Here is a 56,878-nt window from a genome sequence, read left to right on the forward strand (position 1 = left end):
TCAGGTGTGGGTGGCAAGGAGGTCGAGGGAGACGTCGATGATCATGTCTTCTTGGCCGCCGACGAGGCCGCGGCGTCCGCATTCGACGAGGATGTCGCGGACGTCGAGCTGGTAGGTGGCGGCCGCGTTCTCGGCGTGGCGGAGGAAGCTGGAATACACCCCCGCGTACCCCAGGGTCAGGGTTTCCCGGTCGACCCGCACGGGCCGGTCCTGCAAGGGCCGGACCAGGTCGTCCGCGGCGTCCTGCAACGCGAACAGATCACAACCGTGTTCGAACCCGGACAGGTCCGCGACCGCGATAAACGCCTCCAACGGGCAGTTCCCCGCCCCCGCACCGTGCCCGGCGAGGGACGCGTCCACCCGGAACACCCCGTTCTGCACCGCGACCACGGAATTCGCGACCGACAACGACAGGTTCTCGTGCGCGTGAATCCCGATCTCCGTCCCCGGATCCAACACGTCCCGGTACGCGCGGACCCGTTCGGCGACCCCGTCCATCGTGAGCCTCCCCCCCGAATCGGTGACATACACGCACTGCGCCCCGTACGACTCCATCAACTTCGCCTGCGCAGCCAACTCCACGGGGCCGCTCATGTGGGACAGCATCAGAAACCCCGACACATCCATCCCCAACTCCCGGGCCGCCGCGATGTGCTGCGCGGAAATATCCGCTTCCGTGCAGTGCGTCGCGACCCGCACCGACCGCACCCCCAACTCATACGCCCGCGTCAACTCATGAATCGTCCCCACCCCGGGAAGAAGCAACGTGGTAAGCCGGGCCCGGTCGATCACGGACGCGGCCGCTTCAATCCACTCCCAATCACTGTTCGACCCCGGACCATAATTCAACGACCCCCCCGCGAGCCCATCCCCATGCGCAACCTCGATCGCATCCACCCCCGCCGCATCCAACGCGCGGACGATGGCTTTCACGTTCTCCGGAGTGATCCGATGCCGGACCGCGTGCATCCCATCACGCAACGTCACATCCTGCACGAAAATCTTCGACCCCATCACACACCCGCCTTCACAACAGCGATCCGCTCCGCAGTCTGCACCGCCGCCGACGTCATAATGTCCAAATTCCCCGCATACGCCGGCAAATAATGCGCCGCACCCTCCACCTCCAAAAGCACCGACACCTGATGCGTCGGACGCCCCCCCGCATAGCCCGGGTCCAGGAGAGTCTCCACCGGCTGATCCGCCGGCACCGGCCGGATCGTGACCGGCTGCTTCAACCGATACCCCGGCACATACCCCGCCACCCGGGAAACCATCTCCTCCACACTCGCCACCACCCCATCCAGCACCGACTCATCCTCGACCCGGACCAACGCGAACACCGTGTCCCGCATCATCAACGGCGGCTCCGCCGGATTCAAAATAATGATCGCCCGACCCCGACCCGCACCCCCCACCCGCTCAATCGCCAACGACGTGGTCTCCGTGAACTCATCAATATTCGCCCGCGTCCCCGGCCCCGCACTCCGCGACGCGATCGACGCAACAATCTCCGCATACACCACCGGCACCACCGCACTAATCGCCGCGACCACCGGGATCGTCGCCTGCCCCCCACACGTCACCATATTGATATTCGACGCATCCACATGCTCATCCAAATTCACCGCAGGCACCACATACGGACCAATCGCCGCCGGCGTCAAATCAATCAACCGCTTCCCGTACGGCTCCAACACCGAAGCGTTATGCACATGCGCCCTCGCGCTCGTCGCATCAAACACAATCTCGATCTCCCCAAACCCCGGCATCGCGACCAAACCCTCAACACCCTCATGCGTCACCGGAACACCCAACCGCGCCGCACGAGCCAAACCATCCGACGCCGCGTCGATCCCCACCATCGCCGCCAACTCCAAATTCACCCCACCCCGAATCACCTTGAACATCAAATCCGTCCCAATGTTCCCCGACCCAATAATCGCAACCTTCACCTTGCTCATCCCTCAAATCCTCCATCCCCGACCAACAGGCCGGACTCTTCCGAGGTGTGCATCTGGGCGTCGACCCGGCGCAGGAAGCGCAACAGGTGCGACACGTATCGTTCCGGCGACTCGATCGTCGGCAGGTGTCCGGTTCCCTTGAGGATCACCGCTTCGGCGTCGTCGAGGTGAGCGAGGAACGCGAGTGTGTGCTCGAGGGGCACGACGCGGTCCTCACGGCCGGAGATGATGAGCGACGGCACGGTGACCGCCCGCCCGAGCCGCGGCTCCTTGGCGAACCCCGTTGACGCCTGGACGGCTTCGAGGTGATCCGGGGCCTCCCGCGCGATCCGCTCGATCTCCTCGATCAGCTCCGCGTCGACGTGACTGGGGTCATGGAACATGCTGAGGAGGAACCGCCGCAGGTTGTCCGGTGTCTGCTCGATCTCGTACGCGATGCCCGCACGCACGCCCTCTTCGGGCGCGGGCGCGAGGAGGTTGCGGACCGTCGGGTCGGGCAGGTGCGAGGAGCCCACCACCAGACTGCGCGTGAGCTCGGGGTGATCCTGGGCGAACACGAAGGCCGTGCTGCCGCCCGTGGAGGTTCCCACGACGTGCGCGGACGCGATGCCGAGCTGCCCGAGCAGGCCCGCCGCGAGGTCCGAGCCCAGCCGGTACGCCGGGCCGGTGTCGCGGACGGGACCGGTCCGGCCGTAGTTCGGGAGGTCGACCACGATGCAGCGGAACTCCGCGGCGAGGGATCCGAGGACGTCCCGCCACGTGATCCACGCGGTCATCCCCGGCTGCGGACCCCACCCCGGGAAGAGCAGGACCGGCACGCCGGAGCCCACGTCGTGGAAGTGGACCGGCACCCCGTCCACCGTGAGCGTGCGGGACGTCTCGTTCTCCCCGTATGGATCGGGAGTCATGTCACTTCCTCGAAGGCACTGCGGGCGCGGATCAGCCGTAGTAGTTGCCGACGATCTGGTGGCCCCAGATGTCGGGCCAGTCGTAGTGTCCGACCGTCCAGGTGTCCTCGTCTACGAGGCGTCCGAGCGCGCCGTACTCCATCGCGACCCCGGACGGGTTCACGACGTAGAACGACGTGATGTGGTCGTTGATGTGCTTGCCGAGGTCGGTGACGATCTCGATCCCGCGCTCCTTGACGCGGTCCAGCGCCATGCCGACCATCTCGAGCGTCTCGACCTGGAGCATGAAGTGGTCGAACCAGGTGGTGTGCCCCTCGTTGTGGCTCAGGCCGTAGGCGAAGCTGTGGTGGCGTGGGTTGGCGCGGACGAACGTGTCGCCCTTGCCGCCGCGCACCGCGACGGTGTCGCTGATCCGCAGGCCCAGGATCTCGAGGTAGAACCGGTCCGCGGCCTCGTAGTCCGGGAAGAGGATGCCGTGGTGGCCGTAGCCGAGGTCGCCGGGGCTCTTGTCGGAGGTGACGAAGCGGGCACCGGTCGGCGAGACGAAGGGGTCGCGCGGGCAGAAGGCGCCGTAGAAGATCTCGACCTGCGTGCCGCCCGGGTCCTGGCAGCGCAGGAGACCGCGCACGCCGCGACGCTCCGCGAGCTCCTTGTCGTCGACGTACTCGACGCCGTACTCCTCGAGCCGCTGGGCCATCGCGGCGAACTCGTTGGCGTTCGCGACCTCCCAGCCGCTGTACGCGTGGCCGCCCGGGCCCTGCTCGATCGAGACGCGCCAATCGCGCTCGTCGATCCGCAGCCGCAGCTCGGTGTCGGTGGAGCTGTCCGAGATGGAGGCGCCGATCACCTCGGTCGCAAACGTGCGCCACTCCCCCAGGTCCGGGGCGGTGAGCCCGATGTACCCGTTCGCGATCACTCTCGGCATGTGCGGTCCCTTCATCGGCGGGGGCGGTGGGCCTGTGCCGCGGGGGCCATGGGCCCGGGCCGCGACACGTCGTTGGCTACGACGACGCTATGCAGGCCGCCGTCGCGTGAACGAGTCAGGGGTCCGGCTACCGAACCCGGCGCCTCGCTCAGCGGAACGCCCGCTAGACGCATGCCGGGCCGGTCCCGCATGATGAAGCCGTGTCAACGAGTGCTGAGTCCCTGGCCGACAACCCCGCTGTCCTCTCCGCTGCGGATCGCCTGTGGGATGCCGCAGCATCCGGCGAGCCCACGGCGCCGGTGCGCGACGTGCTCGGAGCATCCGACATCCAGCGCGCCTACGCTGTGCAGAACATCCTCCGCGGGCGCCGCGAAGACGGGGGCGCGCGGGTCGTGGGCCGCAAGATCGGCCTGACCTCCGACGCGGTCCAGAAGCAGCTCGGCGTCGATCAGCCCGACTTCGGCTACCTCTTCGACGACATGCGGCACGCCGACGGCGGCACCGTGCCCTTCGCCGACGTGCTCCAGCCGCGGGTCGAGGCGGAGGTCGCGTTCCTCCTCGCCGCCGACCTCGACGAGGGCCCGCTCGATCTCGCGGCGGTACGCGCCGCTGTCGCCTACGCCTCACCGGCGATCGAGGTGTGCGGCAGCCGCGTGCAGGACTGGAACATCAGCCTCGCCGACACCGTGGCCGATAATGCGTCGGCCGGGGCGTTCGTCATCGGGGCCGCCCAGCTGTCGCTGGACGAGGTCGAGCCGGCCGCGGTGTCGATGGCGATGTCGATCGACGGCGAGACCGTCTCGACCGGAACCGGCGCCGACTGCATGGGCGATCCGCTGGAGGCCCTCGCGTGGCTGGCCCGGACTGCGCGCGACCTGGGCGACCCACTGCGCGCCGGCCAGGTCATCCTCTCGGGTGCCCTCGGGGCGATGCGTCCCGTCCTGCCCGGATCGACCGTGCGCGCCGAGTTCACGACCCTCGGCGCGGTCGAGATCTCCTTCTCCTAACCCCCCACTCACCCGTCCCCTTGGTCTGCGACGACGGTCGATCGCGACAGGTGAGCGGGAACGGCCCGAGGCTCGCCTGTCGCGTTTGACGCGCGAGGCCGCCGATCGCGACAGGTGAGCGGATGGGCTCCGCGGGTCAGCGGGCGTCGGCCGCCGCGAGGCGAAGCAGGTCGCGCAGTCGCGCGAGGATGCCGGACGTGTGGGTGGGGTTGCTCAGCATCATGTGCTGGAGGACCAGCCCGTCGGTCACGGCGATCACGAGACGCGCGAGCGAGCCGTCGGGATCGGGAATCCCGAGATCGTGCAGACGCGCCGTGATCCCCTCGACCGACAGCTCGTGCTGATCGCGGATCGGCTCGATCTCGTACTCGCCCCGGATGCCCGCGAGGATGAAGTCGTAGATCAGCAGGCGGGTCAGATCATGCCGGCCCTCCTCGTCGAGGACCTGCGACTCGAGGTGCCCGAGGAATCCGTCGAGGGATTCGTCGGGATCCACGAGCGCCGCGATGTCGCGTCTCGACTGGAGGAGGAGCGCCTCACGCAGGAGCGCGTGGCGGGAACCGAAGTAGTGACGGACGAGGCTGTGTGCGACGCCGGCCGCGTCGGCCACCGATCGATAGGTGACGGACGCTTGGCCGTCTCGCGACGCGACGGCAACGGCCGCCTCGAGCATCCGCACGCGAGTCGCCTCTGCGTCTCGGCGCGGGGCTACCTGGGTAGACATATCCCAGCAAACTACCAGTTTCTGTGTTTTCGGGCCCGTTCTTTATCGGACGCTGGACACCTTGTTGACGGACATGGCAATTCTCGTAGCGGCGTCGCGAAGCGGCGGAAGCACCTGCGAAACCTGCAACAGCGTCGAGCGCCGGGTCAAGGTCACCACGGCGCGCTTCTGGCCGTCGCGCCCGGGAACGAGCACGGCGATCGAGGAATGTCCGGGGGTGTTCTCCTCGAAATCGAGGGCGAATCCGGCTTCCCGAATCGACTGGATCTCATTCACGAGGCGGTCGACCGACGTGATCGTCCGCGGCGTGAGCTGCGGCAGCGGGTCCTCGCCGAGGTAGCGGCGGAGGTCGTCGTCGTTGTAGTGGAAGGCGAGGAACAGCTTTCCGGCCGCCGTGGTCGTGAGCGGGAGGCTCCGGCCGAGGGCTGTCGTGTTGTTGCGGTCGTTACCGCCGGCGATCCGGTCGACGAAGTACACCGACGGTCCCTGGCGGATGACGAGGTGCACGGTCAGGCCGGTCGTGGCGAACAGGTCCACGAGGTGCGGCCGCGCCGCATCCTGCAGGATGACGGACACGGGCGTGCGCCGTCCCAGCTCGAACACCCGCATCCCGAGCTCGTACCACTCGCCGTGCTTCTCCAGCAGACCCCATTGGCACAGCTCCTGTGCGAGCCGGTGGGTCGTCGGCTTGGGGATGCCCGCGCGCCGAGCCAGCTCGCTCAGCTTGACGCGGAAGGTGCCGCCGTCGAATGCCTCGAGGATGAGGTGGGCTTTGCCGAGCACCGACTTGGGGTACTCGCTGCCCTCTTCGATCAGGTCGTCGATGACCGGATCCACGAAGTCGTCGTGGACGCGGTCCAGCAGGCCGGTGGCCGAAGCGGTTCCCGGCGATTTCACGATGATGGCGCTCAATGACATCTGTCGATCTCTCTCTACTGCCCAGTTGGACAATTGCGAGAGTAGCCCTCTCTCGTGGCGAAGGGGAGCCCCAATCAGCGAATTTTTATTACATTCACATTTCGCGGACTTTACGGAACAACGACGAATAGCGCCATCCGATTCCGGCGAAAATCGGAGGCGCGAAACCCGCCCTCCGTGGTAAAGGGAGTGGCGGTGAAAAATCGTGTCGGTGCGTCTTGTCGTGGACCCCGCATCGCCTTCGTCGCGAGGTCCGGTCCCCACCCGACCGAGCGGCATCGCGCAGTCAGGTCCACACACACTAACCACGGCCGCGACCCGTCCCTATGGCCATCCGTCACGTGCGGAGGGTCTCCGGCTGGCCGATCCGCCCTATCCACCCACCGGACCGGCCTCTTGACTGGCCGTGTTCGGCGCTGGGAGCATCCCCGCGTGCGCCATGGCGGCGCGACGAGAGGACGACCACAGATGGTGACCGAAATTCGCGAGGTTCGCGACTGCAACAACCCCCCGGAGGACGCCATCGCGACGTGGCTGCCGACGCGGCGGGTCGACTACCGCCTCGCGTACGGCCCCGACGCGGCACAGTTCGGGGACCTGTGGATCCCCCGCGACACCACGCCCGGCCCGAACGGCTACCCCGTGGCGATCGTCGTCCACGGCGGGCTGTGGACCTCCGAGTGGACGCACGAGCACTGTGACCGCATGGCCGAGGCCCTCAGCGACGCGGGCTTCGCGACGTGGAACCTGGAGTTCCGCAAGCTCGGCAACACCGGCGGCGGCTTCCCCGGGACGTTCGAGGACATCGCCACGGCGGTCGACCACGTCCGGGAGCTCGCGAAGGACTTCCCGCTGGATCTGAGCAAGGTCGTCGTGGTCGGTCACTCCTCCGGCGCGCACCTCGCGGCCTGGATCGGGGCACGCCACAACCTGCCGGCCGACAGCCCGCTCTACCGCGCTGACCCGCTGCCGATCAGCGGCGTCGTCGAGCTCGCCCCTGTCACCGACCTGCAGCTCCTGTACGACATCCTCCGCGAGGACTGGCCGGTCATCCAGGAGTCGCTGTACACGCTGAGCGGTGCGGACTCCGACGAGGGGTTCGCGGCGATGCTGCCGCAGATCTCCCCCGCGCACATGGGCCCGGCCGGCGTGCCGCGCACGATGGTCATCGGCGAGGACGACCCGACGCCCGTCGACATCGTCCGCGGGCTCGCGCAGCAGGCCGAAGAGGCCGGCGACACGGTCACTCTGGTGGTCTTCGCCAGCGCCAACCACTTCGACCTCGGCGACCCGGGCACGGAGCTGTGGGACTCGATCGTGGACCGCGTGAAGGAGCACGTCCGCGACTGACGTCGCGGGTCAGAGCTGCGGGCCGGCGGGGTGACCCGCCGCCACGCGGCCGAGACTCTTGTGGAGGATGTCCCACTGCGCGAGCACGTGTGTCCGGAACGTGGCGGCGTCGTTGAAGAGGCGGCCCAGCTTCGCACCGTTGATGGCGGACGACGAGGTCCCCGCCGTGGTGAAGGCGAGGTCGATCGCCCTGCCGGCGAGCAGGGAGGCCTGAACGACCTGGCCGCGGAGGCGGATGTCGTCGAGCTGCGTCATCTCCGGCCCGCCGCGGGTCCATTCCTCGCACATCCGGGCATACTCCGCCACGGCACCGCGCAGAAGCGCCCGCGCCGAGTCCACGAGCGAGATGATCTCGCCATACCAACGCAGGTAGTCGTCGGACTCGGCGCGGGGCATCCGCGGTGGGAAGCTCGAGAAGCGCGCGAGAAGGCGCTCGTACTCGTCGAGGGCAGCCTGCGCGATCCCCACCTGTACGGCCGCGAAGCCGGCGGAGAAGGGGACCATCGTCCGTCCCAGGAACAGGGATGACCCGAGGAGCCGATAGCCCGGTGTCCCGGTCTCCCCCCAGGGGTGGTCGTCGAAGTCGAAGACGACGACCTCATTGTCCGGCACGAACGCGTCCTGCACCTCGATCGTGTTCGATCCGGACGCCTGCATGCCCAGCGCGACGTCCACGCCCCAGTCGTCGAGCACCGTGTACTGGTCCCGTCGGACGAGGAAGACGTGGAGGATCCCCTCCCCCTGCGCGTCGGGGATCGGTGCCGTGGCGAGGAAATGGGTGCTCCACGTGGCCCCCGAGCAGAAGTTCCACCGACCGCTCAGCCGGTATCCGCCCTCGACGCGCTCGACCTCCGCGTGCAGCGGGCCCGAGCGGCAGGGCGCGAGGAAGTACTCGCCGTCGTATGCCGTCTCCTGCGCGTCCCCCGGCCAGTACGAGGAGAACAGGAACGTGTCGCAGGCGCCGGCATCCAGACCCCAGGCCACGCCCGCGTCGCCGCGAGCGAGCTCTGCGATCACGTCGTAGTAGACCGGGAAGCCGAGCTCGAGCCCGCCGTAGCGGCGCGGACGGAGGATGTCGTAGAAGCCGGCGGCCAGGAACTCGCGATGGATCTCCTCCGAGTAGCCGCCGCTCTCGGCGTGGACGTCGCGGAGTTCCTCGAGTCGTGGCCGAAGGGCGCGAGCCCGGGCGACGGGATCGAGCGGCGACTCGGCCACTCCGACGGCGGTCTCTTCGACCCTCGGCTGTTCCATGACACCGGCATCCTCACCCGGCGCCACCCTGCGCCGACGATCGTCACGCTAGTCACGTCTTCGCGCGGGCGCGAATGGACCTATGGACAGCCCACCCACCCGAGTTTTGTACATCAGTACAATGTTGGGCGTCGTCCGTGTCGGTACGTTCGGCGCCGAGCCTACGTCACCGAGGATGAGGGAGCGCGGTCGTGGGAACGCCGGAGTCACGCGAGGGTGCGGGCGCCGACGACGTGCTCGAACGACGGGCGCACCTCCGCCGCCGGAATGGGCCGGTCGCGCAGCAGGGCGTCGAGCTCGTACCCGCGATAGGCGGCGTCGAGGTGGCGCGCCGTGCTCGCGCCGCAGAACGGCGCGAGCACCGTCGGAAGCATGTCCTGGCATCGCGTCGCGAGCGGCCGGAGCTGATCGATGCGCATCGCCGCGAAGTGCAGCTCGTACTCCACCCGGAGCCGGTCGCGATCCGTCGTCTTGCTCTCCAGCAGCGCGGCGAGCTTCTCCGCGACGTTGGCTGCCGAGAGGCCCACGGCCCACTCCTCCAGCACCTCGGCGTAGTCGGCGACACCGCGCTCCATCGCCAGCGTGATGAGGTCGGTGATCGTCGCGAAGTAGTAGGTGGTCAGCCCGAGCGTGATGTCCGCCTCGTCGGCCACCGCGCGATGGGTGATGCCGACCACGCCGTCGCGTGCGGCGACGCGGAGGGCGGCATCCGCGATCTCGGCACGGCGATCGCGCCGCGGCTTGCGTGGGGTCGGCATCTCGCTCTCATCGTAGGCCGCCGACGCGCGGCCGGGCACGGTTCGGATCGACGACGAAAGGAACGGGCATGACGACGAGGACGGCGGACTACGTGATCGCGGGCGGGGGCACGGCGGGCGCCGTTGTCGCGCGCCGCCTGGCGGACCAGGGGCACGAGGTGATCCTGATCGAGGCCGGCCCGACCGGCGTCGGGGATCCCAGGGTCGAGATCCTCACCCGATGGGAGGAGATGATCGAGACGGACCTCGACTGGGATCTGCCGATCGAGCCCGCGACCGCGGGGAACCCCGCCGTCCGGTACGCGCAGGGGCGGATCCTCGGCGGATCGAGCGCGCACAACAACGCGATCGCCTTCCGGGCCGCCTCGTGGGACCTCGACCGCTGGGCCGAGCTCGGCGCCACCGGCTGGGCGGCGAACGACTGCGAGCCCTACTGGGAGCGGGTGTTCGGGCGGGTGACGCTGGAGGACGCCCGACACGACCACCCCTGGGCGCAGGCGTTCCTCGCGGCCGGCCAACAGGCCGGACTCCCTCTCGTCGACATGGGCGCTCCCGATATCGCGGAGGGCATCGGCTGGTTCCGGCAGAACAAGCACGGCGAGCGCCGGACGTCCAGCGCCGTCGCGTACCTCTTCCCGCTCGACGCGCTGCCGCCGAGTCTCACGGTCCTCACCGGTGTGACCGTCCTCCGGGTGCTGCTCGACGAGGCGGGCGACGCGATCGGTGTCGCGACGAGCGATGGCGACGTCCTCGCCCGGAAGGAGGTCGTGGTCAGCGGCGGCACGTTCGGGTCGCCCAAGATCCTGATGCTGTCCGGCATCGGCCCCGCGGACGCCCTCCGAGCGGCGGGGATCGAACCGCGCGTCGACCTCCCCGGGGTCGGCGGGCATCTCGTCGACCACGTCGAGACCACGGTGCTGTGGGAGGCGTACGGTCCGCCGGACTTCACGAACGACACGCACTGGACCGTCGGCTTCTTCGCGACAATCGACCGCGGTGACGCGGACGGCGGGGCCCGGCATCCGGAGATCCAGGCCAACCTCAGCACGACGCGGTCCGACGAGATCACGGTCGCCGCGGGCTATCCGTCCGCCGAGCACGTGTTCTCGCTGCATCCGAACGTCGCGAACCCGCGCGGCGAGGGCCGGGTGTCGCTGCGGTCGGCCGACCCCGCCGATCCCGTGCGGATCGTGTCGGGTCACTTCGCGGACGGCGACGGATACGAGGCCGCTGTGCTGGCGGAGGGGATCCGCTGGGTGCGGCGCCTCGCCGCGCAGCCCGCCTTCGCGGGGATCATCAAACGCGAGCTCGCCCCCGGCCCGGAACTCACCGGCGACGAGGAGCTCGCGGAGTACGCGCGCAGGACAAGCTACACCGGATTCCACCCCGTCGGCACCTGCCGGATGGGCGCCGCCGACGACCCGGACGCCGTCGTGGATGCGGAGCTGCGCGTCCGCGGGGTCGGGCGGCTCCGGGTCGCGGACGCCTCGGTCTTCCCCACGATCACCTCTGCGAATCCCTGCATGACCGTGATGATGGTGGCGGAGCGCTGCGCCGCGTTCCTCGCCGGGGAGAGGTGAGGAAGACCGCGATGGGACGATCCGCGATCCTCACGCCGGAACGGTGCGCGTCCGCTCTCGAGCTGATCGCCCCGACCGTCGCATCCCACCTGACGCCCGGCGGCCGATTCGCCGCCCGGTTCGGCGAGCTCGTCGTGCTCGACCCGGTGCGCTCGTACTCCGCGGCCTACGACGAGGGGCCGGAGAGCGCCGCGTTCCAAGACGACGTCATCATGTGGCACCACCGATTCGGCGACCCCGCCGAGTGGGACTTCGACTACGGGCACGCGGCCCGCACGAAGGCGTACCTCGCGTTCAAGCACCGCCTCCCGTCGGAGTGGGTGCTCGACCAGTACGGCTACCTGCTGGAGCCCGACCTGTGCCTCTACGGCGGCACCGCCGTCGACCCGCGCGGCGGCCTCATCGTCGGGTTCTCGGGCGCGGCCGCCCACCACGACCGATTCGTGTGCGAGATCATGCTCGCCGCCCTGCGGAACGTCGTCGGCGAGGAGCTCGAGCGGATCCGGGCGACGCCCGACCTCGACTATGTTCCGCGCCCCGGACCGGCGTGACGCGGTGGCCGGAGGCCGACAGGAAGCCAAAACCGGCGCGGCGGTTTCTCCGTGTGGCCATACCCCGTCCTCGATGCGGGCCACTACGGTCGGGGCGATGGACGCTGACGCCCAGACGCCCCCCGGCGACACCGCCGGCGCGGCGGCGATCGCCGCGCGGTTCGCGCGCATCCTGGGCGAGCAGCACGTCCTCACGCCGGCGACGGGCGACCTGACGCCGTACGGACGCGGGCGGGGGTTCACCCCGGCGACCGCGCCGGCACTCGTGCTGCGCCCCGGCACCGCGCGGGAGCTGGCGGATGCGCTCGGGCTCGCGACGGAGACCGGCACGACCGTGGTCGCCCGCGGCGGCGGATACTCGGTGGGCGGCTACGCGTACCCGCCCGGCGACCCCGTCGCCGTCATCGACACCCGGCGACTCGACCGCGTGATCGGGATCGACCGCGAGAACCTCACGGTGACGGCCGAGGCCGGCATCCTCAACGGCGACCTGACCGCGGCCGTCGCGGAGGCGGGACTGCGCGTGCAGACCGTCGCCGTGCCCGTGCGCCACACGACTCTCGGCGGGTCGCTGAGCGGCGTCGTCGGAGCGGGCGTCCCGGCACGCAGCTCCGTGACCGGCGGCAACGTCCAGGACGTCGCCGGCCTGCTCGTCGCCCTGCCCACCGGTGCCCTCCTGCGCACGGGCGCGGGCGGGGCGAACGTGCACGCGACCACCGACGCGTTCCCGGGCCTGGGCGGCCCGAACCTCACCGGGCTCTTCCTCGGCGACGGCGGCGTGCTGGGCATCAAGGCGGAGGCGACGATGTGCCTCGAGCCGCTGCCGCCCGCGGCCGGCGGAAGCGCGTGGGCGTTCCCGGGCGAGGATGCCGCGTGGGGTGCCCTGACGGAGCTCATGGGCCTCGTCGACCTGCCGTACGTCTCGCTCGGGGTCTCGCCCCGCCCGGAGTGGACGATGCTCGCCCGCACCGAGGCCGACTCCCCCGACGCGCTCACCCGCAAGCTCGCCGCGATCGAGGCGGTCGTCGCGCGCTGGGGCGGCATCCTCGGCGCCGACGAGTACCGCGCCGAGGCGATCGCGATGGGCGAGCCGGGCGGAGCCTGGGCCGAGGTGTTCCTCGAGCAACGGCGTGAGATCGTCGCGTTCGTCTCGCCGCGGACCGGCTACCGCACGCTCTTCCGCGACCTCGTCGCGTACGCCGGCGCACGGGCCGCAGAGCTCGGTCTCGCCGACCTCGTCTCGCTGCACCCCTACTACGCGCCCCACGGCCGGCACGCGATCTACACGACCCTCAGCCTCGTGGCGGACGCCGAGCCCGGCGAGCGCGCGGGCTCCCTCGTGCAGCTGATGCACGACTGCGTGCGCTTCCTCACGACGCGCGGCGCCGCCACCGAGTTCCACCAGGGCGCGACGTCGCAGCTCGCCGCCGAGGGATGGAGCGACGACTATCGCCGCGTGATCGGGGCGCTTCGCCGCGCGTTCGATCCCGCCGGCATCCTCAACCCCGGTGTCTGGGAACGACACCCGACGTGATCACCCACCGAACCCACGCGCCTCGCGCATGAGCCCCGACGAAAGACGATAGAGAGATGACCAACGCCGCATCCGCCCGCTCCGATGTCGACTTCGCGCCGCTGCGCGACGCGCTGCTGCCCGAGAAGGCGCTGTTCCCGGGCCTCTCCCGGGCCGGTTCCCGCATCATCGTCCCCGGCGACGCCGACTACGAGGTCGTTCGTCGCGTGTGGAGCTCGCACGTCGACCGCCGTCCGCTCGCGATCGTCCAGGTGACCGGCGTCGCCGACGTCATCGCGACCGTGAACTTCGCGCGGGAGAACGGCCTCACCCTCGCCGTCCGCGGCGGTGGGCACGCGAGCTCGGGCTACGGCACCGTCGACGACGGGATCGTGCTCGACCTCTCCCCGATGCGCGGCATCTTCATCGACCCCGAGGCGAAGACCGCGCGCGCCGAGGCGGGCGTCCTGCTCGGCGAACTCGACCACCAGTGCGCACCGCTCGGCCTCGGCGCCGTGGGCGGCACCAACTCCACGACCGGCATCGCCGGCCTCTCGCTGCACGGCGGCTTCGGCTACCTCTCCCGCCAGCACGGCTACACGGTCGACACCGTGCGCTCGGTGCAGATCGTGACCGCCGACGGTGAGCTGCGCACCGCATCCCGTGACATCAACCCCGACCTCTTCTGGGCCGTGCGGGGCGCCGGCGCCAACTTCGGCGTGGCGGTGAGCTTCGAGTACCAGCTCTTCGATCTCGATCAGAACATCCAGGCCGGCGCGATCGGGTTCCCGATCGACCGCGCCGCGGAGTTCTTCGCCCTGTTCAACGAATGGGCGCCCGGGACACCCGAGACGCTCTACAGCGAGGCGCTCGTCTGGTACCAGCCCGGTGACGACGGCGAGCCCACGGATGTTCCCGTCGTCGCCCTGTCCGTCGTCTACACCGGATCCGACGACCTCGACGCGATCCTCGCGCCGATCCGGGCGTTCGACGAGCCGCTGTTCGACGACGTGGCGCCCACGACCTATCTCATCGTGCAGAAGCAGTACGACGAGACGATCCACCACGGCCTGAGCATGGTCCACACCTTCGGGGTCCTGCCGACGCTGACGCCCGAGCTGATCGACGAGGTGCTGACCGGCTTCCTCGCCACGCCGTCCCGCCACACGCTCGTGTCGTTCGGCCATTGGGGCGGCGCGATGACGCGTCCCGCGGCGGAGCCGAGCGCCCTCGCCCGCGGCACCGCGCCGTGGCGCATCGTGTGCGAGACCATCTGGCCCGACGGCGATGACGCCGGCGCGAACATCGCGTGGTCCCGCGACTACTGGAACACGCTGCGCCCGCACTTCGCCGACGAGACCCAGTACCTCAACTACACGACGTACGCCGACGAGGAGACCGTCCGCCGCGCCTACGGCGAGGAGACGTACTCTCGCCTCCAGGCCGTGAAGCGCACGTGGGACCCGGAGAACTTCTTCCACGTCAACTTCAACATCGTCCCCTGAGCGCGAAGGAGCGGATCCGATGAAGCTGGTCGCCCTCGAAGAGCACATGGCCACGCCCGAGCTGCAGCGGGCGTGGGGCGGGCTGTCGGTCACGAGCGCCGACGGCGACGACATCGCGGCGCTCCTGAACGAGGTCGGCGACGAGCGCCTGCGGCGGATGGATGACGAGGGCGTCGACGTGCAGGTGCTCTCGCTCGGCACTCCGGGCATGCAGGACCTGCCGCCCGCCGAGGCCACGACGCTCGCGCGCGCGACGAACGACGTGATCGCCGACGCGGTCGACGCCCACCCGGACCGCTTCCAGGGGTTCGCGGCGCTGCCCGTGACGGCGCCGGAGTCCGCCGCGGCGGAGCTGCGCCGCGCGGTGCAGGAGCGCGGGCTCGTCGGCGCGCTCCTCAACGGACGCGCCGGCGACCGGATGCACGATGACCCCGCGTTCGAGGGCATCTTCGCGACCGCCGCCGAGCTGGGCGTCCCGCTCTACCTGCACCCCCGCCAGCCGCACCCCGCGGTCGAGAAGCTCTACTACGGCGGCTCGCCAGCGGTGGCCGACGCCTTCGACATCTGGGGCGTCGGCTGGTACTACGAGTCGGGCATCCAGCTGTTCCGCCTGATCTTCTCCGGCCTGTTCGACCGCCATCCCGACCTGCAGGTGATCGTCGGGCACTGGGGGGATGCCGCGGTGCTCCTCGCCGACCCGGTCTCGATGCCCGACCCGGCCCAGCTCGGGCTGCGCCGGCCGATCGAGCAGTACCTCCGCGAGAACGTGTACGTCACCGGCAGCGGCATCCGCAGCCACCGTGCCCTCCGCTGGAGCGTCGAGGCACTCGGCGCGGACCGGGTCATGTTCGCGACGGACTATCCGTGGGTGCGCGCCGACGGCGCGACCCGCAACGGCGGCGCGCGCCGCTTCCTCGTCGAGTCGGGGCTGCCGCCCGAGCAGATCGAGCGCATCGCCCACGGGAACTGGGACGCGCTCCTCGCCGGCATCCGCCGCTGACACCCCTCCCTCTAAGAAAGGCGAAGACAGTATGGACGCTCAGGAGCAAGCCGACCGCCTCGAGCTGATGCACCTCGAGGCCAGCTACACGGTCATGTTCGACACGAAGGACGCCGAGGGGTGGGCCGCCCTCTTCACCGAGGACGGCTCCTACACGCCCGCGTACTTCGCCCGCACGCCGCACGACGTGCCGCCCGTCGGCATCGGCCGCGCGGGGCTTCTCGAGTTCGCGAAGAGCTTCCCCGAGCGGACCCAGCACATCTTCGGCCTCCCGTACTTCACGATCGAGGGCGACCGCGCCGCGGCCCGCATCCCGCTCGTGTCGGTCGGCGTCGGCGAGTACGGCACGCACGTCGCCTCGCAGCTGTACCACGGCTACTACGACGTGCAGTACAAGCGCACGGCCGAGGGCTGGCGCATCCACCGCCGCCAGAGCAACGTGATCACGCAGGCGGACACGTACCAGGGCAGCGGCCCCGCCCGGATCGACCCCGTCTCCCACGACTGAGGGTCGCCGCGGAGCGGCGCACAACTCCTGCAGACCGCCGGTTGCGCAGGCCGGGTCGCCGGAAACGGCGCAATCCCCGGCCTGACGAGGCCGAGGATTGCAGGAGTTGTGCGCGGGCTCTACTCGAGGAAGCCCGCGGTCGTACCGCCGTCGATCGGGTAGACGAGGCCGTTGGTGTAGCTCGCCTCGTCCGAGAGCAGGTGCGCGAGCACCGTCGCGACCTCGGACGCCTGCGCGAAGCGCCCCATCGGGTTGCCCTTGGCGGCCTCCGCGCGCTCCTCGGCGCTGACGCCCTCGAGGATGCGCTCGTGCATGGGCGTGATGATCCAGCCCGGCGTCACGACGTTGCTCCGGATGCCGCGGGCGCCGAACTCGAGCGCGAGCGCCTTGATGAGCCCCACGACGCCGTGCTTGGCCGCGCAGTACGCGGTCCAGTCGGGGTAGCCGTGCGTGCCGCAGTCGCTGGCGACGGCGACGATGGAGCCCTTGCCCCCCTCGAGCATGTACGGGATCGTGACGCGCGCGGTGAGCATGACGCCTGTGAGGTCGATGTTGAGGCAGCGGTTCCACTCCTCGATGCTCGTCTCGAGGAACGGCTTGATGACCTCGATGCCGGCGCACGCCGCGGCGGCATCGATGCCGCCGAACGCCGCCGCACCCGCCGCCGCGGCGGCGGTGAGGTCGTCGAGCGAGGTGACGTCGCCGGCGTAGACCACGGCGGAGCCGCCGGCGGCCTCCACGAGCGACTTCGTCTCCTCGAGCCCCGCCGGGTTGAGGTCGAACAGCGTCACGGCCGTGCCACGGCTCGCGAGCTCGAGGGCGGTCGCACGCCCCATGCCGGACGCGCCGCCGGTGATGAAGGCGCTGCGCGGGGAACTGCTGGTCATCTCGGGGTCCTTCCCTCGGATCGCGGCGATGCGTGCCGCAGGTGCTCGCTCGCGGAGCGCTCCCTACTCTGGTGCCCGCGAGACGGAGCGGATATCGCCAGACGTCGCATCCCGCGCCCGGCGTTTGGCCATGAGGAGCGGCTCAGCCCAGCGGTCCGAGGCCCACGTTCAGGCGCCCGGCGTCGGTGTGCAGCAGATCCCACTGCGCCCCGATGTGTGTGCGGTACATGAGCGCGTCCTGCTGGAGCCGGCCGAGCGTTGCCCCGGCGAGCGCGGTCGAGGACGTACCGCCGGTGACGAACGCCTGGTCGACGACCCGGCCGGCCAGCTGGGTGGCCTGCACGACCATCCCCCGCAGGCGCGCGTCGTCCGCCTTCGTGAACTCGCCTTCTCCGGCCGCCCACGCGACCTTGCGGGCCTCGAACTCGATGAGCGCCGCGTCCAGCAGGGCCGCGGCCGAGTCGGTCATCGACATGAGCTCGCCGTACCAGCGGTGGTAGAAGAACGACTGGTCGCGGGGCCCGCGGGGCGGGATGCTCGCGCTGCGCGTGAGCAGGCGCTCGTACTCGGCGAGAGCCGCCTGCGCGATGCCGACCTGCGTCGCACCGAACCCGGCGGCGTACGTCGTGTAGGTACGGCCGAGGTAGAGCGGGTCGCCGTGGATGCGGAAGCCGGGCGTGTCCGGACCGCGGCCGAAGTCCCGCACGACGGCGAGGTCGTCCGGGACGAACGCGTCGTCGATCACGATCGTGTTCGACGCGGACGCGTGCATGCCGAGCGCGGCATCCCGGCCCCAGTCGTCGAGGATCGTGTAGTCCGCCGGCGGCACGAGGAAGAGGTACGGCGTCTGCGTGCCGTCCTCGTCGGTCACCGACGTGCCAGCCAGGAAGTGCGATCCCCAGGTGCTGCCCGAGCAGAAGTTCCAGCGGCCGGAGATCCGGAATCCGCCGTCGACGCGCCGCACGCCCGACTCCGGCGGCGCGACGCGCGATGCTGCGATGAAGGGCGCCGCCGAGAACGCGGCCTCCTGCGCCGCGAGCGGGAAATAGCTTCCGACGTCGTACGCGCTGGAGGTCGCGGCGCTGAACGCCCAGGACACCCCGGGGTCGCCGACCGCGATCTCGCGGACGACGCTGTAGAACGTGCGCAGCCCGAGCTGCAGCCCGCCGAAACGGCGCGGCCGAAGGATGTCGTACAGCTGCGCCTCGAGGAACGCCTCGTGCACGGGCGCCGAATAGGTGCCGATGCGGGCATGCTCGGGCTGCAGCTCGCGCAGCAGCGGCTGGATCGCACGCGCGCGAGCGATGAGCTCTTCGGGCGTGGGGGTGGTGATCTCGCTGGGGACGTCGAGTAGTTCGGTGCTCATCCGGATGGGTCGTTCCTTGCGTCGGAGGGTCTTCTCGACGTTAGGCGGCGGGCGCCGGGGAAATGTTTCCGGAATGTTTCAGACGGATGACCCGTGTGTTTCGAGGTACGTTACCGAGCCGAGATCTCGGGCGACTCCGCGGCGGCTTCACGCAGGAGTCGATCGATCTGCGCGACGATCTCGGCCACGTTCTCGACGGCCTCCGGACGTTCGAGCCGGACCTCGAACCACAGCCGGTCGGCGGCCATCCGTGCGGTGAGGAGACGTCCGCGCACCTCGTCGGAAAGGGCGGGTGACACCGCCAGCCACTCCGCGAACCAGGACGTCGTAGGCCCCGCCAGCCGGTCGCGGTACAGCCGCTCGGCGAACAGGCGAAGCTCCCACGGCGGCGCGTCGACGCCGACCAGGTGCGCGTACGCGCCGATGCGGTCCGCCACCGGCACGTCGAGCGATCCGCCCAGCTCGTCGCGGAGCCGGTCGCGCCACAGTTCGAGCACGTATTCGGATGCCGCGACGCGCAGCGCGTCCTTCGTCGGGAAGTGGTACATCACCCCCTGCTTGGTCAGGCCGCATGCGCGCGCGATCGCCTCGAGACTGACGTCGCGCCCGTCCGCCCGCACCAGCAGGTCGAGCGCGGTGCTCAGGATGTCGGTGCGCGAACTGGCCCGAGCCATCGTGCCTCCTCGTTCGTCTCGCTGAGGGCCGCGGCATCCGGACTCGTCGCCGACGGCGCCGTTACGGCATCCGCGATCTCCCCCAGGAACCGCGCGATCACGGCCAGTTCGGCGTCGTCGTAGCGGCCGGCCACCCCGCGCATGGCGGCGAGCCGCGCCCCGAAGTGGCGGTAGAACTCCCGGCGGGACGCCTCGGTCAGCGCGATCACACGCGCACGCCGATCCCGCGGGTGCGGGTGCCGCTCGACGTGCCCGGACGCGACGAGCCGGTCCAGCAGCTTCGTCGTCGAGGCCGTGGAGATCCGCAGGTGCCGAGCCAGCTCGTGGGGGCTCACCGGCTCGCCCCGCTGCTCGCGGATGACAAGCATCCGCAGGGCGGCGAGGTCGGTCTGGTTCAGCTGCATGTCGCCCCGCATGATGCCGTGCATGCGGTCGAACGCATCCCCGAGCACCCGCAACTCGAGCAGGGCCCCGAGCATCGCCTGGTCGTGCGGGGTCTCCGGCAGCCATGGTGCCGACATCGTGGACACTCCTTCCACCCCCTTGTATCATCGCAGCACCACACATAGCTAGCTAAGCTAGCGATGCGAGAGGACGGGCATGATCGACACCGACCGGGTCGTCCTCCTGGATGACGAAGGCCGCCCCATCGGCACGGCCCCCAAGAGCAGCGTGCACGGGATCGACACGGCGCTGCACCTCGCGTTCTCCTGCCACGTCCTGAACGATCGCGGCGAGCTGCTCGTGACGCGACGCGCTCTCGGGAAGCGCACGTGGCCCGGCGTCTGGAGCAACTCCTTCTGCGGCCACCCACGCCCCGAGGAACCGGTCGACGAAGCCGTGCATCGGCGGGCCGAGCACGAGCTGGGGCTGGGTCTCGCCGACCTCCAGCTCGTCTTGCCCTCCTTCCGCTACCACGCGACCGACGCCAACGGGATGGTGGAGCACGAGATCTGCCCGGTCTACATCGCGCGAGCCGCCTCCCCTCTGCGGCCGAATCCCGTCGAGGTCGCCGAGATCCGCTGGGTCGACCCGGCCGCGCTCGCCGTCGCGCTGCGCGCGACACCGTGGGCGTTCACCCCCTGGCTGGTCCTGCAGGCCGAGCAGCTCGACCTCCTCCGTCGCCCCCCAGCCTGACCCGCGTATCATCAGGATCATCACTGATTGATGCATCTCTCGATGCGGGAGGCCAACGATGAGGACCACGGTCACACTCGATGACGAACTGCTCGCGCGGGCGGCGGAGCTCACCGGGATCACGGAGCGCACCGCGCTCCTGCGCTCAGGTCTGGAGACACTCGTCCGCGTCGAGGCGGGACGACGACTGGCCGCGCTGGGAGGCTCTGATCCGCACGCCGCGGGCGTACCGCGACGACGCGACAGCGCCGCATGATCCTGGTCGACACGTCCATCTGGATCGATCACCTCCACCGTGCGGATTCCACGCTGACGTCACTGCTCGAAAGCGATGAGGTGGGTACCCATCCGCTCGTGATCGAGGAACTCGCGCTGGGCTCCCTCGCCCGGCGGTCCGTCGTTCTCGAACTCATCGCGTCGCTTCGCCGGTTCCCCATCCTCCGGCACGATGAGCTACTGGCACTCGTGGAACGACGTCGCCTGTGGGGTCTCGGTCTGAGTGCGACGGATGCGCATCTCCTGGGATCGGTGGCGCTCGTGCCGGGCGCCCGGATCTGGACGCGCGACAAGCGCCTGGCGGCGGCCTGCACGAGCGCCGGAATCACCCTGGGGCCGGCGGTGTAGCAGACCGCTACACCGGGAGCATGAGCAGCACCATGCCGATGCGCGTGGACGGCGACCTGTTCGACGCCGCCAAGGCGGTCGGCGCGGTCGCGAGCCGCAGCGCCGCACAGCAGATCAACCACTGGGCGCGGATCGGACGAGAGCTGGAGGCGTCGCCCGGCACGAGCCCGCGCGACATCCAACGCGTTCTCGCGGGCAAGGCGTCGTACGACGACCTCGGCGAGCGCGGGCAGGCGGTGGTGCGCGCGATCTGGGACGAGCAGATGGCGGAGCGCCTCGCGCGCCTGGATCTCGCCGCGGAGTTCACGCGGACCGGGCGATCGTGGACCGAGGCCGACGAGCAGGGCGGGGCCGTCGAGCGGGTCCCCGGCACTGCCGTCTGACGCGTGCCCGTTCTCCACGTCCTTGCCGGGCCGAACGGCGCCGGCAAGTCCACGTATGTGGCACGCATCCTCGAGCCGGTCACGCACCTGCCCTTCGTAAACGCCGACCTGATCGCTGCGGAGCGCTCGCAGCTGCTCGCGGCGCGGAGATCCTTTCTCACCGAGACGGTGTTCAGCCATCCGAGCAAGCTCGCGCTCCTGGATGAGGCGATCGCCCGCGGATACCTCGTGCACGTGCACGTGATCCTCGTTCCCGTCGACGTGAGCATCCGCCGCGTCGCCGAACGCGTGCGAGAGGGCGGGCACGCCGTTCCCGAGCGGAAGATCCGCGAACGATACGCGCGGCTGTGGGACCTCGTCGCGCGCGCACGCGTCGTCGCCGATCGCACGGACTTCTTCGACAACAGCACCGCCCGGCACCCGTTCCGCCGCGTGGCCGCGTACGAGCACGGACGGCCCATCGGCGAGCCCGACTGGCCCGCCTGGGCGCCGAAGGAGATCGCGGGCGCGACGCCGGACGACGGAGTGTGACGTCGGCGGGTCCCGGGGTGGGAGGCGGCGGCTAGCGTGAGGCGGTGCGCCGCGGGCGCACGGCCACGACACATCGACGGGAGTCCCATGTCCGACTACTTCGACCGCACCGAGGACCGCAAGTACACGCGGGTGTACAAGGCCGAGACGCCCGACATCCTCGCCGCGTTCGCCGCCTTCGATCAGTCGGTCTTCGCGGCCGAGGGTCGGGAGATTCCCCTGAAGTACCGCGAGCTCATCGCCCTCGCCGTGGCCCTGGCCACCCAGTGCGTGTACTGCATCGACGCGCACTCACAGAACGCCGTCGCGGCGGGCGCGAGCGAGACCGAGCTCGCCGAGACGGCCTGGGTGGCGACCGCGATCCGCGCCGGCGGCGGATACGCGCACGGGCGCCTCGCCTTCAAGTTCGCGAGCGGCGTCCCCGCCCACCAGCACTGAGGACGTGCGCGGCCGGAGGTCGTTGTGTTGCGCCACGTATCGGCGTGTTGCGCCGCGTGAAGCCGCCCCGGATAGCGGGGGTCCAGTCCGTCTAGCGTGACGGGACCGGCGCCATCCCGGGCGCGCCAAGAAGGAGCATCATGTCCGAACCGTCGCCGCGCCGCGCTCCGCTCTCCGTGCTCGACCTCTCCCCCTTCGGCTCCGGGGCGACGCCCGCGGACGGGCTGCGCGCGAGCATCGAGCTCGCCCGGCGGGCGGAGCAGCTCGGGTACCGGCGCTACTGGCTGGCCGAGCACCACCTGAACCCGGGCGTGGCAGGCGCCGCACCGCACGTGCTGCTGGCATCGATCGCCGCCGCGACCGACCGCATCCGGATCGGCACCGCCGCGACGATCATCGGCAACTACCGTCCCCTGCAGGTCGTCGAGGCTGCCGGCGTGGTCGCGGCGCTGCATCCCGGTCGCTTCGATCTCGGGATCGGCCGGTCCGGATCCACCGGCGCCGCCGCCACGCCGCTCCCCGTGGGGGTGGCGGATCGCGTCGTCGACGGCCTCGCATTGCCGGCCTTCCCCGCTTTCTCGTTCGACACCGATCGCTTCGCCGCCCAGCTTCGGCTGCTCGGCCGCGTGCACGGCGACGCGGACCGCTTCGAGCAGGACGTCAGCGACATCCTCGATCTGCTGGCCGGCACATACCGCGCGCCCGAGGGCGTGCCGATCCACGCGACCCCCGCCGAAGGGCAGGACATCGAAGTGTGGATCCACGGCAGCACGGCGGGGCCGAGCGCGGAGCTCGCCGGGCGCCGGGGCCTGCCCTTCGGCGCGAGCTACCACGTCGCGCCGTCGTTCGTGCTGGAGGCCATCCGCGCGTACCGCGAGGCGTTCCGGCCCGGCCGGAACGCCTCGCCGCGCGTGATCGTCTCGGTCGACCTCCTCGTGGCGGACACGGATGCCGAGGCGACGCGCGTCGCGGCGGGCTACGAGCAGTGGGTGCACGGCATCCGCGCGGGCCAGGGCGCGATCGCCTACCCAACCCCCGCGGAGGCGGCGCGCCACCCGCTCACGGCCGAGGATCGGGCGGTCGTGCGCGACCGCACCGCGACCCGCTTCGTCGGCGATCCCGAGTCCGTCGTCGCGAGCCTGGAGACGCTCCAGCGCGTGACGGGGGCCGACGAGCTGCTGGTCACGACGATCGCGCACGACCCGGCGGATCGCCTGCGCTCCTACGCGCTGCTCGCGGACGCGTGGGACGCGGACGAGACGGGGACGCGCGCCTCGGACGAGGTGGACGCGCTCGCGGCCCAGCCGGCCTGACCGTCGGCGGCCCGGGAGCCGTACGGGTCGTCCTCGGTCCACAGCGTGGTCGGGAACTCCCGCCGCAGCACCGGGATGACCTCGGTCGCGAACCGCTCGAGCATGTCGAGCTGCTGCGGGAACGGGGCCGTCGTGGGCAGTCCGATCGACTGGAGGTCGTGGCCGAGCCGGCCGTGGAAGGCGCCGATCTTGTCGATGACCTGCTGCGGCGTCCCCACGAGCACGGGCCCCTCGGCGACGGCGTGCGCGATGTCCCGGTAGGGCGTGTTGTTCCCGGGCACGTTCGTGGCCGCCACGATCGCCTCGTACACCGGCCCGAACTGCTCGACGGCGTGCTGGCTGGTGTCGGAGAGGTACAGCCAGCCCGCGCCGGCGCCGACGTACGCGTGCCGCGGGTCGTGACCGTGCCGGGCGTACTCCGCGCGGTAGTGGTCGACGAGGACGCCGTAGTTCTCGAGCGGCTGGATGGCGTTGGCGCTGAACAGCGGATCGCCCCAGCGCCCGGCGAGTCCCGCGGAGAACAGCGTCGTCGCCGAGCCGTGCCACACCCGCGGCCGTCCGGCGTACGGGCGCGGCACCGTCGTCGTCTCGCGCAGCGGGCGGGTGAAGTCGCCGCCGGGCCAGTCCACGGGCTGGTCGCCCCACAGGAGCCGCAGCAGCTCGTACTTCTCGGCGAGCAGCTCCCACTGGTCGTCGATCTCGAGCCCGAACAGCGGGAACTGGGCGACCTCGTTGCCCTTCCCGATCGTCAGCTCCAGGCGGCCGCGGGAAAGCTGGTCCACCGTGGCGTAGTCCTCGGCGACGCGCACCGGATCGAGCACCGAGAGCACCGTGACCCCGGTGTTGAGGCGCACCCGCGAGGTCTCGGTCGCGATCGCGCCGAGCACCACGGTCGGCGACGAGGAGAGGAAGCTGCCGGCGTGACGCTCGCCGACGCTGACGGCGTCGAAGCCGAGCTCCTCCGCCCGGACGGCCGCGCGACGCGTCTGCTCGAATCGCTCTGCGGGCTCGACCTGGCGACCGGTGATCGGGTCGGCGAAGAACGGGATGATGTCGAGCAGCTGGAACTTCATGCCGCCACCTCCTCGGGGACGATGCCGGCCTCCGTGACGACGCCGCGGACACGCCCGAGCGGGGTCTTCTCCCCCGCCTCGATGCCGATCGGCAGCCGGTTCCCCGCCGGCGGCAGGGGGCACGTGGCGAAGTCCGTGTACGCGCAGGGCAGGTTCACGGCGCGGTTGAAGTCGAGAACCGTCTCGCCCGCGGCGTTCGGCGCCTCCACGAGCACGATCCGGTTCGCGGCGTACGTCGTCAGGCCGCTCGTCGCGTCGGTGAACAGCACGCCGAGACTGCCCTCCGCGTGGCCCGGGAACGCGACCAGGCGGAAGACCTCGCCGCGCAGCACGAACTCCAGCTCTCCGGGCGCCTCGTAGACGTGGCGCAGGCCGTCGACGGCCGCGCCCACCTCGGTCGGCCGCGGGCTGTCGTAGGGGACGAACTGCGCGACGGCGCGCCAGCGCGGGTTCGGGAGGTACGTGGGAGTCCCCACGTAGGCGTCGAGGTACGGATGGTCCGGCCGGCGTGGGCGGAGGAGGTCGCGCCCGCCGCGGCGGGCGATCTCTACGACGCCGCCGTCGTGCGAGACGGTGAGCCCATCGCGCTCTGCGACCGGGCCGAACGCATGGCGTCCGGTCACCCGCTCCGCCCCGACCACGAGGCTCTCCCCCTCGGCGAGCTCGACGACGGGACCGTCCGGTCCCGTCGTCCACGCCCCCGGGACCTCCGGGATTCGGACGGGCTCCGCGCTCAGCCAGTGCAGCCCGGTGATCGCCAGGAAGCCGTGCGGGTCGGCGCGGTGGGCCTCGTGGTCGCGATGCCACGCCTCCCAGTCGCGCGCGAACTGCGCCCGGTCGATCTGGTCGGTCGTCGTCATGTGTGTCATCTCGGGTCTCCTCGTGATCGTGGTCAGGCTCGGACGGGAACCGGCAGGCGGAGGTTGTCGCGGAGGGTCGTGCCCTCGTAGTCGGTGCGGAGCGATCCGCGCTCCTGCAGGAGCGGCACCACGTGATCGACGAACTCGTCCAGCCCCGAGGGGACGAGATGCGAGCCGATCACGACACCGTCCGCGCCGTCCTCCTGGACGAACGCGTCGAGCTGATCGGCGACCTGCGCGGGCGTGCCGACGTAGACGGCATCCTGCGCGATCTCGTGCGCGAGGCCGCGCAGCGTGAGCCCCCGCTCCTCGGCGAGAGCGCGCCACGTCCGCACGGTCTCGAGCCGGTCCGGGTAGATGAAGGCACGGCCCTGGATGAACGGCGCACCCGCGGGGTCGGGATCCACGTCGGGCAGCGGCCCATCGATGTCGTAACCGGACAGGTCCCGGTTCCAGACCTGCTCGAACGTCACGAGGATCGTGCGGTCGCTGAGCTGCTGATCCTTGACGTAGCGGGCCTTCTCCTCCGCCTCGGCCAGCGTGTCGCCCAGCACGAAGCTCGCGGCGGGGAGGATCTTGACGTGGTCGGGGTCGCGCCCGAACCGCGCGACGCGCGCCTTGATGTCGGCGTAGAACTCCTTCGCCTCCGGCAGCCGGTCGTACGGGGAGAAGATCGCATCCGAGTTCGCGGCCGCGAAGTCCCGGCCCTGCGACGAGACCCCGGCCTGCACGATGAGGGGCCGCCCCTGGGGGCTGCGCGGCACGGTGAAGCGGCCGTCGATGTCGAACTGACCGCTCCGACGAGTGAACGCCCCGGCGGCGGGGTCGGCGAGGAACACGCCGGAGGCCTTGTCGGCGAGGATCGCGTCCTCGGCCCACGTGTCCCACAGCTCGCGCACCGTCGCCACGGTCTCCTCCGCGCGCTCGTAGCGCTGCGCGTGCGGCAGGAAGCCGCCGCGGCGGAAGTTCGCACCCGTGAACGCGTCGAACGACGTCACGACGTTCCAGCCGGCCCGTCCGCCGGAGAGGTGGTCGAGGCTCGCGAGCTGACGTGCGAGCTCGTACGGCTCGTTGAACGTCGCGTTGAGCGTGCCGACGAGACCGATGTGCTCCGTGACGGCGGCGAGCGCGGCCAGCACCGTCAGGGTGTCGGGACGGCCGGCGATGTCGTGGTCGAAGACCTCGCCGCCGCGGGCGCGCAGCGCGAGACCCTCGGCGAGGAAGAAGTAGTCGAATCGCCCGCGCTCCGCGGTCTGGGCGACGTGTCGGAACGTGGAGAACGCGATCTGGCTGCCCGCGTCCGGGTCCTCCCACAGCGTGTGCTCGTTGACCCCGCCGACGTACGCGGCGAGGATGATCTGCTTTCGGTCGGTACGGCTCATGTCGGGCTCTCTTCCTCGGCGCTCAGGCGGCCGGGACGGCGGTGTAGCGGTTGGGGACCTGCGCCGGCAGGCCGAGGAGGCCCCGGAGCGTGTCGGACTCGTAGGCGTCGCGGAAGAGGCCGCGCCGGCGCAGCTCCCCCGTCACCTCGGCGGCGATCACGGGGAGGTCGTCGGTCGCGACGCCCGGGCGGAGCCGCGCCCCCGCGTAGCCGAGCGCGCCGAGAGCCGCGAGCGTGTCCGCGAGCTCCGACGCGGACCCGGTGAAGATCCGCGTGTCGGACACGAGCCGGCGGCCGAGCCCGTCCAGGCGCGCGAGACGGTCGGCTCCGCGCTCGCCGCCGGGCTGGTCGAGGAACGCGACCAGGTCCGCGAAGACCTGCAACGGCTCCTCCTCCCGCGCGACGGCCCGCTCGGCGGCCCGCACCTCGGCGAGGACCGAGCGCGCGTGCGTCTCGTCGCCGGGCGTGACGAACACGAGGTCCGCGCTCCGGGCCGCGAAGCGGTACGGCACCTCGGCGTGCGCAAGGGCGGCCACGACGGGCTGCCCCTGCGGCGGGCGCGGCGTGATCGCCGGCCCGCGGACGCTGAACCAGCGCCCGACGAAGTCCACCTGGTGCACCTTCGCGGCATCCAGGAACCGGTCGGTCGCGACGTCGCGGATCTCCGCATCGTCCTCCCAGCTGTCCCAGAGGCGCCGCACGACCTCCACGACGTCGGCGGCCTCGTCGAACAGCTCCGCGACATAGGCCCGAGCGCTCGGGTCCTGGTATCCGTTCTCGAAGCCCGGGTGCTCGCGGCGGCCGAAATGACGGGTCTCGTCCCGCCGGCCGGAGATCTTCGCCTGCCAGCCCGCGCGGCCCTCGGCCGTGTAGTCGAGCGTCGCGATCCCCGTCGAGACGTGGAACGGCTCCGTGTGCGTGACCGTCACCGTGGGGATCAGGCCGATGCCGGACGTGGCCGGGGCGACCCGCGCGGCGATCAGCAGCGCGTCGAGCCGGCCCCGGACCTCGTCCGTGCGGGTGTCCGGATCGAGGAGCTCCGTCGACTGGAGCGCGAGCGAGTCCTCGATCGTCGCGAAGTCGAGCAGACCGGCCTCCGCCGTCCGCACGAGATCGGTCCAATAGCCCGGCGTGAACAGCTCGCCCGGGCGGGAGGAGGGCTCCCGCCAGGCGGCCGGATGCCATCCGGCGCCGTCGAGGGCCACGCCCAGTCGCAGTCGTTCGGAAGAACTCATGATGGTGCTCCTCTTTCCTCGTTCGTCAGCTGGCGGGCTGGATCCAGGTCGCCAGCAGCGGGTTGAGCCGCGAGTCGGCCCCGAGCGTCACCCCGTGGACGTTCGCCTGCGTCCCGAAGATGCTGGTCAGCTCGAAGACCGGGATGTAGTGGTACTGGCTCGCGATCCGGGCCTGCACGTCGGCGAGGACCGCATTGCGCGCGGCCGTGTCGCCGGGGACGAGCTGCTTCTGCAGCAGGGCTTCGAGCGTCGGGTCGTCGATCCGGTCGTAGTTGGTCGCATCGGTCGAGAAGTTGGTGCGCAGCACGTCGCCGTCCGCTCGCGACAGGTTCCCCCACGACAGGTCGAAGTCGCCGCTCGTGGCGATCTGGATGTAGTCGGCGAGCGACGTCTGGACGAGCTGGACGTCGATGCCCACGGCCTTCAGCTGCTGCTGCACGAGCTCGAGCGCCGTCTGGTTCGGCCCGAAGTTCGCGCTCCACGTGAGCTTGAGCGACAGCGGCTGGCCGTTCTTCGCCCGGATGCCGTCGGCGCCGGCGACCCAGCCCGCGGCATCCAGCAGCTGCGCCGCGCGCTTCGGGTCGTACGCGTACGCGGCGGACTCGTCGGCCCAGCCGGGCGTGTTCTTCGCGAGGGCGCTGGTGCCGACCGCGAAGCGGTCGTTCAGCACCGTGTCACGCACCTGGGCGGAGTCGATACCCCGGGCGATCGCCTCGCGCACAGTCGGATCCGACACGCGCTGCTCGTTGAAGCCGAGGCCGAAGCTGAGGCCGGGGTTGCCGCGCCAGACCAGCGGGTGGCCGTCGCCCTCCAGCACATCCGCGTCGGCGGGCTGCACACCGGCGATCACGTCGACCTGACCCGACTCGAGGCTCCCGGTGCGCACGCTGGCCTCGGGCACGACCTGGAACGTCACCGAGTCGAGGTAGGGGGCGCCGCTGTTACCGAGCGCCGCCGGGCCCCACGCGTAGTCCGCGCGCTTGCGGAGCACCGTCGAGACGTCCTTCGTGTAGCTGTCGAGCGTGAACGGCCCGGTGCCGACGACGGCCTTGCCGTCGGAGCGCTGGTCGAACGGCACGGCGAGGGTGGCGGCGCCGACGATGCCGAGGCCCACGAACGCGGTCGAGTTGGGGAAGGCCGCGTTCGGCTTCGTGAAGTGCACCTCGGCGGTGTGGTCGTCGACGACGACCGTCTTGTCGTACCCGGTGATGTAGCCCGCCGTGATGCCGGACGCGGCGCCCGCGGCGACGATGTCGTCGAACGTGCCCTTGACGCTGGCGGCCGTGAAGGGGGTGCCATCCGAGAAGGTGACGCCCTCACGGAGGTGGAACGTGAACACCGTCGCGTCGGCGTTCGCCTCGTAGCTCGTCGCCAGCCAGGGCTGGAGCTCGCCGGTGTCCGGGTTCTGGTACAGCAGCGAGTCGACGAGCTGGCGCGTGACGTACCAGGTGTTGTTGCCGCTGCCGACGCCCGACGGGTTCAGCGACACCGGGTCGGTCCCGATCGCGAAGGTCAGGTCGCCGCCGGCCACGGGGGTCGCGGCGGCGGAGGCGTTCGTCGAGGGCGCGGTGCTGGCGCACGCGCTCAAGGCGAGGGCGCCCGCGACGGCGATCGCCGCCAGGGAGATGCTGCGTCGGATGGTCATGATGCTCCTTGTGGGACAGGGACGGACGGATGGTGCTGTGGCGGCGCCGTCGTGACGGCTTTGCCGGGGATCGCCTCGAGCAGCGTGCGGGTGTACTCGTGCGAAGGGTGGTCGAACACGTCGGACACGTCTCCCGCCTCGACGACGCGTCCGCGCCGCAGGACGGCGACGGTGTGCGCGATCTGGCGGACGACGGCGAGGTCGTGCGAGATGAACAGGTAGCTCAGACCGGACTCGCGCTGGATGTCGCCGAGCAGCGTCAGGATCTGGTGCTGGATCGACACGTCGAGCGCCGACACGGGCTCGTCGAGCACCAGCAGCTCGGGCGAGATCGCGAGCGCGCGGGCGATCGCCACGCGCTGCCGCTGCCCGCCGGACAGCTCCGCGGGGCGGCGGGCGAGCGTGGCGGCCGGCAGGGCGACGACGTCGATGAGCTCGGCGGCGCGCCGGCGACGGTCGGCTGCCGAGCCGACGCCGTACGCCTCGAGCGGGTCGGTGACGATGGCCTCGATGCTGAGCCTCGGGTTCAGCGCGGCGTACGGGTTCTGCTGCACCAGCTGCATGCGCCGGCGGAGCTGCCGCAGCCGCTCCCCCGCGAGCTGGGTGACGTCCTCTTCGTCGAAGAAGACGGCACCGGACGTCGGGTCCGCGAGTCGCAGGGCGAGGCGCGCGGCCGTCGTCTTCCCCGACCCCGACTCGCCGACGAGCGCGAGCGTCCGGCCGCGCGGGATCGAGAAGCTCACGCCGTCGACGGCGCGGCTCGTCCCGCCGCCGGTCGCCCGCGGAAGGGCGAAGTCCTTCACGAGGTCCTGGACGCGCAGCGCGACGCGCTCGCTCCCGTCCGCGCGGGACGCCGGTCCCGGGGCGGTGACGCGCACGGGGCCGCGGTCCGCGTTGAGGCTCGGCGCCGCGGCGATCAGCTCGCGCGTGTACGGATGCTGCGGATCCCCGAGCACGCGCGCCGGCGTGCCCTCCTCCACGATCCGCCCCTGCGACATCACGACGATCCGGTCGGAGCGATCCGCGGCGACGCCCAGATCGTGCGTGATGAGCAGCAGGCTCGTGCCGCGCTCCGCCTTCAGGGCGTCCAGATGGTCGAGGATCTGCCGCTGCACCGTGACGTCGAGCGCGCTCGTCGGCTCGTCGGCGACGATGAGCGGCGGGTCGGCGATGATCGCGATCGCGATCAGCACGCGCTGGCGCATCCCGCCGGACAGCTCGTGCGGATACTGCCGCGCGCGCACCTCCGGATCCGGCAGGCCCGCCCGCTCGAGCGCCTCCACCGCCCGCCGCGCCGCGTTGCGACGGTCGGCGAGCCCGTGGATGCGGAGCACCTCGGCGACCTGGGTGCCGATCCGCTTCACGGGGTTGAGGCTCACGGTCGGGTCCTGCGGGATGAAGCCGATCTCGCGCCCGCGGACGGAACGGAGCTCCGCCGCCGACACGCGCGCGAGGTCGCGCCCGCCGAACCGGATCCGGCCGCGCGTGATCGCGGCCGCGGCGGGCAGCAGGCGCACCACGGCGTGCACGGTCGTGGACTTGCCGGAGCCCGACTCGCCCACGACGGCGACGGTCTCGCCGGGGCGGACGCTCAGGCCCACCCCTTGCACGGCCTCGATGGGCCCGCGCGGGGTCGCGTACGAGACCGCGAGGTCGTCGATCTCCAGGAGCGGGGTCTCGCCGGTCATCGGTGGGACCGTCCTTCCGTGTCGAGCACGCGGGAGAGCCGGTTCGCGGCGAGCACCGTCGCCACGATCACGAGGCTGGGCATCGTCGTGAGCCACCAGGCGCCACGGAGGTAGTCGCGTCCGGCCGAGACCAGGGAGCCCCACTCCGGGGCGGGCGGCGGCGCGCCGTAGCCGAGGAAGCTGAGGGCCGACACGGCCAGGATCGCGGTGCCGAGCTCCAGGATCCCGAGCACGATGACCGGTCCGGTGGAGTTCGGGAGCACGTGGCGGAACAGGACCCGGTTCCATCGGCCCCCGGACGCGCGCGCCGCCTCCACGTACGCCGACCCGCGCACCCGCAGGACCTCGGAGCGCATGATCCGGGAGACCGACGCGATGCTCGCGAACCCGACGGCGATCGCGACGTTGACCGTCCCGAAACCGAGCGCCGTGATGATCGCGAGCGAGAGCAGGAGCGCCGGGATCGCGAGGAGCACATCCGCGAACCTCATGAGCACCGAGTCGACCCGACCGCCGAAGAACCCGCTGAACAGCCCCACGAGGGAGCCGACGACGAGGCCGACGAGCACCGCGACCCCAGCGGCGGACAGCGTGAGCGCCGTGCCGTGCACGACGCGCGTGTAGAGGTCGCGCCCGAGCTGGTCGGTGCCGAACCAGTGCTGCGGCGACGGCGGCTGGAGCTTGTCGGCCGGCACCCCGACGAGCGGGTCGCCCGGCGCGAGCAGACTCGGCCAGAGGGCGGCGACGACGATCAGCAGCAGCCACAGGATCGCAATCGCGGCCGTCGGACGCCGGGCCACCCAGGCCAGCGCGTCCCGTCCGCGACGGACGGGCGAGGTGCCGCGACGCTCCGCGACCGCGTCGTCGAAGCGGTTCCGGGCCGTCGCGCCGAAGACGTCGGCCGGATGCTGCGCGCTGTCCGGCAGGAGGGCGGTCGTGTCGCTCATGCGCGGGCCTCCGCCCCGACCGCGACGGGCTGCCCCGCCGCGCGGAGGGCGCGCCGCGAGGTGCGCGGCAGCACGATCCGCGGATCGAGGAGCGGGTACACGAGGTCCACGGCGAGGTTCGCGAGCACGAACGCGCTGGCGGCGAACAGCACGACGCCCTGCACCACGGGAATGTCCTGCTGCTGGACCGCCGTCGCCGTGACGCGCCCGATCCCGGGCCGGGAGAACACGGTCTCGACCACGACCGTCCCCGCGAGCAGCTGGCCGACGATCAGGCCGGTCACCGTCAGCGCGGGAAGCGCGGCGTTGCGGAGGGCGTGCCCGAGATGGACGCGCGGCCGGCTCGCCCCCTTCGCCCACGCGGTGTCGATGTACGGCTCCCGGAGCGTCGTGACGAGGCTCTTCGACAGGAGCTGCGCGATCATCGCGCCCGTCGGGACGGCGAGCGCCACCGCCGGGAGCACGAGCGACGCCGGGCCCTTGTCACCGGTGGCCGGGAAGAGCGGGATCGCGAACGAGAACCACTGGATGAGGAGCAGCCCGAACCAGAAGGTGGGGATCGCGACGCCCAGCGGCGGGAGGGACAGGAGCAACGTGCCGAGCCACCGGCTGCGCGTGTAGGCCGCGAGGATCGCGAGCCCGGCGCCGAGCACGATCGCGAACACGAAGCCGAGCGCGGCGATCTGGAGCGTCGGCGGGATCGCCTCGCCGATGATCGCCGTGACGGGTCGCCCGGTCTGGATCGAGGTGCCGAGGTGGCCGGTCAGCACCCCGCCGAGGTGCACGAGGTACTGGACGATCAGCGGGCGGTCGAGACCGAACTTGGCGCGGAGCGCGTCGAGCTGCGCGGGCGTGACGTCGCTCGCGTCGCCGCCGGACAGGAGCGAGACCGGGTCGCCCGGCAGGGTGTAGAGCACGATGAACGAGACGGTGTAGGCCGCCCAGAGCACGACGAGTGCCTGCCCGAGTCGCAGCAGGACGTAACGGATCACGACGACTCTCTTCTTCTCGTTGAGGGGTGGACGACGGGACGGCACGCGCCGTGCAGACAGACTTTCCGGCGGCCGCCGTGCACGGCAAAGCGGGCGACACTTTCCGACGCGTCATGTCGTGTTTCGACATCCGGCGTCGCGAAAATGCGCCCGCTTCGCGTGGTTCAACTGTTGTCGAGCGGGAGCCCCGGCGGGTTCACGAGGGACTTCTTCACGGCCTCGTTCTCCAGCCCCCACGCCGCCAGCCACTTCTGGTACTGACCGTTGTCGATCAGGTAGTTGATGGCGTCGGCGATCGGCTGGACGAGCCCGGAGTCCTTCTTCACCGTCGCCGCGATCAGGCCGTCCAGCGTCGCGCCGGCGCCCGAGTACGTCCCGGCGGTGCGGGTCGGGTTCGCGCCGCCCTGGGAGATCCGGTTTTGATAGGCGATGCCCGGGTTCGGGTCGAACTTCGCGTCGATCTGGCCGGAGTTCAGCGCGAGCGTGGCGGTGTTCTCATCCGGGAAGTACACGACCTCGAGCGTCTTCCCCTCGGCCTCCAGCTTGGCCTTCCACTCCAGGAGGATCTTCTCCTGGTTCGTTCCCCGGCCGACCTCAACCTTCAGGCCCGCGAGGTTCTCGTAGTTCCCGTCGAACTCCCAGGTGTTGGACGCGAGCACCTGGAAGCCGAGGTTGTCGCCGCGGTACGAGGCGAAGTCGTACTTCTCCTTCCGCTTCTCCGTGTCCGTGATGTTCGAGAAGCCGACGTCCGTGGCGCCGGTGTCGATGCCGACGAAGAGGTTCTCCCACGTCGCGTTCGAGATCTCGGGCTTGAGGCCCAGGACCGCGGCGACGAGGCGCCCGAGGTCGGGCTCGGCGCCTGTGAAGGTCTCGTTGTCGTCCCCGACGAAGGCGAGCGGCGGGAAGCCCGCGGGCAGGGCGCCGACGCCGATCGTGAGCGTCCCGCTGTCCCGGACCTCCTTCGGGAGCGTGTTGCGGATGCTGTCGACGACGGACACCGGGATGTCGGTCTGCGTGCCGGCGCCGTTGGAGTGCGCGCCGATCGTGACGGAGCCGGAGGTCGCGGCCTCCGCCGCCGCTCCGCCGCTCGCGCAGCCGGCGAGGCCCACCGTGAGGGCGGCGGCGGTCGCGAGGGCGCCGAGCGCCTGGAGACCTCGGATGGAGGGTCGTGTCATGGTGATTCGTCCTTTGCTGTGTGCGGGTGGGGATTGACGCCGGCCTCAGATGAGGACCTTGCCGAGGAAGTTCCGGGTGCGGGGATGCTGGGGGGCGTCGAGCACCTCGGCGGGCATGCCCTCCTCGACGACGACCCCTTCGTCGAGGAACACGATCCGGTCGGCGACCTCGCGCGCGAACCCGATCTCGTGCGTGACGACCACGAGCGTGCGTCCGCTGCCGGTGAGGCTCCGGATGACCTGCAGCACCTCGCCGACCAGCTCCGGGTCGAGCGCCGAGGTGGGCTCGTCGAAGAGGATCACCTCGGGATCGAGGGCCAACGCCCGCGCGATCGCGACGCGCTGCTGCTGCCCGCCGGACAGCTGCCGCGGGTATGCGCTCTCCTTGTCGGCGAGCCCGACCCGCTCCAGCAGCGCCCGCGCGGTCTCCCGGGCGACCGCGGGGCGGATGCCGCGCGAGATCGGCGCCTCCACCACGTTCTCGAGGATCGTGAGGTGCGGGAAGAGGTTGAAGCTCTGGAACACGAAGCCGATCCGCGCGCGCTGCCGGAGGATGTCCTTCTCGCGGAGCTCCTGGAGCCGGTCGCCATGCAGTCGGACTCCCACCAGCTCCCCGCCGACGGCGACGAACCCCTCGTCGAGCTTCTCGAGGTGGTTGATGGCGCGCAGCAGGGTCGACTTGCCGGATCCGCTCGGACCGAGGATGACGGTCACGGTCCCCTGCTCGACCGTGAGGTCGACGCCCCGCAGCACCGGCCGGTCGCCGTACGACTTCGTCGCATTGTGGATCTCGATCGCGGCGGTCACGGGCGGGCCCCGATCGGACGCGCCAGCCACCGGCGGACGCGCTGTAGCGGCGTCGGCGGGAGCACCCGGAACGCGCCCCGCGCGTAGAAGCGCTCCACGTAGAACTGCACGATCGAGATCGCGCTCGTCAGGATCAGGTACCAGATCGTGGCGACGACCAGCAGCGGGATGATGTCGGTCGGGTACGTGCTGCTGAGGCTCTGCACGACGCCGAAGAGGTCGAGCAGCGACACATAGAGCAGCAGTGAGCTGGCCTTGATCAGGCCGATGACCTGATTGACGTACGCCGGCACGATCGACCGGAGCGCCTGCGGCAGGATGATCCGCGCGAATTGACGGCGCTGCGGGATGCCGAGCGCCTTCGCCGCCTCGTGCTGCCCCTGGTCGACGGCGACGAGGCCGGCACGCACGACCTCGGCGCTGTACGCGATCTCCGACAGGCTGAGGCCGATCACGCCGAGCGCGAGCGGCGGCAGCGCCGAGACGGTGGGCACGGTGAGCTGCGGGCCGAACGGGATGCCGATCCCGATCGTCGGATACAGGCTCGCGAGGTTGAACAGGAAGATCAGCACGAGGATCAGCGGCACCGAGCGGAAGACCCAGATGTACAGCCAGCTGATCGCGCGCAGCACCGGGTTCGCCGACAGGCGCATGACGGCGACGACGATGCCGCCCACGAAGCTGACGACGGCGCTGATGGCGGTCGCGAGGAGCGTCAGCTGGAGGCCCTTGAAGATCGCCGGGCTGAAGAGCCACGTGCCGACCTTGTGCCATTCCCACGACGGGTTCGTGAAGAGCGTCTGGAGCGCGTTGACCAGCAGCACCACGACGAGTGCGGTGATCACGAGACGCAGCGGATGGCGGACCGGGACGATCCGCCGCACCGCGAGCCGCGCGAGGTCGATGCCCGGCGGCAGCGCGGAGAGCACCGTGCGCTCGCCGCTCGGCGACTCGACCTCCGGGGCCACGGTGGCGGTCATCGCGCGACCTCCGCCGGGGACGGCGCGCGGAGCCCGGCCCCGCCGTCCGGCAGCGTGGCGAAGAACTCGGCGAGGGCCTCGTCGTGTCCGCGCTGGATCCGCTCCCGATCGAGCGGCGCCTCGGTGAGCGACTTGGCGAAGCCGTGCACGACCACTTCCTCGGGCGTGAGCGCGACGTCGAACAGGGGCGTGTAGCCCGTCGCGAGGTAGAGGCGGTGCGCCTCCGGCTGCGCGGGACCGGTCGTCAGGTACACCGTCCCGTAGCCGAGCCGCCGCGACTCGTGCTCCAGCTCCGCGACGATCCGCCGGGCCAGGCCCTGCCGCCGGTGCGCGGCGGAGGTCCAGATCCGCTTCAGCTCGCTCGTGGACGCGTCGAAGCGCCGGAAGGCGCCGCCGGCGACGACCTCGCCGTCACGGACGAGCACGAGGAACGCCCCGTCGGGCGCCGCGAACTCCTCGATCGGGTAGCGGTCGAGCTCGGCGGACGCGGGCTCGCCCCAGGCGTCCCCGTAGCGCTCGTCGTACTCGCGTTCGAGGTCCGCGAGGACCGCTCTCGCGCGCGGGTCGTCGGCGCGGACGCGGACGACCTCGGCGTCGATGGGCATGGCGATCCTTTCGTCGGTGCGGCAACCGGGGAGGTTGTCGCACCGACGCTAGGTCGCGCTCAGAGGGGTCGCCAACGACCGCGTAACACCGCGCCCAGCGGTGTCACGGGCGGACACGCCGCTTCGTCCGGCGTCGCATTCGCGGCGTGAGCGGATCAGCCGCCCAGGGCGATCAGAGTGTTGACGGCGTCCCTCAGCCGCTGGTCCGCCGCGCCGTAGGCGGCCCAGTCGCCGGCCTTCATCGCGGCATCGCGGTCCATCATCGCCTGCTGCGCCTGTTGCAGCGCAGCCTGATACTGGGGCGAGGCCGTGCCCGATCCGGATCCCGCGCTCTGGCTCGGCGCGGGCGACGGGGTCGCGCTCACGGATGGGCTCGGGGTCGGCGTCGCGCCGCCCTGGTCCGGCGCCACCTGCTGATCGCCCGCGTTCGCGCCCGAGTTGCCGCCGAACAACTTGTTGAGCGCGTCGTTGAGCGTGCTCTCGAACGCGACGTTCTTGCCGAATGCGACCAGCACACGCTGGAGCTGCGGAAGCTGCGTGCCACTGGAGGCCTGCACGTAGACCGGCTGCACGTACAGCAGCCCCCCGCCCACCGGCACGGTCAGGAGGTTGCCGTTGAGCACCTGGGACTGGCCCTGTTTGAGCAGGTTGATCTGCGACGAGATGGCCGGATCGGAGTTGAAGGTGTTCTGAACCTGACCGGGGCCCGGCACCGTGGTATCCGCCGTGATCACCAGCAACCGCAGTTTGCCGTAGTCGTCTCTTCGTACGCCGGCGGTGGCGCCGGCATCCGAGTCGACCGCGAGATACCCCATGAGCACGTTCCGCGTCTCGGTGGTGCCGGTCGCCTGCGGGATGAAGCTCGTGAACATCGAGTAGGTCGGATCGGTCTGACCCGGCATCTGCATCGTCAGGTAGTACGGCGGCTGCTGGACCGAGGAGTTCTGCGGGTCCGGCGGCGTCTGCCACGCGTTGTCGCGCTGGTAGAACGACTGCGCGTCGTCGACGTGATAGACCCCGAGCATCGACCGCTGCACCTTGAACAGGTCGGTCGGGTACCGGACGTGGCTCATGAGCTGAGCCGACATGTCGGTGTACGGCTTCACTGTGGCGGGGTAGATCTTCTCCCACGCCTGCAGCACCGGGTCCTTGTCGTCCCACGCGTAGAGCGTGACCTTGCCGTCGTACGCGTCCACGGTGGCCTTCACCGAGTTGCGGATGTAGTTGATGTTGTTCACGGCGAGGCGCGGATCCGTGTTGTTCGCATCCGTGATCGCCTGGGACATGCTCTCCGAGGACGAATACGGGTAGTCGTTGCTCGTCGTGTATCCGTCGACGACCCACACGATGCGTCCGTCCACGACGGTCGGATAGGCGTCGCTGTCGAGCGTCAGGTACGGCGCCGCCTTCTGCACGCGGGTCTTCGGGTCACGGTCGTAGAGGATCTGCGAGTCCGGGTTGACGTAGTCGGAGAAGAGGATCTGCTCGGACTGGAACTTCAGCGCATACAGCAGCCGGTTGAACCAGTTACCGATGTTCGGACCGCCGTTGCCGGTGAACGTCGTCTTCGTCTCGGTCGCGCCGTTCGTGCCCGCCGGGTAGTCGAGCTCGACCGGCGCCGTGCCCGCCGGCGCGCCGACGATCGAGTACGGCGGGGAGTGCTCGCCGAAGTACACGCGCGGCTCGAAGTCGTTGGTGGACAGGAAGCCGGTGGCGGGGATGCCACTTTCGAGGAAGACGGGATCGCCGTCGGCGGTGCGCTCGTTGCCCTTCGCGACGACGAGGCCGTAACCGTGCGTGTAGACGAGGGTCGAGTTCTGCCACGAGGACGAGCCCGCACTGCCGAGCGCGTTGAGGTTCAGGTCGCGCACCGACACGACGGCGTCCTGGGTCTGGCCGTTGATGTCGTAGCGGTCGACGTCGAGCGGATCCTGGAACTGGTAGTACGAGCGGTACTGCTGCAGCTGGCTGACCGTGGGCGGGATGATCGCCGGATCCATGATGCGGATCGACGCCGTCGTCTCGGCATCCGATCGCAGCTGTCCGGCCTGCGCGTTGGTCGCCGCGTCGTAGGAGATCTTGTCGAGCCCGTCGATGCCGTACGCGACCTTCGTCGCGTCGATGTTGCGCTGGTAGTACTGGCCCTGCAGCGCGAGCTGGTTGGGCGTCACCTGCACGGTCGTGACGAACCAGGGGTACACGAGACCCACCACGAGCGAGGTCACGACGAGGAGGCCGGTCGCGATCAGCGGGTAGCGCCAGCGGCCGATGACGGCCGTGACGAAAAAGAGGATCGCGACGAGGACTGCGGCGATCGAGAGGATCGTGAGCCCGGGAATCACGGCGTGCACCTGCGTGTAGCCGGCGCCCGTGATGCGATCGTTCGAGGTGGTCAGGGTCTTGAACCGGTCGAGCCAGAGGCTCACCGCCTGAAGCAACAGGTAGAAGCCCGCCAGCACCGCGAGCTGGATGCGCGCGGCCTTGGAGATCCGCAGCTCCCGCTGACCGACGCGGACCGAGCCGTAGAGATAGCTCACGACCACCGTCATGAGGAGGCAGATGAGCACAACGGCCGAGGCGAAGCCGAGCACCGCCGAGTAGAACGGCAGCGCGAACATGTAGAAGCCGGTGTCGAGCCCGAACTCCGGGTCGATCGTGCTCGTCTGAACGCCGTTGAGCCACAGCGCGGTCTGCTCCCACTGCGAGGCCGCCGCGAAGCCGGCGAAGAAGCCGAAGAAGATCGGGATGCCCCACGTCGCGAGGCGCCGCAGCGGCTCGACGACCTCCTGATAGCGGTCGAGCTGCGAGCTGAGGCGGACGTACACCGGGCGCAGGCGGTACGCGAGGTAGATCGTCAGCCACACCGGGATCGCCATCCCCGCGAAGCCGATGACGAACATCACGACCTGCGCCACCCACTGCGTGCCGAGCACCGAGGCGTACCCGAGCTGGTCGTACCAGAGCCAGTCCGTGTAGAGGTTCGCGAAGACGAAGAAGCCGACGACGAGGGCGGCGAGGACGACGAGCGAGATGGCGATCACACGCCGGGAACGACGGGGGGCGGTCGGCGTCGGCGTTGAGCTCGAAGTCACTTAGTCATCCTAGGCATCCGTACTGTGGAGTGGCCGTGACTCTGCGCCCCCGCGGAGGCCGCGTGTCTAGCAGGTCGGCAGGGCGTCGAGGTTCCCGCCGGTGCGGATCGCGTCGAGCGCCGTGAGCGAGTCGGCGAGCGTCGAGACGGAGAAGACGCGCAGGCCGCTCGGCACGTGTCCGGTGACCTCGTTGCAGTTGGACGCGGGTGCGAGGAAATACTCCGCACCGGCTCCCTTCGCGCCGTAGAGCTTCTGCCGGATGCCGCCGATCGGGCCCACCGTGCCATCGGCCGTGATCGTCCCGGTGCCGGCGATCCGGTGGCCGCCGGTGAGCTCCCCCGGCGTCAGCGTGTCGATGATGCCGAGCGCGAACATCATGCCGGCCGAGGGTCCGCCGACATTGTCGAGCTGGATCGTCACGTCGATCGGGAACTTGTAGTCGATCCCGAGCGTGATCCCGACGAGCCACGTCGTCGTCCCGTCGGGCTGCGTCGCCGCGGTGGGGGTGATCGTGACGTGCTGGGTCTGCCCGCCGCGGGTGATCGTGAGGTCGAGCGGCGCTCCCTGACCCGCGGCAATCGCGGCCCGGAGCTGGTCCGCGGTCGAGACGGGGGTTCCGTTCGCGGCGAGGATGTCGTCGCCGGCCTGCAGGATGCCGGCCGCGGCCCCCGTCGAGCTGACGCTCTGCACCGCGAGCGACTGGGGGATCTGGTAGCCGAGCTGGCTGAGGGCGGCGGCCTTCGCCTCCTCCTGCGAGTCGACCATCATGGCCGTGCTCTCCTGCTGCCGCTGCTCGCTGCTCTGGCCCGCGGGGAAGATCGCGTCGATCGGGACGATCGCGCGCGACGGATCGAGCCACGCGCCCGCGAGCTCGAACCACGACGGCGTGCGCTCGCGGTTGCCCACCACCTGCACGGTGAGCAGGTCGAGCGAGCCCGTCGTCGGATACGTGGGCGCGCCATTCACCTCGATGAGCGGCACCTGGTCGCCGGCGTTGTTCGTCACGGTGCCGAGGGTGTCGTAGACCGGCCCCGGCTGCTCGATGACGTACGCCGTGGGGAGGAACGACATCACCAGCAGCGAGACGAGCGCGATCGTTAGCGACCACAGCCCGATCCGCGTGCGGCGGGACACCGGGGGACGCGGCGCAGGCACCACGGCGACATCCTCATCGAACAGCGTCACGTGCGCCCCTTCTCGCATCCCGTCCTCGCTGTCCATCCGTTCGCGGCCGGCGTACGAAGACGGGAAGGATGCCGGGCACTGCGCGCGATTCGTGCGACTAGCGTAGGACGAGAGGTCGATCCACGGCTGAAAGGCGGCTGATGTGGCAGACGACGAGCGCAGCCCCGACGAGGAATTCCAGGAACTCCTCCGGCAGATCCTGGGCGGTTCCGGCGGCGAGATCGATCCCGAGCGACTCGCCCAGCTGTCGGGCATGAACCTCGACCCGCAGACGATGCAGATGCTCATGCGGCAGCTGCAGAACGCCTTCCAGAACTCCGACGGCGGCATCCCCTGGGACACCGCGCGCACGCAGGCGCTGCACCTCGCCAACCAGAGCGACCTCGGCATCACCGCCGGCGACCGGCACGACCTCGACGAGGCCTTCGCGCTCGCGACGCTGTGGCTCGGCGAGGCGACGACGATCTCTGAGCTCTCCTCCCCGCCGCGCGCGATCACGCGCGGCACATGGGTCGAGGAGACCCTGCCGGTGTGGCAGGAGCTCGCCGAGCCGGTGGCGACGAGCATCGCGGACGCGCTGACCAACGCCCTCCGCGAGCAGATGCCGGAGGACATGGACGATCTGCTCCAGGGCGCCGGGCGCCTCATGCGGACCGTGGGCGGCACGCTCTTCGCGACACAGCTCGGGCACGTGGTCGGGCGCCTCTCGACCGAGGTCGTCTCCGGCGGCGACGTCGGCATCCCGGTCATGCCGTCCGGTGTCGCGGCGATCGTGCCGCAGAACTTCGCGGACTTCGGCCGCGACCTGGAGATCGCGGAGGACCAGCTCGCGCTCTACGTCGCGACGCGCGAACTCGCGCACGCCCGTCTCTTCCGTCACGCGAAGTGGCTGCGGCTGCACGTCATCTCGCAGGTGACCGAGTTCGCCCGCGGCATCCGCGTCGACACCGACGCGCTGGAGGACCTCGCCGCGCGCTTCGACCCCTCCGAGCCCGAGGAGCTGCGGCACGCGCTGGAGAGCGGCGCGCTCCTCCCCTCGCGCTCGGACACGCAGACCGCCGCCCTCGAGCGCCTGGAGAACCTGCTCGCCACGATCGAGGGCTGGGTCGAGGTCGTGACCGACGACGCCACGTCGCGTCTGCCGAGCGCGCACCGCATCGCCGAGGTCGTGCGTCGGCGGCGCGCCGTGGGCGGTCCGGGCGAGAAGGCGCTCGGCTCGCTCGTCGGCCTCGAGCTGCGCCCGCGGCGCATGCGCGAGGCGGCCGCGATGTGGCGCGCCGTGACGGACGCGGTCGGGGTCGAGGCCCGTGACGCGCTCTGGGACTACGCCGACCTCATGCCGACCGCGGAGGACATCGACGACCCGGCGAGCCTCGTCGCCCGGCTCGAGGCCCGCGCCCGCGGCGAGGAGCCCGCGCGCGACGAGGTCGACGACGCCCTGGCGCGCCTCCTCGCCGAGGCCGAGGACGACCGCCCGGACGGCCCCGCCCCGGACGGCCCCGCCCCGGACGGCCCGACCCGCGCCTGACCCCGCGACCCGCGCCTGACCCCGCGGCCCGCTTCGCTCACCGGTCCGCTCACCTGTCGCGTGTGACCTCTCGCGCCGTCGATCCCGACAGGTGAGCCGGGGGCCATCTCGCTCACCTGTCGCGTGTGACGGCCCGCGCGGTCTAAGGCGACGGGTGAGCGGAGCGACGGGTGAGCGGAGCGGCGGGGGTGGGAGCCTTCCCTCCCCGGGGCGTCGGGGACGGGCCGCGAGAGCGCGGGGCTGTGGATAGAGCTCGACGGATCCCGGGTGGCCCGCAGAATCGGGGACATGCTGCGCTTCGATCCCGAGCATCCGCCCGTCTGGCGCGACACCGTAACGCTGCAGCTCGGCGCGGACGCCGTCGCTCTCGTCCGCGACCCCGAGCCGTGGCAGCAGCGCCTGCTCGCGGCGCTCGTCGCCGGTCTCCCGGAGGACACGCTGGAGATCCACGGGCGGGCCGTCGGCGCGCCGCCCGGCGAGACGACGCGGTTCGTGTCGGCCCTCGCCGCCGCGCTCGCCCCGCCGCCCGCACCGCGCGTGCCCGTGCACGTCGACGTCGCCCCGGGCATCACCGCCGGCGATGCGGACGGGTTCCTCGCCGGGCTCACGGCGGCCGGGGTCGTCACGGTCGACGAGGCCGACGCGGAGGTCGTGATCCTCGTCGCGCACGACATCGTCCATCCGCACCGCGCGGCGCCGCTCATGCGCGTCGACCACGCGCATCTGCCGGTCGTGTTCACCGGCAGTGCGGCGCGGGTCGGCCCCTACGTCGTCCCGGGCCGGACGCCGTGCCTCGCGTGTCTGGAAGCGCACCGGCGAGATGCCGATCCGGCGTGGCCGATGGTCGCGGCCCAGCTCATCGGTCGGGAGCTGCCGCCGATGGAGCGCGCCCTCGCGATCGAGGCCGGGATCACGGCGGGGCGGCTCGTCACCGCCGGGCCGCCGGCGGCGGCGTCCTCGACGTCCGTAAAGCTGCGGCGCGGGTCGCTCCGGCGGGAGCGTGCGGTGCACGTCGCTCATCCAGCGTGCCTGTGCCGATCTCTCGCAGGAAACGCGACGGCTGACGCGGCTGCGACGCGAATCCTTCCGACCACGACAGCGCAAGCGTTCGCGCGGCCCGCGTGATGCCGACGTACGCGAGGCGGCGCTCCTCGTCGACCTCCTCGAATGTGCGCGCGTACGCGATCGGCAGGAGGCCTTCCGCCATCCCCGCGAGGAAGACGTGGTCCCACTCCAGACCCTTCGCGGCGTGGAGCGTTGACAGGGTGACCGTGCGGAGCGCCGGGTCGTGCTGATCGCGCGCGCGGGCCTCCATCATCCGCTTGAACTCCGGCACCGTCGTGCCCGCCGGGGCCTCGTCGGCCAGCCGGAGGAAGGCGGCCTGCGCCTCCCACGCATCCCGCAGGGCGCCGCCCGCCGCCGGCGGGTCGTCGGCGAAGCCGGCGGACCGGAGCACGTCGCGGACCGCGTCGTGCAGGTCGCGCTGCTGGTGAGCCTTGGACTCGCCGCCGAGCAGCAGCAGTGCCTTCCGTACCTCGGGCAGGTCGAAGAACCGGCGCCCGCCCAGGACGGTCGCGGCGATGCCGGCCTCCGCGAGCGCCGTCAGCAACTCGGCCGACTGAGCGTGCGCGCGGTACAGCACCGCGATGTCGCGGGGATTGACGCCGGTGCCGACGAGCCGGGCGATCTGCCGCGCGATCCCCCGAGCCTCCTCCGCGTCGTTCGGATACGCGGTCACCGACGGGCGCACGTCCGCCGCGGGAGCGACCGTTGCCGCGATGAGCTCGACGGCGCCCGGGCGCCCCCGCATCAGGGCATTCGCCACCGCGAGCACGGGGGGCTCCGAGCGGTAGTTCGCCTCGAGGCGCACGGTAACGGCATCCGGATGGCGCGACTCGAACTCGAGGAGGTGCCGGGCCTCGGCGCCGGCGAAGGAGTAGATCGTCTGGCTCGCGTCGCCCACGACGCACAGGTCGCGCCGGTCGCCGAGCCACAGCTCGAGGAGGCGCACCTGCACAGGCGACGCGTCCTGGAACTCGTCGACGGTGAAGTGACGGTACTGCTCGTGCACGGCATGGGCCACCCGCGGCTCGGACTCGATCATCCCGGCGCAGGCGAGCAGCACGTCCTCGAAGTCGAGCTGACGACGTGTGTCCTTGAGTCGCTCGTAGGCCTCGTGCAGGTCGACGACCGTCGCGACGCCGAGCCGGCCCACGCCGTTCGGGCGTTCGCGCGCGTAGTCCGCGACGCTGCGCATCGTGACCTTCCGCCACTCGATCCCCGACGCGACGTCGCGCAGGGTCGCCGTGTCGAGGTCGAGCCGGAGGCCCTCGGCCGCGTGGGCCAGCATCCGCACCTTGTTGTCGACGATCGCCGGGGCGGTGTCGCCGGCGAGCTGGGGCCAGAAGAAGTTCAGCTGCGCGAGGGCGGCGGCGTGGAACGTCCGGGCGGCGACGCCGCCGATCCCCAGGGCCCGCAGACGCCCGCGGAGCTGGCCGGCCGCCTTCGCGGTGAAGGTGACCGCCATGACCCGGCCGGGCGAATACGCCCCGGTGTCGACGCCGTGCGCGATGCGGTGCGTGATGACGCGGGTCTTGCCCGTGCCGGCCCCCGCGAGCACGCGCAGGGGGCCGCGCAGGGTCGTGGCGGCCTCGAGCTGCCGTTCGTCGAGGCCCGCGAGCGCGCCGTCGTCGTTCATGCGGCGGTGTCGCCGGCTCCCGTGAGCCAGCCCTCGATGAGCCCGCGCGCGATCGACGACGTGCCGGGGAGGGTCACGTCGCTCTCGCCCGCAAGCGCCGTGCGGATCTCGTCCCGCGTGAACCAGCGCACCTGCAGGATCTCCTCGCCGTCCGCGCGCGCCGCGTCGTCGTCACGCGCCTGCGCGTGGAAGCCGAGCATGAGCGAGCGCGGGTATGGCCAGGGCTGCGACCCCGCGTAGCGGATCGACTCCAGCTCGACGCCGGATTCCTCGCGGACCTCCCGCGCGACCGTGGCCTCGAGCGACTCCCCCGCCTCGCCGAAGCCGGCGAAGCACGAGTAGCGGTCCTGGCCCCACAGCGCGTTGGAGCCGAGCAGGAGGCGGTCGCCGTCACCGGCGCTCGCGACGGCGACGATGACCGCCGGATCCGTGCGCGGGAAGTGCTGACGCCCGCAGTTCGGGCAGCGCCGCGACCAGCCGGCGCTCTCCGTCACGGTGCGTGTGCCGCACGCGGGGCAGAAGGGCGAGTCCGCGAGCCAGCGCCCGAGGCTCACCGCTTCGACGAACAGGCCGGCGTCGCGCGGGTCGAGCTCGCCGCCGACGACGCGGAGCATCCCCCAATCCGAGGAGGCGAGGCCGGCCGGACGTTCCGCGTCCGCGTCGAACACCGCGGCGAGCACCGCCGCGCCGTCGTCGTCGCGGCCGAGGAAGGCCCACTCGTGCGCATCCGGAACATCCGCCGGCCCGACGAGGCGCAGACCCCCGGTCCGCTGGAGCGGAGCCTCGTCGCCCCGCACGACCAGGACGCGGGTCGTGAGGTCGCGACGAGCATCGTCGATGAGGCCCGGGATCAGGCGTTCGTCCGCCGCACGATCCATGCCCGCTCGCGCGAGTGGAAGGTCGTGCGCCGTCATCGATACCTCTCGGAAGGGCGTGGCGCGCCGCTGCGTCCCGCAGCCGGAATTACCCTGGGGCACATGGCACGCTCCGCTCTCACTCTAGCCGCGTCCATCGCCGCGGCCCTCCCTCGGGCGGGGGTCGTCCGGGTGAGCGCCCTGACCGAGGGGCTCGCCGGACGCTTCGACACCGCCGCCGCCGATCTCGACGACGGACGCCGCGTCGTCATCCGTTTTCCCGAGGATGCTGCGGCCTCCCGCGAGCTCGCGGAGGAGTCGCGCGCCCTCCGCGCGCTGACCCCGGGCGTCCGCGCTCTCGTGCCGTTCCGCATCCCCGAGGAGCAGGGCTCCATCGACCTCGACGACGCGCGGCTCGTGGTGATGGACTTCCTCCCCGGCTACCGCATCGACGCGACCCACTTGCCGGCTGGCGAGGGCGCCGCGACGTCCCTCGGGCGTGCGCTTGCGGCGCTGCACGCGCTGCCGACGGCGGTCGTGCGCGCGGAGGGTCTCCCCGCTCGCACGCCCGAGCAGGTGAGATCCGAGGCGCGTGCCGTGATCGATCGCGCCGCCGCGACCGGCCGCGTTCCCGAAGCGTTGGAGCGCCGCTGGCGCCGCGCCCTCGAGACGGAGCCCCTCTGGCGCTTCGAGAGCACGGTCGTGCTCGGCGCCGCCGAGGCGGGCTCGTTCCTCTTCGAGGACCTCACGGGGGTCCCGACCGTGACCGGCGTCCTCGGATGGCACGGCCTGTCCGTCGGTGATCCCGCCCGCGACCTGCAGTGGCTCGCGGCCGCGCCCCTCGCGGCCGAGTCCGTGTACGAGGCGTACGCGGCAGCATCCGTCCGCGCTCCGGACGCGCTCCTGCGCGAGCGGGCGCGTCTGTATGCCGAGCTCGAGTTCGCCTCCTGGCTCGTGCACGGCGCGGACACGGGTCGCGCCGACGTCGTGGAGGACGCGGTCGCCCTGCTGACCTCGCTCGCCGACGGCATCGGGACGGACGACGTCGCACCCGCGGCGGCGCCCGACCTCGATCACGCGATCGCACTGCTGGACCGCGTGCCCGACGCGCCCGCCGCGGCCGTCGACACGTCGATGCAGACCGACGCGTACGACCCGGAGATGCTCTCCGCGTACCTCGCCGCCGAGCGCGCCGGCCACGACGCCGGCCCCGAGGAGCAGGACGAGGCCGACGCGGAAGCTCTCCGGGCGACGGAGGCGGCCCTCCGCCGCTGGACCGGTACGAACGACGCCTGACCCCCGGCCGCCCGAAGCCTCTCCCCTCGCCCGCCGCACGCCGCCCCGAGTCCGTCCCGCTGCCTAGCCCGCCCGAGCCCGCCGGCCCGAGCCCGCCCGCCCGAGCCCGCCCGCCCCGCGAGCCACCCACCGCTGCCGGTCGAGATCAGGTGATCTCGCGGAATCAGCACGAGAACCCGCCCAAACATCCTGAATAAGCCAGATCACCTGATCTCGGCGGGGTGGGACGGGGCTGCCGCGCCGGGCGCGGGGCGCGAGCGCCGGGCGCGAGGGGGGCGAGACCGCGGCGAGCTATGCGCGGATGACGAGGTCGTGCGCGACGTAGAAGAGGGCGACGTCGATCTCGTCGAGGGGGATGCCGTGCTTGAGGTGGTAGGCCTGCCGGTAGAGCCCGAGCTGCAGCATCCGCTCGGCACGCTCGGCCTCCGAGGCCGGCGGTGAGCCGGTCTTCCAGTCCACGATCTCGATCCGGTCACCCCGGTCGGCACGGCGGTAGACGGCGTCGAGCTTGCACACGACGATGCGACGGATGCCGTCGTCACCGGTGACCGGCATGTCGATCTGCGTCTCCACCTCGAGCGGCCGCAGCGCGCCCCACTCGGAGCGCTCGAACGCGGTGCGGAGGCCGGCTGCGACCTCGTCCTCCGGGATCCCCTCGGCGTCCGCCTCGGCCCAGGTCTCGTCGCGATCCCACAGGCCGTCGTCGAGCGCCCTGACCGTCCCGGCGAGGCCGGAGCGCCGCTCGACCCACTCGTGGAAGCTCGTGCCGATGCGGGTGCGGCGGTGCGGGCGCTCGGGCAGGACGACCGAATCCGCCTCGACAGCGGTGAGCTCCCGATACCGGGACGCGGCCACGCGGAGGCGCGGCGACGGGGTCCGCCCGGCGAGCTGCGCCGCCCGTTCGGCGAGCAGGAGCTCGAGGTCCTCCTCGGGCTGGGCACGAGGCTCGGCCAGCGCCGCGGAGGCGCGCTCTGCCGCGCGCTCGACCCGGACGCGGCGCTCGCCGAGGGGATCCAAGGGCCAGCTCATCGTGCGGCGGACGCCGGCGTACGGGTTCTCCCCCGGCTCCTGCGCCGGCAGCGCGATGCCGAGCGCTTCCGCGATCTCGCGCAGGAACGCGCTGCGCTCGCGCGGCCTCTTCGTCCCCGACCACGGCGCGCCGGAGAGGCAGAGATGGTCGCGCGCGCGGGTGACCGCGACGTACGCGAGCCGGCGGTCCTCGTCGCGCTGCCGGTCCTTGTTCGCGGCCACGAAGTCGTCGAACGCGGCCTTGAGCTCCTGTTGCGAGGCCGCGCCCTCCCACGCCAGGTCCGGGAGCCAGGCCGCGTCCCCGCGGAACGCGTACGGCAGCACGCCGAACCCGAGCCAGCCGCGGGTGTCGCGCGGCGCCGTGGGCAGCTCGTCCTCGACGAGGCGGACGACCGCGACGGCATCCCACTCCAGCCCCTTCGACCCGTGGATCGTGAGGAGCTGCACCACATCGTCCTCCGCCGGCTCGGTGCGCGGCGCGAGCTCGTCGAGCCGTTCCGCGTGGTCGAGCCACGCGAGGAGACTCGGGAGGGTGCCGGCCTCGTCGGTCGCGAGGAACGCGTGCACCTCGTCGACGAACGCGCGCAGCTGCGCGACCGCGACCCGCGCGGGGCCCCGCGTCTCGTTCGCGGCGAGCTCCACGTCGAGGCGCAGTTCGAGCTCGATCACGCGGACGAGCTCCGGGATCGGCAGCGCCGCGGCGCGCCGGAGGCCCGCGAACACGCCGGCCGCCTCCCGCAGCCGGGTCCGCGCCGCCGGGGTCAGCGCCCGCAGCCAGCCGTGCTCGTCGGGCAGGCGCAGCATCGCGTCGAGCGCGTCCACGAGCGAGGCCTGCTCGATGCGCTCCCCCTCGGGTGCGGCGTCCTCCTCGATGCGACGCGCGAGGTCGGCGAGCGCCCGCAGATCCGGCAGCCCGATCCCCCAGCGCGGACCGCCGAGGAGCCGGATGAGCGCGGACCCCGCGTGCGGATCGCTCACGACCCGCAGCGCGCAGACGACATCCGCGACCTCCGGGGTGGACAGCAGGCCGCCGAGCCCGAGGATGCGGTGCGGGATGCCGCGGCGGCCGAGCGCCTCCCCGTACCGCACCATGTGCTTCTTGCTGCGGAACAGGATCGCGCCGGTCGTCGGGCGATCCGCGCGGGCGCGCGCGGCGCGGACCCCGTCGAACCACGCCGCGACGCGGTCGGCCTCCGCGTCGACGTCGACCTCCTCGACGATCGCGACCTCGCCGGCGGGGGCGTCGGGCCGCGGGCGCAGCGCATCGACCGGCACCGCGGCCGGCAGGGCGGCCACGACCCCGGCCGCCGCCTCCAGGACGCGGCGGCTGTTGCGCCAGCTCGCCGAGAGGGCGAACCGGCGGGCGTCGCCGGCGGGCGCGAACGCGCGGGCGAACCCGCCGAGGTTGCCGGCGCTCGCGCCGCGCCAGCCGTAGATCGCCTGATGCGGGTCGCCGACCGCCATGACCGCGGCATCCGCGAAGAGGGTCGAGAGAAGCTCGGTCTGGAGGACCGAGGTGTCCTGGTACTCGTCGAGCAGGACGACGCGGTACCGCCCGCGCAGCTCGGCCGCGACATCCGGATGCCGCGTCACGAGCTCCAGGGCGCCGGCGACCTGATCGGAGAAGTCGAGGACACCCGCCCGGCGCTTGCGGTCCCGGTACTCCTCCGCGAGCCGCGCGAGGAGCGGGAGCGCGCCGGTGTCGGCCACGGCCTTCACGACGTCCGCATACACGGTCGTGCGCTTGTTCTCGCTCGGCAGTTCGGCGACCCGCGCGAACTCGTCCGCGAACCGGCCGAGCCGGTCGAGGTCGACGCGGTGGTCCGCCGCGTCCTGCGCGATGCGCAGGGCCGCGTCGACGATCGTGCGGACCGCCTCGGGGCGCTCCTCGAGCCGCGGGTCGTCGGAGCCCAGCACGACCCGCCGCATGAGCAGCCACGCGGCGGAGTCGGACAGCACCGCAGCATCCGGATCCCGCGCGATGCGCACGGCGTGCTCGCGCACGATCTGGTCGGCGAAGCTGTTGTAGGTCGCGACCGTGGCGCGCTCGAGCAGATCGTTCCCGTCGGCCGCATCGGCGGCGAGACCGAGCCGGTCGAGCACCGCGAGGCGGCGGCCGATCCGCTCCGTCAGCTCGCCCGCGGCCTTGCGGGTGAAGGTGAGCCCGAGCACCTCCTCGCGACGGACGAGGCCGTTCGCGACGAGCCAGACGACGCGCCCCGCCATCGTTTCGGTCTTGCCACTGCCCGCGCCCGCGACCACGAGCGCCGGCTCCAGCGGCGCCTCGATGACCGCGGTCTGCTCCGCGGTCGGCGGGAACTGGCCGAGCGCCTCGGCGATCTCCGACGCGCTGAGACGGATGCCGCTCACGAGGCGCTCACCGACCCGATCGTGTGGATGCGGCACAGACCGTAGGAGTGGTCGTCGCGGCAGTGCTCCTCGTAGGGCGCGAGGAACCCGGCCGAGCGCATGAGGTCGGCCGCCCCCCGAACGCGGGCGAGGAATGCGCCGCGGGTGGCGTCGTCGAACGGCGGCTGATGCGGCGTCTTGTAGTCGGCCGTCTTCGCCGTCGGCCGCAGCACGAGCAGTCGCGCGCCCGCGAGCGGCAGCCCGGCCGCCTCCTCGATCGCCCCCGCCTCGTGCGCCAGCTGGTACGCCGCGAGCTGCGGGTGGTCGGCGACCTTCTCGTCGGTCTGCGGCTCGCGCTTCCCGGTCTTGAGGTCGACGATCACCACCTCGCCCTCGGCGGTCAGCTCGACCCGGTCGATGTACCCGCTGAGGATCGTGCGCGCCGCAGCGTCCGCCGCATCCGCAGCGTCCTCAGGGATCGGGATATCGAACCGCGGCTCGGCGCGGACGAGCCGGCCGCCGGCCTCCTCGAAGCGCCGGACGTACAGCGCGAGCCGCCGAACCATGTCGCGCGCGCGGACCCGCTCGGCGCGGTCGCGCCATGCCGCATCGAACTCGAGCTCACCCCACCGCGCCTCGACCGCGGCCCACAGGGCCTCCTCATCGGCGCCCGCGGTCGTCTCCAGCGCCGAGTGAAGGATCGTGCCGAGCCCGGCGCCGGTGGTCGCACTGTCGCCGCCGAGCTCCCCGATCGCCCAGTTGAGCGGGCACTCCTCGATCGCGTGCAACCGCGAGGGCGAGACCCGGACGACCGCCTCGTCGCCCCGCAGCGCGCCCGCCGACGTCGGCGGCAGGATGCCATACCACTCCGCGGGCACAGCCCCCGGGATGCCGGCGTCCGCGAGGAGCGCGAGCTGGCGGGCCGCATGCTCCTGCCGCGCGGGCCCGGTGCCGCGCTCGGTGAGCGCGCGCCGGTGCTGCGCCACGAGTCCGCGCAACGACAGCGGCATCGTCGCGCGCTGCTCCCGCCGCACCGGCTCGGGAAGGAAGGAGAAGAGGATGCTGGGGCCGGTGTCGTCGTCGTCGACCGCCGTCACGACGAGGCGAGCGGTCGCACGCGAGCACGCCCGGGCGAACAGCCGCAGCTCGTCGTGCAGCATCGACCGACGGCGGTCGCGCGGCTCGTGGCCGGGATCGGCGAGCCGCCACGTCTCGAGGAGGCTGCCGCGCGGGCGGGTGTTCGGCCATCTCCCGTCCTGGACCCCTGCGATCACGACCGTGTCGAACGTGCGCCCCACGGTCGCGGCGGGGGTGAGCACCGCGACGCGGCCGTCGTCGCGCTCCTCGTCGAGGCGGTCCTCGCCGATCTCCGCGTCGCGCACCGCCCGGACGAACGGCAGCGGCTCGGTCGGGCTCTGCTCCGAGAAGCGCTTCGCCGCCTGCATGAGCGAGGCCACCGCCGCGAGGTCGCGACGCGCCTGCTGCGCGATCGGCCCGCGGCCCCGGGCCGCCTCGGCCCACCGGCGCTCGTTCCCGCTGCGCTCCCACGGGAGCCAGACGAGCTCGTGCGCCGTGGCCCCCGCGGCGAGCGCGTCGCGCAGCAGTCCCACCGTCTCGGCCACGCGCGCCGCACGGTCGCCCTCGCGGGTGCCGAGCAGGCTCCACTCGAGCGGGTACCGCATCCCCGACACGAGCAGCGCGGCCGCCGGGCGATCCCCGTCCGCCGCGCGCTCCGCGAACCGCGCGGCCGTCCGCAGGCGGCGGAGCTCCGCGGGGTCGAGCCCCGCCCCGAGCAGCGCTGCCGTGACCTCCTCGGGGGTCCATTCCGCCGGCTCCTCCACCGCGAGGAGCACGAGCCGGAGCAGGTCGCGCACCGCTCGCTCCGCGCCGAGCGGTGTGCGCGCGCCGGCGGCCCGGGCCGGAACCTCGCGCGCCGAGAGCTCCGCCTCGAGCGCGCGCACCTGCCGGGAGTCGTGCGCGATCACCGCGCACGCCCGCCAGGGCACGCCGTCGTGGACGTGGCGCTCACGCAGCATCCGGGCGATCGCGTCGTACTCCTCGGCCTGCGATCGCGCGACGACCGCACCCACCGAGCCGTCGGGCTCCGCGCCCGATGGCGGCACGCGGTGCTCGATCACGCCGACCGCGCCGATCGCGCCGGCGATCGAGCGGATGAGGTCGTGCTGCACCGGCGTGCCGCGCCGCGGTTCGCGCAGCACCGCGAGGACGCCCCAACTGCCGGCCATACGCGCGAAGTGCTCGGGGCGGGCGCCGCGGAAGGCACCGGAGCCGAGGTCGGGGTCGCCGAACGCGACCACGCCGATTCCCCGGGCTCGCAGCGCGTCGAGGAGCTCCACCGCGCCGGCCGTGAGCTCCTGCGCGTCGTCGACGAGCACCGCGCGCAGGTCCCCGGCCGCGCCGAGCCGGCCCGCTCCGCCCGCGGCCACGATCGCGGCCGCCTCGCGCTCGAGCGCGGCGGCGTCGCGGTGCGCGCCGCGCATCCGCTCCCGCACGCCGTGGTACTCGGCCGCGAACGATGCCATCGCCTCCCATACCGGCGTCTGCGCCGGCCCGGACCGGGCGAGCGCGCGCAGCCGTCGCGGCCCGATGCCGAGCGACGCGCACTCGGCGAGGAACGCCCGCACCTCGCCGCGGAACCCGGGCGTGGCCCGGATGGACGCGTCGATCCACGCCGGCCAGCGGGTCGGCATCCCGGCCGCCTCGTCCTCCGCGTCCCCGTCGAGGAGGTCCTGCACGATGCGGTCCTCGTCGCCGGCGGTGAGCAGGCGCGGGGGCTCGGCGCCGTCGTACGCGGCGGCGGTCCGCACGATCTGGAACGCGAGCGACGCGACCGACCGCGCCAGCGGCCCGGCCGTCGCGCGGTCGACCGCGAACGCGAGCTCGTCGCGCAGGGCCGTCGCGGTCTGTCGCGTCGGGGTCAGCACCACGAGCTCGTCGATCCCGACCCCGGCCTCGACCAGCGCCCGCACACGGGCGATCAGCGCGGCGGTCTTCCCCGTCCCCGCCGCGCCCACCACGACCCCGGACGCTTCGACCGGCGCCGCGACCGCGCGCCCGACGGCATCCGCATCCTCCACGCCTCCCCCTTCCCGGAGCATCCCTCTCACGCTAATCCGGCCCTCCGACACCCGCCCTCTCGCGCGCCGTCCGCACGCCTCTCGCGCCCGGGCTCGCGCAACGAGCGGAGGGGATGTGACGAGCGGAGGACCAACCCGCACCATCCGCCCCTCCCTCCGCCACATCCCCTCCCCTCGCGACGCGCTCCTCCCGTGCGACACCCCGCTCCCGCCCGCCCCCGCCCACGCAACCCGCGACCCCGCGCCCGTTCGCCCAGAGCGTGCGCGACCGCCGTCGGGCACCCGAACCCGTGTCGTAGAGTCGAGGGGGCGCCGGCGACCGGCGCGGGGAGAGAGGCACACCGTGGAGATCCGCATCGGCATCACGAACACCGGCCGCGAGCTCAACTTCGAGACGCACGACAGTGCCGACGACGTCCGGGCGTCCGTGACGACGGCCCTCGAGTCGGGTGCAGCGCACATCCTCTTCTCCGACAACAAGGGCAACTCCTACATCGTCCCGACCGCGGGCCTCGCGTACGTCGAGCTCGGGACCGAGGAGTCGCGCCGGGTCGGCTTCGTCGCCTGACGCCGCCATGGACATCGTTCTCGCGATCGTCTTCGGTGCCGCGGTGGGCCTCATCGCCCACTTCGCGCTGCCGCATCGCGCGACGCGCGGCGCCGCGATCGCGCCGATCCTCGGGGCCGTCGTGTCCGCCGCGGCGTGGATGGGGATGACCTGGGCGGGAGCGGTGACGTCCGACCCGTGGATCTGGTTCGCCGCGATCCTCGTCCCCGCCATCGTCACGTTCCCCGTCGTCGCGATCATGGCGCGTGTCCGCCGGGTCCGCGACGCGCACGCGCGCGACCGGCTCGGCATCTCCTGAGCCGCGGGCTCAGGCCTCGAGACCGAGCGACTCCATCCGCTGCGCGTGCGCGGCGAGCAGGTGCGTGAACACGGGCTCGACCCGCTTCTGGTCGGCGGCCTCCAGCCGCGTCGGGCGGAGCGCCGCGCTCGCGACGAGCAGCGTATCCGCGACGATGCGCCGTCCCCACATCGCGAGGAGCGACGCCCACTCCGCGTCGCTCCGGATGATGTCCGCGAGCACCTGAGCGATCGCCTCGCGGTCGTCGTCGGCGCTGAGGATCCGTCCGACACGACGCCCCGTCTCGCCGTAGCTCGCCGCGAGCGACAGGTAGAAGTCGTCGAGCATCCCGGCGATGAGCCGCACCGAGAGCATGGTCTCCGGCGGCCGCACCCCGTGCGTCGCGGTGCGGAACGCGTCGAGGGGTTCGCGGAACGGGAGCATGAGCGCGGTCGGATCGTCGCCACGGTCGCGGATGAGCGCCACGAGCTCCTGGTGCTTGCGCAGGGCCGCACCCGCCGCGCGGGCGAGCGCCTCCTTACGGTCGAGCTCGGGCGTCTGCGCGATCAGCTCGCTGAGCGTCTCGAAGAAGCCGAGCTGCAGGTAGGCCGCCTGCCCGAGGAACGTGTCGACGTCGGGCGCGAGTTCGGCGAAGTCCACCCGCACCGCGTCACCGTGGTCGCCGCGCGAGCGGAGCGTCAGGATGCGTCCGACCGGGCGACGCGAACGGCGGAACCATTCGAGCACAGCACCACCCTAGGGGGCCCCGGCGCGGCCGCCCGCCAGGCCGCGACCGGTGCGTCCGGGAGGCTGCCGTATCCTGGAGCAGACCCCGGCACCGGATCGGGGCGACCGCGCCTGCGGCTCAGTGAGGGCGTGGATCCGTATCGCGGCGCACTCGCCGCCCACAACCCCCACAGAAAATCAGGCATATCGTGACGACCTTCGCCGACCTCGGCGTGGACGCCGACATCGTTACCGCGCTCTCCACGCGCGGGATCGAGGACGCGTTCCCCATCCAGGAGCAGACCATCCCCCTCGGCCTCTCGGGCCAGGACATCATCGGCCAGGCCAAGACCGGCACCGGCAAGACCTTCGGCTTCGGCATCCCCGTCGTCCAGCGCCTCGGCCTCGACCCCGAGCACGGGGTGAAAGCGCTCATCGTGGTGCCGACGCGCGAGCTCGCCGTCCAGGTCTACGAGGACATGGACATGCTGACCGAAGGTCGCTCCACGAGCGTCGTCGCGATCTACGGCGGCAAGGCGTACGAGGGGCAGATCGAGCAGCTCCAGGCCGGGGCCCAGATCGTCGTCGGTACGCCCGGTCGCCTCATCGACCTGTCGAACCAGCGCCTCCTGAACCTTTCGAACGCGACCGAGGTCGTGCTCGACGAGGCGGACAAGATGCTCGACCTGGGCTTCCTCCCCGACATCGAGAAGATCTTCTCGAAGGTCCCCGCGGTCCGGCATACGCAGCTGTTCAGCGCGACGATGCCCGGCCCGATCATCGCGCTCGCCCGCCGGTTCATGTCGAACCCGATCCACATGCGCGCGACCGACCCCGACGAGGGTCTCACGCAGGCGAACATCCGCCACCTCGTCTACCGCGCGCACTCGCTCGACAAGGACGAGGTCATCGCGCGGATCCTCCAGGCCGAGGGCCGCGGCAAGACCGTCATCTTCACGCGCACGAAACGCGCCG

General features: G+C 71.8%; 51 protein-coding genes (1 of these 51 cut by a window edge). 20 read left to right on the top strand and 31 right to left on the bottom strand.

What is annotated here, in order from left to right:
- The 4 genes from dmpG to ABCS02_RS19485 are packed head-to-tail and all read right to left on the bottom strand — an operon-like array spanning nt 1 to nt 3,797.
- Nucleotides 1-1,014, bottom strand: coding sequence for a 4-hydroxy-2-oxovalerate aldolase (dmpG, locus tag ABCS02_RS19470; RefSeq protein ID WP_345837347.1), 1,014 nt, complete (start codon nt 1,012-1,014; stop codon nt 1-3).
- Complete coding sequence (locus ABCS02_RS19475) at nt 1,014-1,964, bottom strand: acetaldehyde dehydrogenase (acetylating) (RefSeq protein WP_345837348.1); 951 nt, start codon at nt 1,962-1,964, stop codon at nt 1,014-1,016. Before ABCS02_RS19475 ends, dmpG begins: the two co-directional genes overlap by 1 nt.
- Nucleotides 1,961-2,872 (bottom strand): alpha/beta hydrolase, encoded by a 912-nt coding sequence (locus ABCS02_RS19480; protein WP_345837349.1) that lies wholly within the window; start codon nt 2,870-2,872, stop codon nt 1,961-1,963. Before ABCS02_RS19480 ends, ABCS02_RS19475 begins: the two co-directional genes overlap by 4 nt.
- Nucleotides 2,873-2,903: 31 nt before the next feature.
- Complete coding sequence (locus ABCS02_RS19485) at nt 2,904-3,797, bottom strand: VOC family protein (RefSeq protein ID WP_345837350.1); 894 nt, start codon at nt 3,795-3,797, stop codon at nt 2,904-2,906.
- A 200-nt stretch (nt 3,798-3,997) separates the two neighbouring features.
- Here ABCS02_RS19485 and ABCS02_RS19490 point away from each other — a divergent pair, with 200 nt between their 5' ends.
- Nucleotides 3,998-4,804 (top strand): fumarylacetoacetate hydrolase family protein, encoded by an 807-nt coding sequence (locus ABCS02_RS19490; RefSeq protein WP_345837351.1) that lies wholly within the window; start codon nt 3,998-4,000, stop codon nt 4,802-4,804.
- 136 nt (nt 4,805-4,940) lie between these two features.
- Here ABCS02_RS19490 and ABCS02_RS19495 read toward each other — a convergent pair whose 3' ends face one another.
- Together ABCS02_RS19495 and ABCS02_RS19500 are read right to left on the bottom strand one after the other, a co-directional pair.
- Entirely contained in the window at nt 4,941-5,477 is a 537-nt protein-coding gene (locus ABCS02_RS19495; protein ID WP_345837993.1) for a TetR/AcrR family transcriptional regulator, read from the bottom strand.
- A 93-nt stretch (nt 5,478-5,570) separates the two neighbouring features.
- Nucleotides 5,571-6,446, bottom strand: a complete 876-nt coding sequence (locus ABCS02_RS19500) for an IclR family transcriptional regulator (RefSeq protein ID WP_345837352.1) — start codon at nt 6,444-6,446, stop codon at nt 5,571-5,573.
- A 468-nt stretch (nt 6,447-6,914) separates the two neighbouring features.
- Here ABCS02_RS19500 and ABCS02_RS19505 point away from each other — a divergent pair, with 468 nt between their 5' ends.
- Entirely contained in the window at nt 6,915-7,796 is an 882-nt protein-coding gene (locus tag ABCS02_RS19505) for an alpha/beta hydrolase (protein ID WP_345837353.1), read from the top strand.
- A 9-nt stretch (nt 7,797-7,805) separates the two neighbouring features.
- Here ABCS02_RS19505 and ABCS02_RS19510 read toward each other — a convergent pair whose 3' ends face one another.
- Nucleotides 7,806-9,047, bottom strand: a complete 1,242-nt coding sequence (locus tag ABCS02_RS19510) for an acyl-CoA dehydrogenase family protein (RefSeq protein WP_345837354.1) — start codon at nt 9,045-9,047, stop codon at nt 7,806-7,808.
- 206 nt (nt 9,048-9,253) lie between these two features.
- Nucleotides 9,254-9,805: a hypothetical protein gene (locus ABCS02_RS19515; RefSeq protein ID WP_345837355.1), complete on the bottom strand. Its 552-nt coding sequence runs from the start codon at nt 9,803-9,805 to the stop codon at nt 9,254-9,256.
- Nucleotides 9,806-9,873: 68 nt separating this feature from the next.
- Here ABCS02_RS19515 and ABCS02_RS19520 point away from each other — a divergent pair, with 68 nt between their 5' ends.
- The 6 genes from ABCS02_RS19520 to ABCS02_RS19545 all read left to right on the top strand — a co-directional run bounded on the left by ABCS02_RS19520 (nt 9,874) and on the right by ABCS02_RS19545 (nt 16,462).
- A complete protein-coding gene (locus tag ABCS02_RS19520) occupies nt 9,874-11,385 on the top strand; it encodes a GMC family oxidoreductase (RefSeq protein ID WP_345837356.1) in 1,512 nt (503 codons plus the stop codon).
- Between the two features lie 11 nt (nt 11,386-11,396).
- Entirely contained in the window at nt 11,397-11,936 is a 540-nt protein-coding gene (locus ABCS02_RS19525) for a hypothetical protein (RefSeq protein WP_345837357.1), read from the top strand.
- Nucleotides 11,937-12,033: 97 nt separating this feature from the next.
- Nucleotides 12,034-13,470: an FAD-binding oxidoreductase gene (locus tag ABCS02_RS19530; RefSeq protein ID WP_345837358.1), complete on the top strand. Its 1,437-nt coding sequence runs from the start codon at nt 12,034-12,036 to the stop codon at nt 13,468-13,470.
- Between the two features lie 56 nt (nt 13,471-13,526).
- Nucleotides 13,527-14,954 (top strand): FAD-binding oxidoreductase, encoded by a 1,428-nt coding sequence (locus ABCS02_RS19535; RefSeq protein WP_345837359.1) that lies wholly within the window; start codon nt 13,527-13,529, stop codon nt 14,952-14,954.
- A 19-nt stretch (nt 14,955-14,973) separates the two neighbouring features.
- The gene (locus ABCS02_RS19540) at nt 14,974-15,954 is read left to right on the top strand and encodes an amidohydrolase family protein (RefSeq protein ID WP_345837360.1); all 981 of its coding nucleotides are present in this window, start codon (nt 14,974-14,976) and stop codon (nt 15,952-15,954) included.
- Between the two features lie 31 nt (nt 15,955-15,985).
- A complete protein-coding gene (locus ABCS02_RS19545) occupies nt 15,986-16,462 on the top strand; it encodes a nuclear transport factor 2 family protein (protein WP_345837361.1) in 477 nt (158 codons plus the stop codon).
- A 119-nt stretch (nt 16,463-16,581) separates the two neighbouring features.
- Here ABCS02_RS19545 and ABCS02_RS19550 read toward each other — a convergent pair whose 3' ends face one another.
- The 4 genes from ABCS02_RS19550 to ABCS02_RS19565 all read right to left on the bottom strand — a co-directional run bounded on the left by ABCS02_RS19550 (nt 16,582) and on the right by ABCS02_RS19565 (nt 19,910).
- On the bottom strand, nt 16,582-17,349 hold the full coding sequence (locus ABCS02_RS19550; protein ID WP_345837362.1) for an SDR family oxidoreductase: 768 nt from the start codon (nt 17,347-17,349) through the stop codon (nt 16,582-16,584).
- Nucleotides 17,350-17,491: 142 nt separating this feature from the next.
- On the bottom strand, nt 17,492-18,715 hold the full coding sequence (locus ABCS02_RS19555) for a hypothetical protein (protein ID WP_345837363.1): 1,224 nt from the start codon (nt 18,713-18,715) through the stop codon (nt 17,492-17,494).
- Nucleotides 18,716-18,825: 110 nt separating this feature from the next.
- Nucleotides 18,826-19,389, bottom strand: coding sequence for a TetR family transcriptional regulator (locus ABCS02_RS19560; RefSeq protein ID WP_345837364.1), 564 nt, complete (start codon nt 19,387-19,389; stop codon nt 18,826-18,828).
- Nucleotides 19,356-19,910 (bottom strand): MarR family transcriptional regulator, encoded by a 555-nt coding sequence (locus ABCS02_RS19565; protein ID WP_345837365.1) that lies wholly within the window; start codon nt 19,908-19,910, stop codon nt 19,356-19,358. Before ABCS02_RS19565 ends, ABCS02_RS19560 begins: the two co-directional genes overlap by 34 nt.
- Before the next feature lie 79 nt (nt 19,911-19,989).
- Between ABCS02_RS19565 and idi the strand changes: the two genes are divergently transcribed.
- The 7 genes from idi (at nt 19,990) to ABCS02_RS19600 (ending at nt 23,815) form a co-directional block, all read left to right on the top strand.
- Complete coding sequence (gene idi / locus ABCS02_RS19570; protein ID WP_345837366.1) at nt 19,990-20,526, top strand: isopentenyl-diphosphate Delta-isomerase; 537 nt, start codon at nt 19,990-19,992, stop codon at nt 20,524-20,526.
- A gap of 58 nt (nt 20,527-20,584) precedes the next feature.
- Nucleotides 20,585-20,782 carry a type II toxin-antitoxin system VapB family antitoxin gene (locus ABCS02_RS19575; RefSeq protein WP_345837367.1) on the top strand — a complete coding sequence of 66 codons (198 nt, stop codon included), beginning with the start codon at nt 20,585-20,587 and terminating at the stop codon, nt 20,780-20,782.
- Nucleotides 20,779-21,150 carry a type II toxin-antitoxin system VapC family toxin gene (locus ABCS02_RS19580; protein WP_345837368.1) on the top strand — a complete coding sequence of 124 codons (372 nt, stop codon included), beginning with the start codon at nt 20,779-20,781 and terminating at the stop codon, nt 21,148-21,150. The genes ABCS02_RS19575 and ABCS02_RS19580 overlap by 4 nt, the downstream gene beginning before the upstream one ends.
- 20 nt (nt 21,151-21,170) lie before the next feature.
- On the top strand, nt 21,171-21,533 hold the full coding sequence (locus tag ABCS02_RS19585) for a hypothetical protein (protein ID WP_345837369.1): 363 nt from the start codon (nt 21,171-21,173) through the stop codon (nt 21,531-21,533).
- A 3-nt stretch (nt 21,534-21,536) separates the two neighbouring features.
- Complete coding sequence (locus ABCS02_RS19590; protein WP_345837370.1) at nt 21,537-22,064, top strand: zeta toxin family protein; 528 nt, start codon at nt 21,537-21,539, stop codon at nt 22,062-22,064.
- A gap of 87 nt (nt 22,065-22,151) precedes the next feature.
- Complete coding sequence (locus ABCS02_RS19595) at nt 22,152-22,502, top strand: carboxymuconolactone decarboxylase family protein (RefSeq protein ID WP_345837371.1); 351 nt, start codon at nt 22,152-22,154, stop codon at nt 22,500-22,502.
- A gap of 140 nt (nt 22,503-22,642) precedes the next feature.
- Nucleotides 22,643-23,815, top strand: coding sequence for an LLM class flavin-dependent oxidoreductase (locus ABCS02_RS19600; protein WP_345837372.1), 1,173 nt, complete (start codon nt 22,643-22,645; stop codon nt 23,813-23,815).
- Here ABCS02_RS19600 and ABCS02_RS19605 read toward each other — a convergent pair.
- The 14 genes from ABCS02_RS19605 to ABCS02_RS19670 form a co-directional block, all read right to left on the bottom strand.
- Complete coding sequence (locus ABCS02_RS19605) at nt 23,725-24,888, bottom strand: LLM class flavin-dependent oxidoreductase (RefSeq protein ID WP_345837373.1); 1,164 nt, start codon at nt 24,886-24,888, stop codon at nt 23,725-23,727. The genes ABCS02_RS19600 and ABCS02_RS19605 overlap by 91 nt on opposite strands.
- Entirely contained in the window at nt 24,885-25,757 is an 873-nt protein-coding gene (locus ABCS02_RS19610; RefSeq protein WP_345837374.1) for a DUF1684 domain-containing protein, read from the bottom strand. The genes ABCS02_RS19605 and ABCS02_RS19610 overlap by 4 nt, the downstream gene beginning before the upstream one ends.
- Nucleotides 25,758-25,780: 23 nt before the next feature.
- Nucleotides 25,781-27,130 (bottom strand): NtaA/DmoA family FMN-dependent monooxygenase, encoded by a 1,350-nt coding sequence (locus ABCS02_RS19615; protein ID WP_345837375.1) that lies wholly within the window; start codon nt 27,128-27,130, stop codon nt 25,781-25,783.
- Between the two features lie 22 nt (nt 27,131-27,152).
- A complete protein-coding gene (locus ABCS02_RS19620; RefSeq protein WP_345837376.1) occupies nt 27,153-28,364 on the bottom strand; it encodes an LLM class flavin-dependent oxidoreductase in 1,212 nt (403 codons plus the stop codon).
- A 25-nt stretch (nt 28,365-28,389) separates the two neighbouring features.
- Complete coding sequence (locus ABCS02_RS19625) at nt 28,390-30,009, bottom strand: ABC transporter substrate-binding protein (protein ID WP_345837377.1); 1,620 nt, start codon at nt 30,007-30,009, stop codon at nt 28,390-28,392.
- Nucleotides 30,006-31,697, bottom strand: coding sequence for an ABC transporter ATP-binding protein (locus ABCS02_RS19630; RefSeq protein WP_345837378.1), 1,692 nt, complete (start codon nt 31,695-31,697; stop codon nt 30,006-30,008). The genes ABCS02_RS19625 and ABCS02_RS19630 overlap by 4 nt, the downstream gene beginning before the upstream one ends.
- Nucleotides 31,694-32,644 carry an ABC transporter permease gene (locus tag ABCS02_RS19635; RefSeq protein ID WP_345837379.1) on the bottom strand — a complete coding sequence of 317 codons (951 nt, stop codon included), beginning with the start codon at nt 32,642-32,644 and terminating at the stop codon, nt 31,694-31,696. The genes ABCS02_RS19630 and ABCS02_RS19635 overlap by 4 nt, the downstream gene beginning before the upstream one ends.
- On the bottom strand, nt 32,641-33,636 hold the full coding sequence (locus ABCS02_RS19640) for an ABC transporter permease (protein WP_345837380.1): 996 nt from the start codon (nt 33,634-33,636) through the stop codon (nt 32,641-32,643). Before ABCS02_RS19640 ends, ABCS02_RS19635 begins: the two co-directional genes overlap by 4 nt.
- A gap of 164 nt (nt 33,637-33,800) precedes the next feature.
- Complete coding sequence (locus ABCS02_RS19645; RefSeq protein WP_345837381.1) at nt 33,801-34,811, bottom strand: ABC transporter substrate-binding protein; 1,011 nt, start codon at nt 34,809-34,811, stop codon at nt 33,801-33,803.
- A gap of 45 nt (nt 34,812-34,856) precedes the next feature.
- Nucleotides 34,857-35,618, bottom strand: a complete 762-nt coding sequence (locus ABCS02_RS19650) for an amino acid ABC transporter ATP-binding protein (RefSeq protein WP_345837382.1) — start codon at nt 35,616-35,618, stop codon at nt 34,857-34,859.
- Nucleotides 35,615-36,598, bottom strand: a complete 984-nt coding sequence (locus tag ABCS02_RS19655; protein WP_345837383.1) for an amino acid ABC transporter permease — start codon at nt 36,596-36,598, stop codon at nt 35,615-35,617. Before ABCS02_RS19655 ends, ABCS02_RS19650 begins: the two co-directional genes overlap by 4 nt.
- Entirely contained in the window at nt 36,595-37,203 is a 609-nt protein-coding gene (locus tag ABCS02_RS19660; RefSeq protein WP_345837384.1) for a GNAT family N-acetyltransferase, read from the bottom strand. The genes ABCS02_RS19655 and ABCS02_RS19660 overlap by 4 nt, the downstream gene beginning before the upstream one ends.
- Before the next feature lie 155 nt (nt 37,204-37,358).
- A complete protein-coding gene (locus tag ABCS02_RS19665) occupies nt 37,359-40,295 on the bottom strand; it encodes a UPF0182 family protein (protein ID WP_345837385.1) in 2,937 nt (978 codons plus the stop codon).
- Nucleotides 40,296-40,361: 66 nt separating this feature from the next.
- Nucleotides 40,362-41,480 carry a S16 family serine protease gene (locus ABCS02_RS19670; protein ID WP_345837386.1) on the bottom strand — a complete coding sequence of 373 codons (1,119 nt, stop codon included), beginning with the start codon at nt 41,478-41,480 and terminating at the stop codon, nt 40,362-40,364.
- 142 nt (nt 41,481-41,622) lie between these two features.
- Between ABCS02_RS19670 and ABCS02_RS19675 the strand changes: the two genes are divergently transcribed.
- A complete protein-coding gene (locus ABCS02_RS19675) occupies nt 41,623-43,008 on the top strand; it encodes a zinc-dependent metalloprotease (protein ID WP_345837387.1) in 1,386 nt (461 codons plus the stop codon).
- A gap of 928 nt (nt 43,009-43,936) precedes the next feature.
- Here ABCS02_RS19675 and ABCS02_RS19680 read toward each other — a convergent pair.
- Nucleotides 43,937-45,706 (bottom strand): ATP-dependent helicase, encoded by a 1,770-nt coding sequence (locus ABCS02_RS19680; protein ID WP_345837388.1) that lies wholly within the window; start codon nt 45,704-45,706, stop codon nt 43,937-43,939.
- Nucleotides 45,703-46,620, bottom strand: a complete 918-nt coding sequence (gene nudC / locus ABCS02_RS19685; RefSeq protein ID WP_345837389.1) for an NAD(+) diphosphatase — start codon at nt 46,618-46,620, stop codon at nt 45,703-45,705. Before nudC ends, ABCS02_RS19680 begins: the two co-directional genes overlap by 4 nt.
- A gap of 63 nt (nt 46,621-46,683) precedes the next feature.
- On the opposite strand from nudC, the gene ABCS02_RS19690 reads away from it, so the two are divergent.
- The gene (locus ABCS02_RS19690; protein WP_345837390.1) at nt 46,684-47,856 is read left to right on the top strand and encodes a phosphotransferase; all 1,173 of its coding nucleotides are present in this window, start codon (nt 46,684-46,686) and stop codon (nt 47,854-47,856) included.
- Nucleotides 47,857-48,147: 291 nt separating this feature from the next.
- Here ABCS02_RS19690 and ABCS02_RS19695 read toward each other — a convergent pair whose 3' ends face one another.
- Together ABCS02_RS19695 and ABCS02_RS19700 are read right to left on the bottom strand one after the other, a co-directional pair.
- Nucleotides 48,148-51,255: an ATP-dependent DNA helicase gene (locus ABCS02_RS19695; RefSeq protein ID WP_345837391.1), complete on the bottom strand. Its 3,108-nt coding sequence runs from the start codon at nt 51,253-51,255 to the stop codon at nt 48,148-48,150.
- Entirely contained in the window at nt 51,252-54,353 is a 3,102-nt protein-coding gene (locus ABCS02_RS19700; protein WP_345837392.1) for a PD-(D/E)XK nuclease family protein, read from the bottom strand. Before ABCS02_RS19700 ends, ABCS02_RS19695 begins: the two co-directional genes overlap by 4 nt.
- Before the next feature lie 322 nt (nt 54,354-54,675).
- On the opposite strand from ABCS02_RS19700, the gene ABCS02_RS19705 reads away from it, so the two are divergent.
- Both ABCS02_RS19705 and ABCS02_RS19710 read left to right on the top strand, forming a co-directional pair.
- Nucleotides 54,676-54,900: a DUF3107 domain-containing protein gene (locus ABCS02_RS19705; protein ID WP_345837393.1), complete on the top strand. Its 225-nt coding sequence runs from the start codon at nt 54,676-54,678 to the stop codon at nt 54,898-54,900.
- Between the two features lie 7 nt (nt 54,901-54,907).
- Nucleotides 54,908-55,198 (top strand): hypothetical protein, encoded by a 291-nt coding sequence (locus ABCS02_RS19710; protein WP_345837394.1) that lies wholly within the window; start codon nt 54,908-54,910, stop codon nt 55,196-55,198.
- A 9-nt stretch (nt 55,199-55,207) separates the two neighbouring features.
- On the opposite strand, the gene ABCS02_RS19715 is transcribed toward ABCS02_RS19710, so the two are convergent.
- Nucleotides 55,208-55,924 carry a ferritin-like fold-containing protein gene (locus ABCS02_RS19715; RefSeq protein WP_345837395.1) on the bottom strand — a complete coding sequence of 239 codons (717 nt, stop codon included), beginning with the start codon at nt 55,922-55,924 and terminating at the stop codon, nt 55,208-55,210.
- A 188-nt stretch (nt 55,925-56,112) separates the two neighbouring features.
- Between ABCS02_RS19715 and ABCS02_RS19720 the strand changes: the two genes are divergently transcribed.
- A protein-coding gene (locus ABCS02_RS19720) for a DEAD/DEAH box helicase (protein ID WP_345837396.1) crosses the window boundary here: on the top strand, nt 56,113-56,878 show its 5' portion. 713 nt of this gene lie beyond the right edge of the window; the window shows 766 of its 1,479 coding nt (coding positions 1-766); it begins with the start codon at nt 56,113-56,115; its stop codon lies off the right edge, out of view.

It is taken from the genome of Microbacterium sp. X-17, from assembly GCF_039615055.1.

Coding starts and splice junctions, on each gene's coding strand:
- ABCS02_RS19475 (WP_345837348.1), bottom strand. CDS start 1,964: ATGAGCAAGGTGAAGGTTGCGATTATTGGGTCGGGGAACATTGGGACG.
- ABCS02_RS19515 (WP_345837355.1), bottom strand. CDS start 9,805: ATGCCGACCCCACGCAAGCCGCGGCGCGATCGCCGTGCCGAGATCGCG.
- ABCS02_RS19595 (WP_345837371.1), top strand. CDS start 22,152: ATGTCCGACTACTTCGACCGCACCGAGGACCGCAAGTACACGCGGGTG.
- ABCS02_RS19585 (WP_345837369.1), top strand. CDS start 21,171: ATGAGCAGCACCATGCCGATGCGCGTGGACGGCGACCTGTTCGACGCC.
- ABCS02_RS19625 (WP_345837377.1), bottom strand. CDS start 30,009: ATGACCATCCGACGCAGCATCTCCCTGGCGGCGATCGCCGTCGCGGGC.
- ABCS02_RS19660 (WP_345837384.1), bottom strand. CDS start 37,203: ATGCCCATCGACGCCGAGGTCGTCCGCGTCCGCGCCGACGACCCGCGC.
- ABCS02_RS19575 (WP_345837367.1), top strand. CDS start 20,585: ATGAGGACCACGGTCACACTCGATGACGAACTGCTCGCGCGGGCGGCG.
- ABCS02_RS19690 (WP_345837390.1), top strand. CDS start 46,684: ATGGCACGCTCCGCTCTCACTCTAGCCGCGTCCATCGCCGCGGCCCTC.
- ABCS02_RS19610 (WP_345837374.1), bottom strand. CDS start 25,757: ATGACACACATGACGACGACCGACCAGATCGACCGGGCGCAGTTCGCG.
- ABCS02_RS19560 (WP_345837364.1), bottom strand. CDS start 19,389: ATGGCTCGGGCCAGTTCGCGCACCGACATCCTGAGCACCGCGCTCGAC.
- ABCS02_RS19645 (WP_345837381.1), bottom strand. CDS start 34,811: ATGACACGACCCTCCATCCGAGGTCTCCAGGCGCTCGGCGCCCTCGCG.
- ABCS02_RS19510 (WP_345837354.1), bottom strand. CDS start 9,047: ATGGAACAGCCGAGGGTCGAAGAGACCGCCGTCGGAGTGGCCGAGTCG.
- ABCS02_RS19545 (WP_345837361.1), top strand. CDS start 15,986: ATGGACGCTCAGGAGCAAGCCGACCGCCTCGAGCTGATGCACCTCGAG.
- dmpG (WP_345837347.1), bottom strand. CDS start 1,014: ATGGGGTCGAAGATTTTCGTGCAGGATGTGACGTTGCGTGATGGGATG.
- ABCS02_RS19680 (WP_345837388.1), bottom strand. CDS start 45,706: ATGAACGACGACGGCGCGCTCGCGGGCCTCGACGAACGGCAGCTCGAG.
- ABCS02_RS19525 (WP_345837357.1), top strand. CDS start 11,397: ATGGGACGATCCGCGATCCTCACGCCGGAACGGTGCGCGTCCGCTCTC.
- ABCS02_RS19600 (WP_345837372.1), top strand. CDS start 22,643: ATGTCCGAACCGTCGCCGCGCCGCGCTCCGCTCTCCGTGCTCGACCTC.
- ABCS02_RS19620 (WP_345837376.1), bottom strand. CDS start 28,364: ATGAGTTCTTCCGAACGACTGCGACTGGGCGTGGCCCTCGACGGCGCC.
- ABCS02_RS19480 (WP_345837349.1), bottom strand. CDS start 2,872: ATGACTCCCGATCCATACGGGGAGAACGAGACGTCCCGCACGCTCACG.
- ABCS02_RS19500 (WP_345837352.1), bottom strand. CDS start 6,446: ATGTCATTGAGCGCCATCATCGTGAAATCGCCGGGAACCGCTTCGGCC.
- ABCS02_RS19495 (WP_345837993.1), bottom strand. CDS start 5,477: ATGCTCGAGGCGGCCGTTGCCGTCGCGTCGCGAGACGGCCAAGCGTCC.
- ABCS02_RS19555 (WP_345837363.1), bottom strand. CDS start 18,715: ATGAGCACCGAACTACTCGACGTCCCCAGCGAGATCACCACCCCCACG.
- ABCS02_RS19535 (WP_345837359.1), top strand. CDS start 13,527: ATGACCAACGCCGCATCCGCCCGCTCCGATGTCGACTTCGCGCCGCTG.
- ABCS02_RS19505 (WP_345837353.1), top strand. CDS start 6,915: ATGGTGACCGAAATTCGCGAGGTTCGCGACTGCAACAACCCCCCGGAG.
- ABCS02_RS19635 (WP_345837379.1), bottom strand. CDS start 32,644: ATGAGCGACACGACCGCCCTCCTGCCGGACAGCGCGCAGCATCCGGCC.
- nudC (WP_345837389.1), bottom strand. CDS start 46,620: ATGACGGCGCACGACCTTCCACTCGCGCGAGCGGGCATGGATCGTGCG.
- ABCS02_RS19605 (WP_345837373.1), bottom strand. CDS start 24,888: ATGAAGTTCCAGCTGCTCGACATCATCCCGTTCTTCGCCGACCCGATC.
- ABCS02_RS19710 (WP_345837394.1), top strand. CDS start 54,908: ATGGACATCGTTCTCGCGATCGTCTTCGGTGCCGCGGTGGGCCTCATC.
- ABCS02_RS19655 (WP_345837383.1), bottom strand. CDS start 36,598: ATGACCGCCACCGTGGCCCCGGAGGTCGAGTCGCCGAGCGGCGAGCGC.
- ABCS02_RS19615 (WP_345837375.1), bottom strand. CDS start 27,130: ATGAGCCGTACCGACCGAAAGCAGATCATCCTCGCCGCGTACGTCGGC.
- ABCS02_RS19540 (WP_345837360.1), top strand. CDS start 14,974: ATGAAGCTGGTCGCCCTCGAAGAGCACATGGCCACGCCCGAGCTGCAG.
- ABCS02_RS19530 (WP_345837358.1), top strand. CDS start 12,034: ATGGACGCTGACGCCCAGACGCCCCCCGGCGACACCGCCGGCGCGGCG.
- ABCS02_RS19485 (WP_345837350.1), bottom strand. CDS start 3,797: ATGCCGAGAGTGATCGCGAACGGGTACATCGGGCTCACCGCCCCGGAC.
- ABCS02_RS19550 (WP_345837362.1), bottom strand. CDS start 17,349: ATGACCAGCAGTTCCCCGCGCAGCGCCTTCATCACCGGCGGCGCGTCC.
- ABCS02_RS19700 (WP_345837392.1), bottom strand. CDS start 54,353: ATGCTCCGGGAAGGGGGAGGCGTGGAGGATGCGGATGCCGTCGGGCGC.
- idi (WP_345837366.1), top strand. CDS start 19,990: ATGATCGACACCGACCGGGTCGTCCTCCTGGATGACGAAGGCCGCCCC.
- ABCS02_RS19580 (WP_345837368.1), top strand. CDS start 20,779: ATGATCCTGGTCGACACGTCCATCTGGATCGATCACCTCCACCGTGCG.
- ABCS02_RS19520 (WP_345837356.1), top strand. CDS start 9,874: ATGACGACGAGGACGGCGGACTACGTGATCGCGGGCGGGGGCACGGCG.
- ABCS02_RS19630 (WP_345837378.1), bottom strand. CDS start 31,697: ATGACCGGCGAGACCCCGCTCCTGGAGATCGACGACCTCGCGGTCTCG.
- ABCS02_RS19565 (WP_345837365.1), bottom strand. CDS start 19,910: ATGTCGGCACCATGGCTGCCGGAGACCCCGCACGACCAGGCGATGCTC.